Origin of the sequence: Pseudomonas sp. Marseille-Q1929, assembly GCF_017316265.1 — a bacterium.
GTDB lineage: Bacteria > Pseudomonadota > Gammaproteobacteria > Pseudomonadales > Pseudomonadaceae > Aquipseudomonas.
In genome coordinates, this window is sequence record NZ_JAFLWU010000002.1 from 456639 (window position 1) to 512356 (window position 55718).

General features: G+C 62.3%; 54 protein-coding genes and 1 riboswitch (1 of these 55 only partly in view). Of the genes, 21 read left to right on the forward strand and 33 right to left on the reverse strand.

What is annotated here, in order from left to right:
- Positions 1 to 102 precede the first annotated feature (102 nt).
- The 9 genes from J1G37_RS05540 to J1G37_RS05580 form a co-directional block, all read right to left on the reverse strand.
- Positions 103 to 426 (reverse strand): DUF3392 domain-containing protein, encoded by a 324-nt coding sequence (locus tag J1G37_RS05540; protein ID WP_010207241.1) that lies wholly within the window; start codon positions 424 to 426, stop codon positions 103 to 105.
- An 18-nt stretch (positions 427 to 444) separates the two neighbouring features.
- Positions 445 to 1647, reverse strand: a complete 1203-nt coding sequence (hemW, locus tag J1G37_RS05545) for a radical SAM family heme chaperone HemW (RefSeq protein ID WP_242551427.1) — start codon at positions 1645 to 1647, stop codon at positions 445 to 447.
- Complete coding sequence (gene rdgB / locus J1G37_RS05550) at positions 1644 to 2240, reverse strand: RdgB/HAM1 family non-canonical purine NTP pyrophosphatase (protein WP_207040464.1); 597 nt, start codon at positions 2238 to 2240, stop codon at positions 1644 to 1646. Before rdgB ends, hemW begins: the two co-directional genes overlap by 4 nt.
- Positions 2237 to 2671: a DUF4426 domain-containing protein gene (locus J1G37_RS05555; protein WP_207040465.1), complete on the reverse strand. Its 435-nt coding sequence runs from the start codon at positions 2669 to 2671 to the stop codon at positions 2237 to 2239. Before J1G37_RS05555 ends, rdgB begins: the two co-directional genes overlap by 4 nt.
- Positions 2672 to 2692: 21 nt before the next feature.
- Entirely contained in the window at positions 2693 to 3313 is a 621-nt protein-coding gene (gene metW / locus J1G37_RS05560) for a methionine biosynthesis protein MetW (protein ID WP_207040466.1), read from the reverse strand.
- Positions 3314 to 3320: 7 nt separating this feature from the next.
- Positions 3321 to 4460, reverse strand: coding sequence for a homoserine O-acetyltransferase (locus tag J1G37_RS05565; RefSeq protein WP_207040467.1), 1140 nt, complete (start codon positions 4458 to 4460; stop codon positions 3321 to 3323).
- Between the two features lie 187 nt (positions 4461 to 4647).
- A complete protein-coding gene (locus J1G37_RS05570; RefSeq protein WP_207040468.1) occupies positions 4648 to 5235 on the reverse strand; it encodes a YggT family protein in 588 nt (195 codons plus the stop codon).
- Between the two features lie 27 nt (positions 5236 to 5262).
- Positions 5263 to 6081 (reverse strand): pyrroline-5-carboxylate reductase, encoded by an 819-nt coding sequence (gene proC / locus J1G37_RS05575; RefSeq protein WP_207040469.1) that lies wholly within the window; start codon positions 6079 to 6081, stop codon positions 5263 to 5265.
- 33 nt (positions 6082 to 6114) lie between these two features.
- Positions 6115 to 6801: a YggS family pyridoxal phosphate-dependent enzyme gene (locus tag J1G37_RS05580; RefSeq protein WP_207040470.1), complete on the reverse strand. Its 687-nt coding sequence runs from the start codon at positions 6799 to 6801 to the stop codon at positions 6115 to 6117.
- A gap of 57 nt (positions 6802 to 6858) precedes the next feature.
- Between J1G37_RS05580 and J1G37_RS05585 the strand changes: the two genes are divergently transcribed.
- A complete protein-coding gene (locus tag J1G37_RS05585; protein WP_207040471.1) occupies positions 6859 to 7893 on the forward strand; it encodes a type IV pilus twitching motility protein PilT in 1035 nt (344 codons plus the stop codon).
- Positions 7894 to 8036: 143 nt separating this feature from the next.
- Here the strand turns inward: J1G37_RS05585 and J1G37_RS05590 are convergent, their stop codons facing one another.
- The gene (locus J1G37_RS05590) at positions 8037 to 8666 is read right to left on the reverse strand and encodes a C40 family peptidase (RefSeq protein ID WP_207040472.1); all 630 of its coding nucleotides are present in this window, start codon (positions 8664 to 8666) and stop codon (positions 8037 to 8039) included.
- Between the two features lie 249 nt (positions 8667 to 8915).
- Between J1G37_RS05590 and J1G37_RS05595 the strand changes: the two genes are divergently transcribed.
- Positions 8916 to 9344, forward strand: a complete 429-nt coding sequence (locus tag J1G37_RS05595; protein WP_207040473.1) for a TM2 domain-containing protein — start codon at positions 8916 to 8918, stop codon at positions 9342 to 9344.
- Positions 9345 to 9509: 165 nt separating this feature from the next.
- Here the strand turns inward: J1G37_RS05595 and J1G37_RS05600 are convergent, their stop codons facing one another.
- From J1G37_RS05600 to gshB, 7 genes are all read right to left on the reverse strand, one after another.
- Positions 9510 to 10781, reverse strand: coding sequence for a dihydroorotase (locus tag J1G37_RS05600; protein ID WP_207040474.1), 1272 nt, complete (start codon positions 10779 to 10781; stop codon positions 9510 to 9512).
- Positions 10778 to 11782: an aspartate carbamoyltransferase catalytic subunit gene (locus tag J1G37_RS05605; protein WP_124527306.1), complete on the reverse strand. Its 1005-nt coding sequence runs from the start codon at positions 11780 to 11782 to the stop codon at positions 10778 to 10780. Before J1G37_RS05605 ends, J1G37_RS05600 begins: the two co-directional genes overlap by 4 nt.
- Positions 11783 to 11805: 23 nt before the next feature.
- Positions 11806 to 12312 carry a bifunctional pyr operon transcriptional regulator/uracil phosphoribosyltransferase PyrR gene (gene pyrR, locus J1G37_RS05610; RefSeq protein ID WP_207040475.1) on the reverse strand — a complete coding sequence of 169 codons (507 nt, stop codon included), beginning with the start codon at positions 12310 to 12312 and terminating at the stop codon, positions 11806 to 11808.
- 73 nt (positions 12313 to 12385) lie between these two features.
- On the reverse strand, positions 12386 to 12823 hold the full coding sequence (gene ruvX, locus J1G37_RS05615) for a Holliday junction resolvase RuvX (protein ID WP_005792259.1): 438 nt from the start codon (positions 12821 to 12823) through the stop codon (positions 12386 to 12388).
- Positions 12823 to 13392, reverse strand: a complete 570-nt coding sequence (locus J1G37_RS05620; RefSeq protein WP_207040476.1) for a YqgE/AlgH family protein — start codon at positions 13390 to 13392, stop codon at positions 12823 to 12825. The genes ruvX and J1G37_RS05620 overlap by 1 nt, the downstream gene beginning before the upstream one ends.
- 172 nt (positions 13393 to 13564) lie before the next feature.
- Positions 13565 to 14470 (reverse strand): energy transducer TonB, encoded by a 906-nt coding sequence (locus J1G37_RS05625; RefSeq protein ID WP_207040477.1) that lies wholly within the window; start codon positions 14468 to 14470, stop codon positions 13565 to 13567.
- Positions 14471 to 14547: 77 nt separating this feature from the next.
- Positions 14548 to 15501 carry a glutathione synthase gene (gshB, locus tag J1G37_RS05630; protein WP_124527301.1) on the reverse strand — a complete coding sequence of 318 codons (954 nt, stop codon included), beginning with the start codon at positions 15499 to 15501 and terminating at the stop codon, positions 14548 to 14550.
- A gap of 239 nt (positions 15502 to 15740) precedes the next feature.
- Between gshB and pilG the strand changes: the two genes are divergently transcribed.
- From pilG to J1G37_RS05660, 6 genes are all read left to right on the forward strand, one after another.
- The gene (pilG, locus tag J1G37_RS05635) at positions 15741 to 16148 is read left to right on the forward strand and encodes a twitching motility response regulator PilG (protein ID WP_026137140.1); all 408 of its coding nucleotides are present in this window, start codon (positions 15741 to 15743) and stop codon (positions 16146 to 16148) included.
- A 46-nt stretch (positions 16149 to 16194) separates the two neighbouring features.
- Entirely contained in the window at positions 16195 to 16560 is a 366-nt protein-coding gene (gene pilH / locus J1G37_RS05640; RefSeq protein WP_124527300.1) for a twitching motility response regulator PilH, read from the forward strand.
- Between the two features lie 12 nt (positions 16561 to 16572).
- A complete protein-coding gene (locus J1G37_RS05645) occupies positions 16573 to 17097 on the forward strand; it encodes a chemotaxis protein CheW (protein ID WP_017739428.1) in 525 nt (174 codons plus the stop codon).
- Positions 17094 to 19145, forward strand: coding sequence for a methyl-accepting chemotaxis protein (locus tag J1G37_RS05650; protein ID WP_124527299.1), 2052 nt, complete (start codon positions 17094 to 17096; stop codon positions 19143 to 19145). Before J1G37_RS05645 ends, J1G37_RS05650 begins: the two co-directional genes overlap by 4 nt.
- A 168-nt stretch (positions 19146 to 19313) precedes the next feature.
- Positions 19314 to 25133, forward strand: a complete 5820-nt coding sequence (locus J1G37_RS05655) for an Hpt domain-containing protein (RefSeq protein WP_207040478.1) — start codon at positions 19314 to 19316, stop codon at positions 25131 to 25133.
- Positions 25126 to 25581 (forward strand): chemotaxis protein CheW, encoded by a 456-nt coding sequence (locus tag J1G37_RS05660; RefSeq protein WP_207040479.1) that lies wholly within the window; start codon positions 25126 to 25128, stop codon positions 25579 to 25581. Before J1G37_RS05655 ends, J1G37_RS05660 begins: the two co-directional genes overlap by 8 nt.
- Positions 25582 to 25726: 145 nt before the next feature.
- Here J1G37_RS05660 and J1G37_RS05665 read toward each other — a convergent pair whose 3' ends face one another.
- Entirely contained in the window at positions 25727 to 26014 is a 288-nt protein-coding gene (locus J1G37_RS05665; protein ID WP_207040480.1) for a HigA family addiction module antitoxin, read from the reverse strand.
- Between the two features lie 433 nt (positions 26015 to 26447).
- On the opposite strand from J1G37_RS05665, the gene J1G37_RS05670 reads away from it, so the two are divergent.
- Both J1G37_RS05670 and J1G37_RS05675 read left to right on the forward strand, forming a co-directional pair.
- Positions 26448 to 26693, forward strand: coding sequence for a DUF6124 family protein (locus J1G37_RS05670; RefSeq protein WP_207040481.1), 246 nt, complete (start codon positions 26448 to 26450; stop codon positions 26691 to 26693).
- Between the two features lie 129 nt (positions 26694 to 26822).
- The gene (locus tag J1G37_RS05675; RefSeq protein WP_017736386.1) at positions 26823 to 27440 is read left to right on the forward strand and encodes a hemolysin III family protein; all 618 of its coding nucleotides are present in this window, start codon (positions 26823 to 26825) and stop codon (positions 27438 to 27440) included.
- Positions 27441 to 27477: 37 nt separating this feature from the next.
- Here J1G37_RS05675 and J1G37_RS05680 read toward each other — a convergent pair whose 3' ends face one another.
- Positions 27478 to 28380 (reverse strand): LysR family transcriptional regulator, encoded by a 903-nt coding sequence (locus J1G37_RS05680; protein WP_207040482.1) that lies wholly within the window; start codon positions 28378 to 28380, stop codon positions 27478 to 27480.
- Between the two features lie 108 nt (positions 28381 to 28488).
- On the opposite strand from J1G37_RS05680, the gene J1G37_RS05685 reads away from it, so the two are divergent.
- Genes J1G37_RS05685 through J1G37_RS05695 form a run of 3 tightly spaced genes read left to right on the forward strand, consistent with a single transcriptional unit; the run spans position 28489 to position 31009 of the window.
- Positions 28489 to 29721 (forward strand): D-amino acid dehydrogenase, encoded by a 1233-nt coding sequence (locus J1G37_RS05685; RefSeq protein ID WP_207040483.1) that lies wholly within the window; start codon positions 28489 to 28491, stop codon positions 29719 to 29721.
- A 10-nt stretch (positions 29722 to 29731) separates the two neighbouring features.
- The gene (locus tag J1G37_RS05690; protein WP_207040484.1) at positions 29732 to 30082 is read left to right on the forward strand and encodes a RidA family protein; all 351 of its coding nucleotides are present in this window, start codon (positions 29732 to 29734) and stop codon (positions 30080 to 30082) included.
- A 24-nt stretch (positions 30083 to 30106) separates the two neighbouring features.
- Positions 30107 to 31009, forward strand: coding sequence for a transporter substrate-binding domain-containing protein (locus J1G37_RS05695; RefSeq protein ID WP_207040485.1), 903 nt, complete (start codon positions 30107 to 30109; stop codon positions 31007 to 31009).
- Positions 31010 to 31162: 153 nt separating this feature from the next.
- On the opposite strand, the gene J1G37_RS05700 is transcribed toward J1G37_RS05695, so the two are convergent.
- A complete protein-coding gene (locus tag J1G37_RS05700; protein WP_207040486.1) occupies positions 31163 to 31882 on the reverse strand; it encodes a 16S rRNA (uracil(1498)-N(3))-methyltransferase in 720 nt (239 codons plus the stop codon).
- A gap of 90 nt (positions 31883 to 31972) precedes the next feature.
- On the reverse strand, positions 31973 to 33379 hold the full coding sequence (locus J1G37_RS05705; RefSeq protein WP_207040487.1) for an adenosylmethionine--8-amino-7-oxononanoate transaminase: 1407 nt from the start codon (positions 33377 to 33379) through the stop codon (positions 31973 to 31975).
- A gap of 250 nt (positions 33380 to 33629) precedes the next feature.
- Here J1G37_RS05705 and J1G37_RS05710 point away from each other — a divergent pair, with 250 nt between their 5' ends.
- Both J1G37_RS05710 and J1G37_RS05715 read left to right on the forward strand, forming a co-directional pair.
- The gene (locus J1G37_RS05710; protein WP_207040488.1) at positions 33630 to 34181 is read left to right on the forward strand and encodes a cytochrome b; all 552 of its coding nucleotides are present in this window, start codon (positions 33630 to 33632) and stop codon (positions 34179 to 34181) included.
- A gap of 32 nt (positions 34182 to 34213) precedes the next feature.
- Positions 34214 to 34792 (forward strand): YceI family protein, encoded by a 579-nt coding sequence (locus J1G37_RS05715; protein WP_159958029.1) that lies wholly within the window; start codon positions 34214 to 34216, stop codon positions 34790 to 34792.
- Between the two features lie 269 nt (positions 34793 to 35061).
- On the opposite strand, the gene J1G37_RS05720 is transcribed toward J1G37_RS05715, so the two are convergent.
- The 5 genes from J1G37_RS05720 to ahcY all read right to left on the reverse strand — a co-directional run bounded on the left by J1G37_RS05720 (position 35062) and on the right by ahcY (position 41620).
- Positions 35062 to 36951, reverse strand: a complete 1890-nt coding sequence (locus J1G37_RS05720) for a DEAD/DEAH box helicase (RefSeq protein ID WP_207040489.1) — start codon at positions 36949 to 36951, stop codon at positions 35062 to 35064.
- Between the two features lie 222 nt (positions 36952 to 37173).
- Positions 37174 to 37965 carry a transporter substrate-binding domain-containing protein gene (locus J1G37_RS05725; protein ID WP_207040490.1) on the reverse strand — a complete coding sequence of 264 codons (792 nt, stop codon included), beginning with the start codon at positions 37963 to 37965 and terminating at the stop codon, positions 37174 to 37176.
- 63 nt (positions 37966 to 38028) lie between these two features.
- On the reverse strand, positions 38029 to 39111 hold the full coding sequence (locus J1G37_RS05730; RefSeq protein WP_207040491.1) for a hypothetical protein: 1083 nt from the start codon (positions 39109 to 39111) through the stop codon (positions 38029 to 38031).
- Between the two features lie 83 nt (positions 39112 to 39194).
- Positions 39195 to 40040: a methylenetetrahydrofolate reductase [NAD(P)H] gene (metF, locus tag J1G37_RS05735; RefSeq protein ID WP_207040492.1), complete on the reverse strand. Its 846-nt coding sequence runs from the start codon at positions 40038 to 40040 to the stop codon at positions 39195 to 39197.
- A 170-nt stretch (positions 40041 to 40210) separates the two neighbouring features.
- Complete coding sequence (gene ahcY, locus J1G37_RS05740) at positions 40211 to 41620, reverse strand: adenosylhomocysteinase (protein WP_207040493.1); 1410 nt, start codon at positions 41618 to 41620, stop codon at positions 40211 to 40213.
- 21 nt (positions 41621 to 41641) lie between these two features.
- A riboswitch (S-adenosyl-L-homocysteine riboswitch) is annotated at positions 41642 to 41748 on the reverse strand.
- A 198-nt stretch (positions 41749 to 41946) separates the two neighbouring features.
- Between ahcY and J1G37_RS05745 the strand changes: the two genes are divergently transcribed.
- The 3 genes from J1G37_RS05745 (at position 41947) to J1G37_RS05755 (ending at position 45307) form a co-directional block, all read left to right on the forward strand.
- Positions 41947 to 42351: a hotdog domain-containing protein gene (locus tag J1G37_RS05745; protein ID WP_207040494.1), complete on the forward strand. Its 405-nt coding sequence runs from the start codon at positions 41947 to 41949 to the stop codon at positions 42349 to 42351.
- 99 nt (positions 42352 to 42450) lie between these two features.
- Positions 42451 to 44364: a patatin-like phospholipase family protein gene (locus J1G37_RS05750; RefSeq protein ID WP_207040495.1), complete on the forward strand. Its 1914-nt coding sequence runs from the start codon at positions 42451 to 42453 to the stop codon at positions 44362 to 44364.
- Between the two features lie 55 nt (positions 44365 to 44419).
- Positions 44420 to 45307 (forward strand): formate/nitrite transporter family protein, encoded by an 888-nt coding sequence (locus J1G37_RS05755; RefSeq protein ID WP_207040496.1) that lies wholly within the window; start codon positions 44420 to 44422, stop codon positions 45305 to 45307.
- Here the strand turns inward: J1G37_RS05755 and J1G37_RS05760 are convergent.
- The gene (locus J1G37_RS05760; protein WP_207040497.1) at positions 45301 to 46560 is read right to left on the reverse strand and encodes a sodium:proton antiporter; all 1260 of its coding nucleotides are present in this window, start codon (positions 46558 to 46560) and stop codon (positions 45301 to 45303) included. The two genes, J1G37_RS05755 and J1G37_RS05760, sit on opposite strands and share 7 nt — an antisense overlap.
- A gap of 193 nt (positions 46561 to 46753) precedes the next feature.
- Between J1G37_RS05760 and J1G37_RS05765 the strand changes: the two genes are divergently transcribed.
- A complete protein-coding gene (locus J1G37_RS05765; RefSeq protein ID WP_017735698.1) occupies positions 46754 to 47140 on the forward strand; it encodes an MAPEG family protein in 387 nt (128 codons plus the stop codon).
- Between the two features lie 125 nt (positions 47141 to 47265).
- On the opposite strand, the gene J1G37_RS05770 is transcribed toward J1G37_RS05765, so the two are convergent.
- Entirely contained in the window at positions 47266 to 48462 is a 1197-nt protein-coding gene (locus J1G37_RS05770; protein ID WP_207040498.1) for a murein transglycosylase A, read from the reverse strand.
- A 129-nt stretch (positions 48463 to 48591) separates the two neighbouring features.
- On the opposite strand from J1G37_RS05770, the gene J1G37_RS05775 reads away from it, so the two are divergent.
- A complete protein-coding gene (locus J1G37_RS05775) occupies positions 48592 to 49041 on the forward strand; it encodes a cytochrome c (RefSeq protein ID WP_207040499.1) in 450 nt (149 codons plus the stop codon).
- 6 nt (positions 49042 to 49047) lie between these two features.
- Here the strand turns inward: J1G37_RS05775 and J1G37_RS05780 are convergent, their stop codons facing one another.
- The 5 genes from J1G37_RS05780 to J1G37_RS05800 all read right to left on the reverse strand — a co-directional run bounded on the left by J1G37_RS05780 (position 49048) and on the right by J1G37_RS05800 (position 54019).
- Positions 49048 to 49443: a DUF1090 domain-containing protein gene (locus tag J1G37_RS05780; protein WP_207040500.1), complete on the reverse strand. Its 396-nt coding sequence runs from the start codon at positions 49441 to 49443 to the stop codon at positions 49048 to 49050.
- A 43-nt stretch (positions 49444 to 49486) separates the two neighbouring features.
- Positions 49487 to 51151, reverse strand: coding sequence for an NAD-dependent DNA ligase LigB (ligB, locus tag J1G37_RS05785; protein ID WP_242551428.1), 1665 nt, complete (start codon positions 51149 to 51151; stop codon positions 49487 to 49489).
- 95 nt (positions 51152 to 51246) lie between these two features.
- Positions 51247 to 51594, reverse strand: coding sequence for a hypothetical protein (locus J1G37_RS05790; protein WP_207040501.1), 348 nt, complete (start codon positions 51592 to 51594; stop codon positions 51247 to 51249).
- Positions 51595 to 51813: 219 nt separating this feature from the next.
- A complete protein-coding gene (gene metK / locus J1G37_RS05795) occupies positions 51814 to 53004 on the reverse strand; it encodes a methionine adenosyltransferase (RefSeq protein WP_017735693.1) in 1191 nt (396 codons plus the stop codon).
- Between the two features lie 19 nt (positions 53005 to 53023).
- Entirely contained in the window at positions 53024 to 54019 is a 996-nt protein-coding gene (locus tag J1G37_RS05800; RefSeq protein ID WP_207040502.1) for a metalloregulator ArsR/SmtB family transcription factor, read from the reverse strand.
- A 260-nt stretch (positions 54020 to 54279) separates the two neighbouring features.
- Here J1G37_RS05800 and tkt point away from each other — a divergent pair, with 260 nt between their 5' ends.
- A protein-coding gene (gene tkt, locus J1G37_RS05805; RefSeq protein WP_207040503.1) for a transketolase crosses the window boundary here: on the forward strand, positions 54280 to 55718 show its 5' portion. 559 nt of this gene lie beyond the right edge of the window; only the first 1439 of its 1998 coding nucleotides appear in the window; its start codon is at positions 54280 to 54282; its stop codon lies beyond the right edge, outside the window.

Consider the following 55718-nt stretch of genomic DNA (forward strand, 5'->3'; position numbering starts at 1 on the left):
CTGGCTTGCCTGCGATAGCATCACCCGGGTGTCACTGATACACCGAGGTGTCTGCATCGCAGGCAAGCCAGCTCCCACATTTGTTTTGCAGTGTGCTTGAGGTTAGCGGCGGTCTGCTACTACGCCGATCAACACCAGCACCACCACTAGCACCGGCGCCAAACTGTAGTTATTGAACTGGCTCAACCCCCGCACAATCCAAGGCGTGGCGTAGATCAATGCCGCACCGCTGCCAATCATGCACAGCAACGCCATCAACGGTACGCGCAACGCACCGGCCACGCTGCCCAGGCGTGCTTCGACCCAGCCCTTGATGTCGGCACCAAACAGCACCAGCAAGCAGCCCACCAGGGCCAGGGAGATTTCCGACAGGTTGCTACGGCTCCAGCGGGATACGGTGGCGAGCAGGTCGAGTACCAAATCCATTCGATTTCCTTAAGAGCGTCAGCTCAAAAACTTCTGCAACAGGTCATTGAGAAAGAGTTGCCCGCGGTCGGTCGCCGCCAGGCGTGACGGTTCGACCTGCATTAAGCCACTTTGTTCGGCATCCGCGCGGCCTTCGTCCAGGCTGGTCAGCTCAAGGCCGGTGCGCTCGGCATACAGCTTGGCTTCGACGCCTTCGGTAAGGCGCAAGGCGTTCATCAGGAACTCGAACGGCAGCTCTTCGTTGGTCAGTTCTTTCGCGCCGGCCTGGAAGTTTTTTGCCGGGTTGAGGTAGTCCTTCGGCGCGCGGGTCTTCCAGGTGCGCACGATGCGCCCGTCTGGATGGCTGAGCTTGCCGTGGGCACCGGCGCCGATGCCGATAAAGTCGCCAAAGCTCCAGTAATTCAGGTTGTGCCGCGCCGGGCGACCCGGCTGGGCGTAGGCCGACACTTCGTATTGCGCGTAACCGTGCTCGGCCAGCAGCGCCTGGCCGGCTTCCTGGATGTCCCACAACGTGTCGTCTTCCGGCAGCGCAGGCGGCTGGTTCCAGAACACGGTGTTGGGTTCCAGGGTCAGCTGATACCAGGACAAATGCGTGGGCTTGAGCGCGATGGCCTGGCGCAGGTCGCTCAAGGCGTCGTCCAGGGACTGATCGGGCAAGCCGTGCATCAGGTCCAGGTTGAAGTTATCGAACCCGGCCTGGCGCGCCATGCCCGCTGCGCGTACGGCTTCGTCGCCATTGTGGATGCGGCCCAGGGCCTCGAGCTTTTCCTGCTGGAAGCTCTGGATGCCGATGGACAGGCGGTTGATCCCCAGCTTGCGGTACGCCACGAACTTCTCTTGTTCGAAGGTGCCGGGGTTGGCTTCCAGGGTGATCTCGATGTCGCCAGCAAACGGGATGCGCGCTTCCACGCCTTTGAGCAAGCGGCCCAGGGCCGCCGCACTGAACAGGCTTGGCGTGCCGCCACCGAAGAAGATCGAACTCAGCTCGCGACCGTAAACGGCATGCAGGTCTTGATCGAGGTCGGCCAGCAAGGCGTCCACGTACTCTTCCTCCGGCAGCACTTTGCTGGCGGTGTGGGAGTTGAAGTCGCAGTAAGGGCATTTGCGCACGCACCACGGAATGTGGATGTACAGCGCCAGGGGCGGCAGCAGGGGCAGGGCCGCCCGTGGAGTTTGCGCGCCGCCGTGGATCAGCGGCTGCGCAGAGGTGTTTTGGGTCATTTCAGGCTCAGGCGTAGGCGCAGCAAATCCATTGCGCGGGCGCGGTGGCTGATCTGGTTCTTGTCGGCCGGGCTCAGTTCGGCGCTGGAGACATTGCGCTCCGGCACCCAGAACAGCGGGTCGTAGCCAAAGCCATGCTCACCGCTGGCCGCATGCAGGATGCGCCCGTGCCACAGGCCTTCGCAGAGGATCGGCAACGGGTCGTCGGCGTGGCGCACCAGGGCCAGCACGCAGACGAACTGCGCGCCGCGCTCGGCGTCCGGCACGTCCTTGAGGGCGTCCAGCAGCTTGGCGTTGTTGGCCGCGTCGCCCTTGCCATCGGCATAACGCGCCGAATAGATGCCCGGGGCGCCGCCGAGGAAGTCCACCGCCAAACCCGAGTCGTCCGCCAGTGCCGGCAGGCCGGAGATGCGTGCAGCATTTCGCGCCTTGAGGATGGCGTTCTCGACGAACGACAGGCCGGTTTCTTCCGGCTCTACCTGGCTGAACTCGCCAATCGAGCGCAATTGCACCGATTCGCCGAGCATGGCCTGCAGTTCCTTGAGTTTGCCGGCGTTATGGCTGGCCAGTACGAGTTGGGTGAGTTTCATCATTCGGCCGGGAACTGTTCTTGGTTGAATTGGAAACTATGGGCTTTGCCGCCGGTTTCAACGTTGATGGTAAACGTCTTGTATTCACGCTGGGTGACGGAGTAGGGCGCGAGGTAACTGACCCCGCTTTTCTCGGTAATCTGCTTGAAGGTCAGGACCTCGCTCTTGCCGCCCAGGTCCTTGATGGTGCCGGTCACTTGCGCCGCTACTGGCGCAACGCCCTTGATCACGGTCACGTTGATCAGGCCCTTCTCCTTGCTGCGCACCACGCCGATGTTCTGGGCGGTCTCAGGTGGCAGGAAGCTGGAAGTGAAGGTGTTGTAGTGGACGGTGATATCGCCGAAGTCTTTCTTGCGATTAGCGTCGATAGAGTCCGCTGCGATGGCGCTGGCGCCCAGGCACGCGGTCAATAGAAAAATAGCCAAGCGACTCATGATCATCCCTCTTGAAAATGATTAGACGGCAATCTTGTGGTCGGTCAGGCTGGGGCTGCTGACCCGGTAGATACCAATTTCGCCCAACAGGTTGGGCCATAGTTTACTCGCCCAGCCGTGGCGGTGCTGTTGATCGACGGCAAGGCGGTTGATCACCTTGGCTTCACGCTCGCCACACAGGGCTTCGAAGTCTTCGAAGGTGCAGAAGTGGATGTTGGGCGTGTTGTACCACGTGTACGGCAGGAAATCCGAGACCGGCATGCGGCCCTTGGTGGCCAGGTACCAGCGGCAGCGCCAGTGCCCGAAATTGGGGAAAGTGATGATGCACTGGCGGCCGACGCGCAGCATTTCGTCGAGGATGCGGTCCGGGTAGTGCACCGCTTGCAGGGCCTGGGTCATCACCACGATATCGAAGCTGTTGCTGGCAAAGTTGCCCAGGCCCTTGTCCAGGTCCTGCTCGATCACGTTGATGCCCTTGGCCACGCACTGGGCGATGTTGTCCGGGTCGTTTTCCAGGCCGTAGCCGGTGACTTGCTTGTTGTCCCGCAGCCAGCTCAGCAGTTCGCCATCGCCGCAACCCAGGTCGAGCACGCGGCTGCCGGCGGGGATCCAGTCTTGGATGATGTCCAGGTCGGCTCTCATGGCTTTCTCACAATACGATTCGGTTCATGTAGTTGCTGAACGCTTGCAGGTAGCGCGGGATCGGGATCAGGAAGGCGTCGTGGCCTTGCGGAGCGTCGATCTCCAGGTAGCAGACGTCTTTGCGCGCGGCCATCAGCGCATCCACCAGTTCGCGCGAGCGCGCCGGCGAGAAGCGCCAGTCGGTGGTGAACGACATCACGCAGAACTTGGCCGTGGCGTGTTCGAAGGTTTTTGCCAGGTCGTCGTCATGGTTGGCCGCCGGGTCGAAGTAGTCCAGGGCCTTGGTCATCAGCAGGTAGGTGTTGGCGTCGAAACGCCCGGAGAACTCCTCGCCCTGATAACGCAGGTAGCTTTCCACCTGGAACTCGACGCTGTGGAAGTCGTAGTTGAGCTTCTCGCTCTTGAGGCCACGGCCGAATTTCTCGCCCATGGAGTCATCGGACAAGTAGGTGATGTGCCCGACCATCCGCGCCAGCATCAGGCCGCGCTTGGGGATCACCCCGGCTTCCTGGAACGAACCGCCGTGGAACTCGGGGTCGGTGAGGATGGCCTGGCGCGCCACTTCGTTGAAGGCGATGTTCTGCGCCGACAACTTCGGTGCCGAGGCGATGGCCAGGCAATGGCGCACGCGGTCCGGGTAGGTGATGGTCCATTGCAGCGCCTGCATGCCGCCCAGGCTGCCACCGATCACGGCGGCCCATTGCTTGATAGCGAGCAGGTCGGCAAGGCGGGCCTGGCTGTGCACCCAGTCTTCCACGGTAAGCACCGGGAAGTCGGCGCCGAACGGCTTGCCGGTTTCCGGGTTGAGGCTGCTGGGGCCGGTGGAACCGTTGCAGCCGCCGAGGTTGTTCAGGCTGACCACAAAGAACTTGTCTGTGTCGATGGGCTTGCCGGGGCCGATGCAACTGTCCCACCAGCCGGGCTTGCGGTCGTCGGCAGAATGGAAGCCGGCGGCGTGATGATGGCCGGACAGGGCGTGGCAGATCAGCACGGCGTTGCTGGCCGTGGCGTTCAGTTGGCCGTAGGTCTCGTAGATCAGGTCATAGGCAGGCAGCGAACGGCCGCAGGCCAAGGCCAGCGGTTCGCTGAAGTGCGCCACTTGGGGCACGACCAGTCCAACAGAATCGGGGGGGAAGGCAGCTGGCATCGACCCTGCTCTCGTTTAAATGAGGCGTAAGTCTAAAGAGCGGGGACCCTAGCGGCAAGCAAACCCTTCCCGGCCGATCGTTCCCACGCTCTGCGTGGGAACGCCACTTGTGACGCTCTGCGTCACGCGATGGGACGCTGAGCGTCCAGCCTGCATTCCCACGCGGAGCGAGGGAACGATCTGCATGTCAGATCAGCCCGAACAGCATTTTGGGCATGGCTGCAAAGTCAGCCAGGTACGGGACCACCCAGCCCTGGATCAGCTGGATCGCGATAAACGCGAAGATCGGCGAGATATCCAGGCCACCCAGGTTCGGGATCAAGCGACGGAACGGCGCCAGTACCGGCTCGGTGATCTGGAACACCAGCTCGGCGCCGGGGCTGCGGCTGCCCGGTGCGACCCAGGACAGGATCACGCTGATGATCATCGACCAGAAGATGATCTTCAAAAACAGCGAGAAGATCCCGATCAGCGCCCATGGCAACAGCAGCACGGTGTAGGGCAGGAAGCCTTTGAGCAACAGCACCACGGCAAACAGCAGGATCTGCAGCAGCAGTGCCAGCACCAGCGACGACATGTCCAGGCCGAACATGCTTGGCACGATCCGGCGCAGTGGCTTGAGCAGCGGCTGGGTGGCCTTGACCACGAATTGGCACAGCGGGTTGTAGAAGTTCGCCCGCACCAGTTGCAGGATAAAACGCATCAGCACGATCAGCAGGTACAGGCTGCCCAGGGTCTGGATGATGAAAATAAGCGCGTCATTAAGGCCAAGCATGTGTGATTCCTTGATTGGGACGACTATTTATTTGCCCAGCTGCTCGGCCATTTCTGCCGAACGATGTGCTGCGGCACCCAGTGCTGTTTCCACCAGGGCTTCAAAGCCCCCGGCCTGGAAGGATTCGATGGCGGCTTGCGTGGTGCCGCCCGGCGAGGTCACGCGGCGGCGCAGTTCGGCGGCGTCGACGTCGCTGGTCACGGCCATTTTTGCCGCGCCCAGTGCGGTTTGTTCCGACAGCTGTTTGGCGATTTCCTGCGGCAGGCCCAGCTTCACGCCGGCGGCGGTCATGGCTTCGATCAGCAGGAAGAAATACGCCGGGCCGCTGCCGGACACCGCAGTGACCGCATCCAGTTGCTGCTCGGTTTCCAGCCACAGGGCGATGCCCACGGCGGACAGCAGCTCCTGAGCTTGATCCCGTTGTGCGGCGCTGACTTCAGCGGTTGCGTACAGGCCGCTCACGCCCTGGCGCAGCAGCGACGGGGTGTTGGGCATGCAGCGCACGATCGGCTGGGCGCCGAGCCAGTTGTTCATGCTGGCGCAGGTAATGCCCGCGGCGATGGACACCACCAACTGCTGCGGTTGCAGGCTCGGGCGCAGGCTTTCGCACACGGCCTTCATGGCCTGCGGCTTGACCGCCAGCACGATCACATCGACGCCCTGGATGGCCTCGGCGTTGTCGGCAAAGGTCTCGATACCGTGCTCGGCGCTGACGCGGGCACGGGTCTCGGCGCCCGGGTCGCTGGCGCGGATCTGCGCGGCATCCAGGCCCTTGGCCCGCAGGCCACCGATCAGGCTGGCCGCCATGTTACCGGCGCCGATAAAGGCAATACGCGTGTTGCTCATGACAGGTCCTTATTCAGTGAAAAGTCAGCCATTTCACGGCTGGCCGTAGTCGCGGGCGCCAAACAGTGCGGTACCGATCCGCACCCAGGTGGCGCCTTGGGCGATGGCTGACTCAAGGTCGTGGCTCATGCCCATGGAAAGTGTGTCGAGCGGCAGATTCAAGCCGGCTTGCAGCTCACGCACCGTGGCGAAGGCTGCATCTTGCGCGGCACGATCGTCAGTCGGCTCGGGAATCGCCATCAAGCCCCGCAACTGCAAGCGCGGCAGGGCGCTGATCGCCTGGGCCAGGGCCGGCAGGTCGGCGGGCGTACAGCCGGACTTGCTGGCTTCGCCACTGACGTTGACCTGGATGCAGATGTTCAGCGGTGGCAGGTCAGCCGGGCGTTGTTCGGACAGGCGTTGTGCGATTTTCAGGCGTTCCACGGAATGCACCCAAGCGAAGTTCTCGGCGATAGCGCGCGTCTTGTTCGATTGAATGGGGCCGATGAAGTGCCAACTCAAGGGCAGGTCGGTTAATTCAGCCTGTTTGCCCAGGGCCTCTTGCAGGTAGTTCTCGCCAAAGTCGCGCATCCCGGCGGCGTAGGCTTCACGCACGGCCTGGGCGGGTTTGGTCTTGCTCACGGCCAGCAGGTGGACGCTGTTTGCGTCACGCTGGGCGGCGTCGGCGGCGGCGCGGATACGCTGGCTAACCAGCTCAATGTTGTCTGCTATCGTGGACATTCAAGATGCGCCCGTGGACATGGAGTCCGCGGCATTCTACTGGAAATGGAAAGCCCTATGGATATCACTGAACTGCTGACGGCAGGCGTGCGCCGTGGCGCGTCCGACCTGCATTTGTCGGCCGGCCTGGCGCCGATGCTGCGTGTGGATGGCGAGGTCTGGCCGCTGGATTGGCCGGTGCTGTCGGCGCCCCAAGTGGCCGATTTACTCAGCCCTTTGCTCAATCAACACCAGCAAAAGGATTTCGAAACATCTCTTGAAACAGACTTTGCCTTCGAACTGCCGGGCGTGGCGCGGTTCCGGGCGAATGTGTTCCAGCAGGATCGCGGCATGGGCGCGGTGTTTCGCACCATTCCCCATGAGGTCCAGAGCCTGCAAAGCCTTGGCCTGGGGGAAGTCTTCCAGCGTATCGCCCAACTGCCCCGTGGCCTGGTGCTGGTCACCGGGCCAACCGGTTCGGGCAAGTCCACCACCCTGGCCGCGATGATCGACTACCTCAATCAGCATCGGCGCCAGCACATCCTCACCCTGGAAGACCCCATCGAATTTATCCACAGACCAAAAACCGCGCTGATCAACCAGCGCCAGGTGCACCGGGACACCCACAGCTTTTCGGCGGCGTTGCGCTCGGCGCTGCGGGAAGACCCGGATGTGATTCTGTTGGGTGAACTGCGCGACCTGGAAACCATCCGCCTGGCCCTGACGGCCGCAGAGACCGGACACCTGGTGTTTGGCACCTTGCACACCGCATCGGCGGCAAAGACCGTGGATCGGCTGGTGGATGTGTTCCCGGCGGGGGAAAAGGCCATGGTCCGCTCGATGCTGGCGGAGTCGTTGCAGGCGGTGGTGTCCCAGGTGTTGGTGAAAAAACTTGGCGGCGGGCGTGTGGCGGCCCACGAGATCATGCTGGGCACACCGGCGGTTCGCAATTTGATTCGGGAGGACAAGGTGGCGCAGCTGGTCTCGGCGATCCAGACCGGTGGGGCGTTGGGGATGAAGACGCTGGATATGAGTTTGAAGGCGCTGGTGGGCGAGGGGCTGGTCAGCCGGGAGGATGCGCGGGAGAAGGCGAGGGTGCCAGCAGACATCTAGCAAACAGTGGGATCAATGTGGGAGCTGGCTTGCCTGCGATGCGGGCACCTCGGTGTATCAGTTAGACCGAGGTGCCCGCATCGCAGGCAAGCCAGCTCCCACATTGGATTGCATTCCAGATGGGGAGCCAAGGGTCTATAAGATCAGCGCTGAACAACCCGCAGGTTATTGTTCTGCTCTTTCGGCAACACGCGCTTTGCAATCACGTAGTTCTTGTCCCAGAACGGCTTCTTCAGCGTGTCGATGCTCACCGACTTGCCACGACGCGGTGCGTGGATGAAGCGGTCGTTGCCCAGGTAGATGGCAACGTGGTTGACCTGGCGGCTCTTCAGTTTGAAGAACAACAGGTCGCCCGGCTTCAAGTCCTTGCGATCCACCTTCTGCCCGTGGCCGGCGGCCATGGCATTGGAAGTGCGCGGCAGGTCCACGGCGGCAACGTCGTTAAACGCGTATTTCACCAAACCACTGCAATCGAACCCTTTACTTGGGCTGCTGCCGCCCCAACGATAAGGGGTACCGAGCACGTTGACGGCGCGGCTGAGGACATTGCTGCTTTGCTTGGTGTTGACGCCGACCAGGCCGTTGGCGTGGGCCTTGCTCAGTTGAGTCGGGCGGTTGACGGTCAGTTTGACCGCTTTGCTGGTGCCGGGTGTGCTGTGAACTTTAGGGGTGAAACCATTAACGTTCGGAAGTCGTTGCTCACGATTGGTGGCGTGGGCGGCCAGTGGCATTAATAGGCAAATGGTTAGCCATGTCTTGAAAAATGGTCGCATTAGGCGTGGCTCTTTTTGGTTTGCGCGCAACTTTATAACAGCTTTTTGTGTCGTTATAAGGCCGTTTGTCGATTGAACCTTGGGGTCAAAGTCAGCAAAAACGCGACGAATCGCCGCAATTGTCCTACACAAGTCAGGTGGCATAAGGCTTTGCGGGAGGGAAGATACCATCGGCCACACGTCGGGCGCCCGTAAAAAAGTCACAAAGAAAATGAAAATATTTATCTATCGAGGCAAAAGAGGTACGCCATGAACACCTATCGGCACGATGTTTCGCAGCACGACACGCACAGCAAGGTAATCGGTTACCTGCTCTGGATTTTCGGATTTACCGGCGCGCACCGCTTCTATTACGGCAAACCCGTGACCGGCACGATCTGGTTTTTCACCTTCGGCCTGCTGGGCATTGGCTGGCTGATCGACCTGTTCCTGATCCCGGCCATGGACCGTGAAGCCGACCTGCGGTTTACCGCCGGGCCCATCGAATACAACGTGGCCTGGATTCTGTTGACGTTCCTGGGGGTGTTCGGTGTGCACCGCATGTACCAGGGCAAATGGATCACCGGTTTGATCTACCTGCTGACCGGTGGTTTGTTCCTGGTGGGGGTGCTGTATGACTTCTGGACGTTGAATACGCAGATTTCGATCCGCAATGCCGAGCGCAATGGCGGCCGCTGAGTTTCTAGAGGCTTATGCAAAACCAACTGTGGGAGCTGGCTTTTGTGGGAGCTGGCTTGCCTGCGATGCAGGCACCTCGGTGTATCAGTCACACCGCGGTGATGCTATCGCAGGCAAGCCAGCTCCCACATTGACCGTGCCCACATTTAAGTGTGGAACTACTTATCAGGCCTGGTAGGTGATCCGGCCGTCGACCAGGGTGTAACGCACCGCCGCCGGCAGGCTATGACCCATGAACGGGCAGTTTTCACCCTTCGACAGCCAATGCTCGCCCGCCACGGTGGAGCTGGCCGGGTCAAACAGCACCACGTCCGCTGCCGCACCCACTGCCAGCTTGCCTGCCGGCAGGCGCAAGGCCTCGGCCGGGCCGCTGCTCAGGCGTGCCAGTAGCGTCGGCAAGTCCAGCAGACCTTCTTCCACCAACGTCATCGCCAACGGCAACAGCAGCTCAACACTGCTGATCCCCGGCTCTGTCGCGCCAAACGGCGCCAACTTGGCGTCCCGTTCGTGGGGTTGGTGATGGCTGGAAATCGCCGAAACCACGCCCGACTTCACTGCTGCCCGCAAACCGTCACGGTCGGCCCGGGTGCGCAGCGGTGGCTGCACGTGGTACAGGCTGGAGAAGTCGATCAGCGCCTCGTCCGTCAGAATCAGCTGATACAGCGCTACATCCGCCGTCACCGGCAAGCCACGGGCCTGGGCCTGGGCGATCAGGGCCACACCGCGGGCGCTGGTCAGTTGGCTGAAGTGCGCGCGCACGCCGCTTTGTTCCACCAGCAGCAGGTCGCGGGCCAGGGCCACGGTCTCGGCAGTTTCCGGAATGCCCGGCAGGCCGAGGAAACTGGCCACGGCGCCTTCATGGGCCAGGCCGCCTTCGGCCAGGTCGCGGTCCTGGGAGTGGAAGATCACCGTCAGGTCGAAGGTGGCCGCGTATTCCAGGGCGCGGCACAGGGTGCGGGTGCTGCGAAAGCTTTCCAGGCCGTTGCCGAAGGCCACGCAACCGGCGTCGCGCAGGGCGATCAGTTCGGCGAGTTGTTCGCCTTCCAGGCCTTTGCTCAGGGCGCCGATGGGAAACACTTTGCAATTGCCGGCTTCACGGGCGCGGTCGAGGATCAGCTCGGTCACCGCCGAGGTGTCGAGGATCGGCTTGGTGTGCGGCGGGCAGCACAGGCTGGTCACGCCACCGGCTGCTGCGGCGCGGGTTTCGCTGATGATGCTGCCTTTGCGGCTGTAGCCCGGTTCGCGCAGGGCGACGTTCAGGTCCACCAGGCCAGGCGCGGCCACCAGGCCTTTGGCGTCGATGGTTTCCACCGGGCTGAAACCGGCAGGCGCAGCGCCGATGGCAATGATCTTGCCGGCTTCCAGGTGCAGATCGGTAACTTGATCCAGGCCACTGGCCGGATCGATGACGCGGGCGCCGAGGATGCTGAGCTTCACTGGGCGTTCTCCTGCTCGAATTGACGTTGCGCGGTTTGCCCGCTCATGGCCATGGACAGCACGGCCATACGGATGGCGATGCCGTAGGTGACCTGGTTCAGGATTACCGATTGCGGACCGTCGGCCACCGCCGACTCAATCTCCACGCCACGGTTGATCGGGCCCGGGTGCATCACGATGGCATCCGGCTTGGCACCGGCCAAACGGGCGGTGGTCAGGCCGAACAGGCGGTAGAACTCGCCTTCGCTTGGCAGCAGGCCACCGGACATGCGCTCGCGTTGCAGGCGCAACATGATCACCACGTCCACATCCTTGAGGCCTTCGGCCATGTCGGTGTAGACCTTCACGCCGTATTGCTCGATGCCGACCGGCAGCAGGGTTTTTGGCGCGATCACGCGGATGTCCGGGCAACCCAGGGTTTTCAGGGCGAGCATGTTCGAACGCGCCACCCGCGAGTGCAGGATGTCGCCGACGATGGCCACCGAAAGGTTTTCAAAGCTGCCCTTGTGCCGACGGATGGTGAGCATGTCGAGCATGCCCTGGGTCGGGTGGGCGTGACGGCCGTCGCCGCCGTTGATGATCGCGACCTGCGGGCACACGTGCTCGGCGATGAAGTGCGCGGCGCCGGAGTCACCGTGGCGTACGACGAACATGTCGGCGGCCATGGCTTCGAGGTTGCGCAGGGTGTCGAGCAGGGTTTCGCCCTTGCTGGCCGACGAGGTGGACACGTTCAGCGTGATCACGTCGGCCGACAGCCGTTGGGCCGCCAGTTCAAAGGTGGTGCGGGTGCGGGTGGAGTTCTCGAAGAACACATTGCAGATGGTCTTGCCGCGCAGCAGCGGGACCTTCTTCACCGCGCGGCCACCGACTTCGAGGAACGAGTCGGCGGTGTCGAGGATTTCGGTGAGCAGTTCGCGGGGCAAACCGTCGAGGGACAAAAAGTGTTGCAACTGACCCTGAGCATTGAGCTGCAGCGGGCGCTTGGCATCTAGAGGCGTCATCGCGGGGACTCTTTACAAGGGGTTTAAAGGGCGAGGTCTTGCAGTTCGAGTTCGAGCGGCGAGGGACCGGACAATTTTACCCGCTGGTGGGGGGCAAGCGACAGCGTGGCGCCGACCACATCCGGGCTGATCGGCAATTCGCCAGCGTCCAGGTCCAGCAGGCACACCAGCGTCACGCTGGCCGGGCGGCCGTAGTCGAACAGTTCGTTCATGGCGGCGCGGATCGTGCGCCCGCTCATCAGCACGTCGTCGATCAGCACCAGGTGCTGGCCTTCGATTTCGAACGGCAGGGCCGACGGACGTACTTGCGGGTGCAGGCCGTTCTGGCTGAAGTCGTCGCGGTAGAAGGACACGTCCAGGGTGCCGAGGGGCGAATCGCTGCCCAGCTCTTCCAGCAAGGCCTGGGCGACCCAGACGCCACCGGTGCGAATGCCGATGAAGCGCGGCTCGCTGATGGCGCGGTGTTGCAGATGGGCCGTGAGGCTTTTGGCCATCTGGCTGATCAGTTCGGCAGGGTTCGGCAAGCTCATGGTGGCTCCTTCAAGGCCTTGGCGCAGGCAAGGTCCGGGCTCAAACGTAAAAAGACGCGGCAAGCCGCGTCAGTCAGGATTCAAATAAAGCGGTGTTTTCATCCAGCCAACCCTGCAACAGCAAAGCGGCGGCGATGGCGTCGACGGGGTTGTCGCGGTAGCTGCCCTTCTGGCCGCCACGGTCGCGGCGTTCACCCTTGGCTTCAAAGGTGGTGAGGCGTTCGTCGTGGGTATAGAAGGGCAGGTTGTAGCGGCCATTGAGGCGGCGGGCGAATTTTTCGGCGCGCAGGCACATATCGCTGGGGGTGCCGTCCATGTTCAGGGGCAGGCCGACCACCACGGCGTCGGGCTTCCACTCTTTAATGAGGGCTTCGACCTGGTTCCAGTCCGGTATGCCGTTCTGGGCTTTCAAGGTGCACAGCTCGCGGGCCTGGCCGGTGATGACCTGGCCTACCGCTACGCCGATCTGTTTGGTGCCGTAGTCAAACCCGAGGATCAAACGCAAAGCCATCAGGCGTGCCCCGCCTGGCTGGTCAACAGGTTGAGGTTGACGCGCAGCTTGGCGGCCGCGGCCTCCAGGCGCAGTTCGACGGGGGTGTTGAACAGGATGTCGGCGTCGAACGGGCAGCTCAGCCAGGCGTTGCTGGCCAGTTCCGCTTCCAGTTGCCCGGCTTCCCAGCCAGCATAACCGAGGGTGATCACGCTTTGCTCGGGGCCCACGCCGTCGGCGATGGCGAACAGCACGTCCTGGGACGTGGACAGCGACACACCCTCAAGGTCGACCGTGGCCTGGAACTTCGGCCCGGTGGGGTGCAGCACAAAACCGCGATCGGTCTGTACCGGCCCGCCGATGTAGATCGGCACGCCCTGGCAACGGGCCGGAGGGTCGATCTCGGGGCGCAGTTGCTCAAGGATATCCGCCAGGCTCAGGTCTTGCGGGCGGTTCACCACCAACCCCATGGCACCATTGGCCGTGTGCTCGACGATGTAGGTCAAGGTCTGCGCAAAGTTCGGGTCGGCCATGTGGGGCATGGCGATCAGGAATTGGTGCTTGAGGTAGGTCGGGCTGACGTTTTTCATGTCCGCTAGTGTGGCGTTGGAGGGGCGAACTGACAAGCCGCGCGTTGGAAGATCATTCCCACGCTCTGCGTGGGAATGCATCCTGTGACGCTCCGCGTCACGCCTTTGTAGCGGGACGCGGAGCGTCCGGGGTGGCGTTACCACGCAGAGCGTGGGAACGATCTGTCGGCAGTCAGTTACTGGAGAGACGGTCGCCTTTGGCAAATTTCCAGGTGCGGATGATTTCCAGGCGGTCGATGTCGTTCAAGTCCCCGGTAAACGGGGCAAACGGTGCGGCCAGGCGCACGATGCGTTGGGCGGCCTGGTCCAGCAGCGGTTGGCCGGAGGATTCCAGCACCTGCACTTCATATAACGAACCATCGCGGTTGATCGACACCAACAAGCGCAAATTGCCATAGATCTGCTGGCGCCGTGCTTCGTCCGGGTAGTTGAGGTTGCCGATGCGCTCGACCTTCTTGCGCCACTCATCCTTATACCAGGCGCCCTTGTCGCGCATGGTCGAGGCCGCGTTCAGGCGGTAGATACGCGGGCGCTTGGCATATAACTGTTGTTCGTTGGCCAGTTCGGCTTCGAGGCTGGAGATCTGGTCGGACAGTTGCGAGCTGTCGAAGGTCGGCGCCGGTTTCACGGGCTCGGGCCGTGGCTCGGTCTTGGCTTTTTCGGGCTGGGTCGGGGCCTTTTGCGGCTTGGGCGCCACGGTGGTCACAGTGGCCTTGGGCGCCGCCTGCTTGACCTCGGGCTTGGGCGTCGGTGGCGGGGTGACCTTATTCACCTTGTTGTCCTGAAACGGCGCCACTTCGGTGGTCTTGGGCACTGCTTTCTTGTCCAGGGTGCCGCTGCCCTGCTGGTTGTCCTGGGCGAGAAAGTCGGCCTTTTCGGGCGCCTTTTCGCTCTTGAACGTGGAGAGGGTGATTTCCAGGGTGCGGGTGATCTGCTTGGGCTCGACCATGGTGAAGCCGATGCCGAGGATCAGGGCCAGGTGAATCAACGCCGCGAGGAACAGGGTAAATCCGAGCCGATCAGCCGGGCGCACGCCGCTGTGGGAGAGTTCGGGGGGCAGATCGGACGGGAGTGTCATGACAAAGGAACCAACATCGCGCGTTTCACAGGTGGCGCATGATAACGCAATGTTGGTTTGTGTCCGGCTGTTCTATGTCACTTGGCTTGTAGCTTGCGCTCGATGGCGGCCATCAGCATTTCGCCGATATTGGTGCCGAAGGCGTTGTCGATCTCGCGAATGCAGGTCGGGCTGGTGACGTTGATTTCGGTCAGGTGCTCGCCGATGACGTCCAGGCCTACAAACAGCAGTCCCTTTTCCCGCAGAGTTGGACCCACTTGCGAAGCAATCCACCGGTCCTTGTCCGACAACGGCCGCGCTTCACCACGGCCGCCGGCCGCCAGGTTGCCGCGGGTTTCGCCGGCTGCCGGGATGCGCGCCAGGCAGTAATCCACCGGCTCGCCGTCGATCATCAGGATGCGCTTGTCGCCGTCCTTGATCGCCGGCAGGTAGGCCTGGCCCATGATCTGCTGGGTGCCCAGGGCGGTCAGGGTTTCGAGGATCACCGACAGGTTCGGGTCGCCGGCGCGGTGACGGAAGATCGAGGTGCCGCCCATGCCGTCCAGCGGCTTGAGGATCACATCACCGTGCTTGGCGGCGAATTCACGCAGTACGTCGGCGCGGCGGCTGACCACGGTCGGCGGTGTGCATTGTGGGAACAGGGTGGCGAACAGCTTTTCATTGCAGTCGCGCAGGCTTTGCGGCTTGTTGACGATCAGCACGCCGGCGCGTTCGGCCTGCTCCAGCAGGTAGGTGGAGTAGACGAACTCCATGTCGAACGGCGGGTCCTTGCGCATCAGGATCACGTCGAGGTCGCTCAGCGGGCTGTCGACTTCGTCCTGCAGTTCAAACCACTTCTCAGGGTTGGCGAACACCTGCAACGGGCGCATGCGCGCGCGGGCCTCGCCGTCGCCCTGGTACAGGTCGCGCTGTTCCATATAGAACAGGGTCCAGCCACGGGCCTGAGCGGCCAGGAGCATGGCCAGCGAGCTGTCCTTTTTATAGGAAATGCTGGCGATAGGGTCCATGACAATGCCGACGCGAACGCTCATGGGGGATTTCCTCTAGCAAATTAGGGCGCATAAAAGTGGCGTCAGAGTGGCGCTGCGGCTGTTGTGGGTCAAGGAAAAACCACCTGGCCGGTTGCTCGATAGATTGCGCCCGGAGACTGTGCTAAAAAGACTGCCACGGCGCAGCAGCCCTTGAATTCCAAGGCTTCTAGCGCTCATCCTGTGCAACATCAGGCAGTACACACCGAAAACCGATTCGCTGTGGCGATGGTAGAGCAGATATGGAACAGCATTCCAACGCCTTGAGAGTGATGGTGATCGACGATTCAAAGACGATCCGCCGCACCGCCGAAACCCTGTTGAAGAACGCAGGGTGCGAGGTCATCACGGCCATCGACGGTTTCGATGCCCTGGCGCGGATTGTTGATCATCACCCGCACATTATCTTTGTCGACATCATGATGCCGCGCCTGGATGGCTATCAGACCTGCGCCCTGGTGAAGAACAACCCGGCGTTCAAGTCGATCCCGGTGATCATGCTGTCCTCCAAGGACGGCCTGTTCGACAAGGCCAAGGGGCGTATCGTCGGTGTCGATCAGTTTTTGACCAAGCCGTTCAGCAAGGAAGAACTGCTGGGTGCGATCAAGGCCTACGTGCCTGCCTTCGCCGCAGTAGAACAAGCACACTGACACCGCCCCACAAGGGCCGGCGTCCACCAATGTAGTGGGGAAAACCATGGCACGTGTTCTGATCGTCGACGATTCGCCGACCGAAATGTACAAATTGACCAGCATGCTGGAAAAGCATGGCCACCAGGTCCTCAAGGCCGAGAACGGCGCCGATGGCGTGGCCCTGGCCCGTGACCAGAAGCCCGACGCGGTGTTGATGGATATCGTGATGCCAGGGCTGAACGGCTTCCAGGCCACACGCCAGTTGACCAAGGATGCCGAAACCAGCCACATCCCGGTGATCATCATCACCACCAAGGACCAGGAAACCGACAAGGTCTGGGGCACCCGCCAGGGCGCTCGGGACTACCTGACCAAGCCGGTCGAAGAAGAGACCCTGATCAAGACCCTGAACTCGGTGCTGGCCGGCTGAAGGCAGGCGATCATGACCGAGTCGCAAACCGCCTTCGAGCTGTTGTTGGACATCGACCGCCGCTGCCGCTTGCTGGCCGCCGACCTGCCGTCCCAGGAAACCCGCCAGCAGGGTTGGAGCGGGATCGGGTTTCGCGTGGGAGCGCATTGGTTTGTCGCGCCGATGGGCGAAGTGGCCGAAGTCCTGCATGAGCCGCGTTGCACTTTAATGCCCGGGGTCAAGGCCTGGGTCAAGGGAGTGGCTAACCTGCGTGGGCGTTTGCTGCCGGTGATGGACCTGGGTGGGTTCCTCGGCCAGGCGTTGTCCAAGGCACGCAAGCAACGGCGCGTGCTGGTGGTGGAATACAACGACCTGTTTGTCGGCCTGTTGGTGGACGAGGTGGTGGGTATGCAGCATTTCGCACAAGACGCGCTGTTGGCGAACGCCAGCGCCGGCGCGCCATTTATCCAGGGCCAGTTCGACGGCGATCAGCTGTGGCAGGTCTTCAGCCCCTTCGCTCTGGCCCAGGCCCCAGGCTTCATGGATGTCGCCGCATGACCACTGCTACCACGCCAAAACCCCAGGCCGGCTCGCGCAGCCGCTCACAGATCATCGTGCTGTTTATCGCGCTGATCGTGTTCATCATGCTGCTGTTCGCCAACTTTGCCTACCTCAACACCCAGTCCACCTACGACAAGCAGTACATCGGCCATGCCGGTGAATTGCGCGTGTTGTCCCAACGCATCGCCAAGAACGCCACCGAAGCCGCAGCCGGTAAAGCGGCCGCGTTCAAACTGCTCGGCGAGGCGCGCAACGACTTCGCCCAGCGCTGGGGCTACCTGAAAAAAGGCGACCCGGAAACCGGCCTGCCCGCCGCACCCAGTGCGGTACGCGCCGAGATGCGCGCGGTGCAGACCGACTGGGAAGCGCTGCTGAAAAACACCGACGCCATCCTCGCCAGCGAACAAACGGTATTGTCCCTGCACCAGGTGGCCGCGACCCTTGCCGAAACCGTGCCGCAATTGCAGATGGAGTCGGAAAAGGTCGTCGATATTCTCCTGCAACGCGGCGCCCCGGCCAGCCAGGTGGCGTTGGCCCAGCGCCAATCGTTGCTGGCCGAGCGCATCCTCGGTGCGGTCAATACCGTGTTGGCCGGCGACGAAACCGCCGTGCAGGCCGCCGACGCCTTTGGCCGCGACGCCAACCGCTTCGGCCAGGTGCTCAACGGCATGCTCCAGGGCAACGCCGGGCTGCGCATCACCCAGGTCGAAGACCGCGACGCCCGCGCGCGGCTGGCGGAGATTTCGGAGCTGTTCGAGTTTGTCTCCGGCTCCGTGGATGAAATCCTCGAAACCTCGCCGCAACTGTTCCAGGTGCGCGCCTCGGCGAGCAATATCTTCAACCTCTCGCAAACCCTGCTTGATGAAGCCTCGCACCTGGCCACCGGCTTTGAAAACCTCGCCAGCGGGCGCACCTTCGACACCATCGGCGGCTACGTCCTGGGCTTGCTGGCGCTGGCCTCGATCATCCTGATCGGCCTGGTGATGGTGCGTGAAACCAACCGCCAGTTGCACGAGACCGCCGAGAAGAACGAACGTAACCAGAACGCGATCATGCGCCTGCTGGATGAAATCGAAGACCTCGCCGACGGCGACCTCACCGTGACCGCCTCGGTGACCGAAGACTTCACCGGCACCATCGCCGATTCGATCAACTATTCCGTGGACCAGCTGCGCGACCTGGTCGCCACCATCAACCTCACCGCCGGCCAGGTCGCCGGCGCGGTGCAGGACACCCAGGCCACCGCCATGCACCTGGCCCAGGCCTCGGAGCATCAGGCCCAGCAGATTGCCGAAGCCTCTACCGCGATCAACCAGATGGCCCAGTCCATCGACCAGGTCTCGGCCAACGCCGCCGAATCCTCGGCGGTGGCGGAGCGCTCGGTGGAGATCGCCAACAAGGGCAACGAGGTGGTGCACAACACCATCCACGGCATGGACAACATTCGCGAGCAGATCCAGGACACCGCCAAGCGCATCAAGCGCCTGGGTGAGTCGTCCCAGGAGATTGGCGACATCGTCAGCCTGATCGACGACATCGCCGACCAGACCAACATCCTTGCCCTTAACGCCGCGATCCAGGCCAGCATGGCCGGGGACGCCGGTCGCGGTTTTGCCGTGGTTGCCGATGAAGTGCAGCGCCTGGCCGAGCGTTCATCCGCGGCCACGCGACAGATCGAAACCCTGGTGCGCGCGATCCAGGCCGACACCAACGAAGCGGTCATCTCCATGGAACAGACCACCACCGAAGTGGTGCGCGGCGCACGGCTGGCGCAAGACGCCGGCGTGGCCCTGGAAGAGATCGAAGGCGTATCGAAAACCCTGGCGGCGCTGATCCAGAGCATTTCCAATGCGGCGCAGCAGCAGACCTCGTCGGCGGGGCAGATTTCCCTGACCATGAATGTGATCCAGCAGATCACCAGCCAGACCTCGTCGGGCTCGACGGCCACTGCCGAAAGCATCGGCAACCTGGCGAAGATGGCCAGCCAGTTGCGCAGGTCGGTGTCGGGGTTCACCCTCCCGCCCGCCAAGCAGGCCGACCATTGAAATGCGGAACCCCTGTGGGAGCTGGCTTGCCTGCGATAGCGGTCTTCCAGTCGACACCTGCTTAGCTGACCCGCCGCCATCGCAGGCAAGCCAGCTCCCACAGTTGATCTCCATTGATGTCGAGATCAGTGCACCACCAGCAACCCACGAATTCTAAGCGGAGCAGTTATGGTTGATCGGCACGACTACGTGGCCCTCGAATGGGTCAAGGGCGACATTGCCGAAACCCTGAAACAGGCCCGTTCGGCGCTGGACGCGTTTGTCGAAACTGGCGACAGCGCCGTCATCGCCCAGTGCCTGGCCGGCATCCATCAGGTGCATGGCGCCCTGCAAATGGTCGAGTTCTACGGCGCGGCGTTGCTGGCCGAAGAGATCGAACACCTGGCCCTGGCGTTCCAGGCCGGGCAGGTCAGCCAGCGCGATGAAAGTATCCGCCTCCTGCAACAGGCCCTCAGCCAACTGCCGCTGTACCTCGACCGCGTACACAGCGCCCGCCGCGACTTGCCGCTGGTGGTGCTGCCGCTGCTCAACGACCTGCGCAGTGCGCGCGGTGAAAGCCTGTTGTCGGAAACCAGTCTGTTCAGCCCGCAACTGCTGTCGATTGCGCCGTTACCCGACGAAGCCCTGGCCCAACGCGCGACGCCTGACCTGCAAGCGCAACTGCGCCAGTGGCACCAACTGTTGCAACAAGCCCTCGCCGGGTTGCTGCGCGAAGACCATGGCCCGAGCAACCTGGAAGACATGGCGCGGGTCTTCGCGCGCCTCGAAGCCCTGTGCCAGGGCGCGCCGTTGTTGCCGCTGTGGCAAGTCACCTCGGCGCTGGTCGAAGGCATGCTCACTGGCGTGATCGCCAACAGCCCGGCGCTGCGCAGCCTGCTCAAGGCCAGCGACAAACAACTCAAGCGTCTGCTGGCCCAAGGTATCGGCGGCATCAACCAGCCGGCGCCGGATGATTTACTCAAGAGCCTGTTGTTCTACGTGGCCAAAGTCACCCGGCCTACGCCGCGCATGCAAAGCCTCAAGGAGCGCTACGGCCTGGATGAAGCCTTGCCCGACAGCGCGGTGGTGGATGCCGAGCGCGCACGTTTGGCCGGGCCGGATCGCAATGCCATGGGTTCGGTGCTCGGTGCCTTGTGCGAAGAACTGGTGCGGGTCAAGGAACGCCTCGACCTGTTCGTGCGCAGTGACCGCCAGCACACCAGTGACCTCGATGCGCTGCTCGCGCCGCTGCGCCAGATCGCCGACACCCTCGCCGTACTGGGTTTCGGCCAGCCGCGCAAAGTCATCATCGACCAGCTCGCCGTGGTGCTGAGCCTGGCCCAAGGCCAACGCGAACCCAACGACGCCGTGTTGATGGACGTTGCGGGCGCGTTGCTTTACGTCGAAGCGACGCTGGCGGGGATGGTCGGCACCGTCGAGCCGGAAAGCCGCGAAGAAAGCCGCTTGCCCACCACCGACCTGACGCAGATCCACCAGTTGGTGATCCGCGAATCGTGCCAGTGCCTGCGCCAGGCCAAAGAGCTGGTAATCGACTGCCTGGAAGCCGATTGGGACAACCAACGCCTGGAATCCCTGCCGGAACTGCTCAGCCAGGTGCGCGGCGCGTTGGCGATGATCCCGCTGCCACGGGCGGCGAGCCTGATGCGCGGTTGCACCGATTACGTCGATGAAGAACTGATGCTCAATGACACGGCGCCGTCCGCGGACGACCTGGCGCATTTCGCCGACGTGATCAGCAGCCTGGAGTACTACCTCGAACGCATGCTGCAGGACGCGGACGCCGACGGCGAACGGGTCCTGGAAACCGCCACCCAGGCCTTGGCGGCGCTGGGTTACCTGCCCGCGGAAAAACCCTGGCGCCAAGCGCTGGTGGCGCCGGACGGTGCACTGTCGACGGAAACTGCGCCGAGCCAGTCGCAGTTTGACGCCTTGGCCAACCCGACGTCGCGCCTCAACCCGCCCGCGCTGCAACGCCCGGGCAGCCTGCTGCCGCCACCGGCCGACGAAGAGCCCATCGACGACGAACTGCGCGAAGTGTTCCTCGAAGAGACGGATGAAGTCCTTGACGTGCTGCACCGCCACCTGGCGAGCGCGGCCGATAAAACCGCCCTGGGCGAGATGCGCCGCGCCTTCCACACCTTGAAAGGCAGCGGCCGTATGGTCCGCGCGCTGGTCCTGGCCGAGCTGGCCTGGGCCGTGGAAAACCTGCTCAACCGCGTGCTGGAGCGCAGCGTGAACCTTGGCCCAGAGGTGCAACAGGTACTGGATGAAGCGGTGGCCCTGCTGCCGGAATTGATCGCCGACTTCGCCACCGACGACCAGCACCAGCGCGATGAAGTCGACGCCCTGGCCGCCCGCGCCCACGCGTTGGCCAGTGGCACCGCCGTGCCGGCCGCCGAACCCCATGACCCGATGCTGCTGGAGATCTTCCGCAACGAAGCCCAGAGCCATCTGGACAGCCTCAACCACTTCCTGCAACAAGCCACCGAACACATGCCGCTGCAAGTCAGCGATGAACTGCAACGCGCCCTGCACACCCTCAAGGGCAGTGCGTACATGGCCGGTGTGCTGCCCATCGCCGAACTGGCGCGGCCGCTGGATCACCTGACCCGCGAATACAAGGCGCACCGCCTGCCGCTGGACCTGGATGAAGTGGAGCTGTTGCTGGAAGCCGAAGGCCTGTTCCAGCGCGGCCTGCGCCACTTGGACCGCGACCCGCTGGCGCCGATCAAAGGCGCGCCGGACCTGATCGAGCGCATCCAGGCCTTGCTCGATCAGCAACTGGCCGCCTTGCTCGACGCGCCCAACACCGGCCTGCGGATCAAGCGCGACCCGCAGTTGATCGCCAACTTCCTGGCCCAGGGCATGGACATCCTGCTCGACGCCGAAACCTTGCTGCGCCGCTGGCAACAGCACCCCGGCGAGCGCCAGGAACTCACCGCGCTGCTGGACGAACTGACCACGCTGGGGGAAGGCGCGCACATTGCCGACCTGCACGCCATCGACGAACTGTGCGAAGCCTTGCTCGACCTGTATGGCGCCGTGGAAGAGAGCAGCCTGGCGGTCAGCGAGCGCTTCTTCCATGAGGCCGAACTGGCCCATGAAGCGCTGATCAACATGCTCGACCAACTCGCCGCCGGCCAAGAGATCAGCCCGGTGCCGGCGCGCCTGCAAGCCCTGCGCGAACTGCTGGACGAAGCCCTCGACCCGTCCGCCACTGGCCTGGTCAAAAGCGACGGCAGCCGCGCGCTGAGCATCGCCGAACTGGGCGCTGCCACGGCGAAGCTGGACCAGGATACGGCGGTGGACGATGAGATCGTCGAGATCTTCCTCGAAGAAGCCGTGGACATCCTCGACAGCGCCGGGCAGTCCCTCAAGCGCTGGCTGCTGGAGCCCGACGGCGTCGCGCCGCTGTCGTCGCTGCAACGGGACATGCACACCCTCAAGGGCGGCGCACGCATGGCCGAAATCGCCCCGGTGGCCGAGCTGGCCCATGAGCTGGAAGGGCTTTACGAAGGCTTGGTGGACCGCCGCTACAGTTACTCCGCCGAGCTGTCCCAGGTGCTGATGGCCTGCCATGAACGCCTGGCCCTGCAACTGGACGAACTGCAACAGCAACAGCCGCTGAGTGACAGCGCGGAGCTGGTGGCCAAGGTGCGGGCATTGCGCCAGAGCACGCCACCGGCTGCTGTGGTGCAGGCCGTGGAAAGCCCCGGCGCCGACCCTGAACTGCTGGATATTTTCCTCGAAGAAGCCGCCGATATCCTCGACAGCTCCGGCAGCGCCTTGCTGCGCTGGCAGGCCGAGCCGGGCAACCGCCAGGAAGTCGAAACCCTGCTGCGTGACCTGCACACCCTCAAGGGTGGCGCGCGCATGGTCGAGATCGGGCCGATTGGTGATCTGGCCCACGAGCTGGAATTTCTCTACGAAGGCTTGTCGGCCGGCTTGCTCGCGCCGTCGGCGGAATTGTTCGCCCTGCTGCAAGGCTGCCACGACCGTTTGGCGCAGATGGTCGACGCGGTGGCGGACGGCTTGCCGGTGGGCTCGGTGGACAAACTCATCGAGCGCATCAAAAGCCTGGTGCACCCGAGCACCGAGCCGGTGGTGCCGGTGGCGTTGCCGGCGGGCAAGGCGGAAGCGGTGGTGGACCCTGCGGCCGACATGGTGAAAATCTCCGCCGAGCTGCTGGATGACCTGGTCAACCTGGCGGGCGAAACCTCGATCTTCCGTGGCCGTATCGAGCAGCAGGTCAACGATGCACGCATTGCCCTGAGCGAGGTGGAAACCACCATCGAGCGCATGCGCGACCAACTGCGCCGACTCGACACCGAAACCCAGGGCCGCATCCTCAGCCGCCAGCAGGCCGAGGCCGAGCGCCTGGGTTATGAAGAGTTCGACCCGCTGGAAATGGACCGCCATTCACAGTTGCAGCAGCTGTCCCGGGCGCTGTCCGAATCCGCTTCCGACTTGCTCGACCTCAAGGACACCCTCGACCGGCGCAACAGCGATGCCCACGACCTGTTGCAGCAACAGGCGCGCATCAACACCGAGTTGCAGGAAGGCCTGATGCGCACGCGCATGGTGCCGTTCGAACGCATGTTGCCGCGCCTCAAGCGCATCGTGCGGCAGGTGGCGGGCGAGTTGGGCAAGGACGTGGAATTCATCGTCGGCAACGCCGAAGGCGAGATGGACCGCAACGTGCTGGAACGCATGGCGGCGCCGCTGGAACACATGCTGCGCAATGCCGTGGACCATGGCCTGGAATCCCGCGATGCGCGCTTGCTGGCGGGTAAGCCGGAGAAGGGCCGTATCACCCTGGACCTGACCCACGAAGGCGGCGACATCGTCTTCGACATGCGTGACGACGGCGCCGGTGTGCCGCTGGAAGCTGTGCGGCGCAAGGCGATCAAGCGCGGTTTGCTCGCGCCGGACCAAGAGATCAGCGACCGCGATGTGTTGCAGTTCATCCTGCAACCGGGGTTTTCCACGGCGGAAAAGATCACGCAGATTTCCGGGCGCGGCGTGGGCATGGACGTGGTGCATGAAGAAGTGCGCCAACTCGGTGGCTCGATGTTTATCGAGTCGACGCCGGGCGTGGGCGTGCACTTTCGCATTCGCCTGCCGTTTACCGTGTCGGTCAACCGCGCGCTGATGGTGCAGTGCGCGGACGATCAATACGCGATCCCGCTCAACACCATCGAAGGCCTGGTGCGGGTCATGCCCCATGAACTGGCCGGGCACTATCAGCAAGACCCGCCGCGTTATGAGTACGCCGGCCAGCGCTACGAATTGTTCTACCTGGGCGACCTGCTGCACACCGTCGGCCGCCCGAAACTGCTCGGCCAGTACCAGCCGGTGCCGGTGCTGCTGGTGCAGTGCAATGAACGGCGGGTGGCGGTGCATGTGGACGCCATGGCCGGCACGCGGGAGATCGTGGTCAAGGGCCTGGGCCCGCAGTTTGCCGGGGTGCAGGGCTTGTCCGGCGCGACCATCCTCGGCGATGGCCGCGTGGTGCTGATCATCGACTTGCTCGCACACATCCGCGCGCGCCAACCGGCCTTGCCGGCGCAGGCGGTGGATGCGCCGCTGCTGCTCAACGACCCGCTGAAAAAACGCCCGCTGCTGGTGCTGGTGGTGGACGACTCGGTGACGGTGCGCAAAGTCACCAGCCGCCTGCTGGAACGCAACGGCATGAACGTGCTCACCGCCAAGGACGGCATCGACGCCATCGCCGTGCTCGAAGAACACACCCCGGACCTGATGCTGCTCGACATCGAAATGCCGCGCATGGACGGCTTCGAAGTGGCCATCCAGGTGCGCAACGACCCGCGCCTGATGCGCCTGCCGATCATCATGATCACCTCGCGCACCGGCCAGAAACACCGCGACCGCGCCATGGCCATCGGCGTCAACGACTACCTCGGCAAGCCGTACCAAGAGTCGGTGCTGCTGGAAAGCATCGCCTACTGGAGCAAGTCCCATGCTTGACCACCGCACCAGCCAACTTACCGGCCTGCTGCTGCCATTGGCCGACCGTCATTTGGTGCTGCCCAATGTGGCCATCGCCGAGCTGATCGACTACCAGCGCGGCGAACCGGCCAGCGATGCGCCACCGTGGTACCTGCGCCAAGTGACCTGGCGCGACCAGCAATTGCCGCTGATCAGCTTTGAAGCGGTGTGTGGTGACGCGGTTATGACGGGGGAGCGTTCGCGGATCGTGGTGTTGAACACCTTGGGTGGGCGGCCGACGTTGAAGTTTATTGCGCTGGTGATCCAGGGCATTCCCCGGTCCTACAAGCTGGATAGCCAGTTGAGTTATGTAGATGTGCCGTTGTGTGCGCTGGAACTGGCGGCGGTGCAGGTGGGGGAGCATGTGGCGAAGGTGCCGGATTTGTTGGGGTTGGAGGCGCTGTTGGTGGAGTCCGGCCTGGCCTGATCGCAAGCCCTGTGAAGATCGAATGTGGGAGCTGGCTTGCCTGCGATAGCGGTGTATCAGATGTTGATGCACTGACTGACATGCCGCTATCGCAGGCAAGCCAGCTCCCACAGTGGATCTTCACAAGGCTTGAGTGCTGTGCCCGCTACTCAATCCGCGCAAACCGCTCAATCACCGGCTGTTCCCGATGCTCGGCCTGCCACAAATCATAAGCACTCTGCATCGACAGCCACAGCTGCCCAGTGCTCACGCCTGCCCGTTCAAGCCGCACCGCCAAATCCGGGCTGACCGGCGCACGCCCGTGCAAAATCCTTGAAAACGTCTCACGAGCAAACCCCAGACGCCGGGCCATTTCGGTGATGGTGATGCCTAGGGCAGGGATCACGTCTTCAAGCAGGATTTCGCCTGGGTGAGGGGGAGTGTGTATGGGCATTCTGGATCCTTCTTATGGCGCTGGGCATTCGGCTAAAGAGGCTAAAAGTGTCAGCTCCGAGCAACAACCCTAAAACGCTGTATGAAACTTCTTGTCTGCCGACGTTGAGCGATGCCTCGGATTTTTCCTGCAAGATTTTGGGCCGGGCATGAACTTGTCGCGTGCAGCCGGCGCGCCTAGTCTTCGTCCCGTCATCGCAAAAAACGGTGACACGGACGTGCAAGTCCGACGAAACTGTTTAGGCGTACAAACGCCCAGCCATCCAACGGGCGTTTTTTGTGCTCGCTGCTTTATGGCGGCTGCGCGCAGGAGGTCTTCGGACCTGCTGGGTGTCCTAAACAGGCCCGGTCTTGCACACCTGCGCACGGTCGCCACCCTCATTCGCGTGCAAGCGAGCGGTGGCGCTCCTTACTGACTGTTTAGGAGTTTCATCATGGTCAAACCTACACCCAACCCTCCTGCTCATCTCTTCACCGTCAACCCTCACCAAGACACCGAAGCGCTGCTGGTCAATGCCAGCGAAACCCTGTCGTCCCTCAATGCCATGACCTGCAACCTTGCCTTCGACCTGGACACCTCCCAGCGCGCAATCATGCTCGGGATCCAGCAAATGGCAGAGCTTGGGCAGTTGTTGGTGGATCGAGCACTGGAGCAGATTTCCCCCTCATCGGCGGCCTAACCCTTGAGCGTTCCCAAAAAGGGACCTGTCGGTCCCTTTTTGGGACTCTTTGGCTAGCCCCTTGCACTCTCCTTCACAACGCTGGACCCTTGCCCCTCATCGCTAACGGGAATTGGAGGTCAATGGCGCATGTATCACGGTGAACGATTCAACGCCTGGAGCCACTTGCTCGGCGCGGTCGCGGCCTTTGCGGGGGCGGTGTGGATGTTGGTGGTGGCGAGCCTGGATGGCAGCCCCTGGAAGATTGTCAGCGTGGCGATCTATGGCGTGACCTTGCTGGTGCTGTACAGCGCGTCCACCGTGTACCACAGCGTGCGTGGGCGGCGGAAAGAGATCATGCAGAAGGTCGATCACTTTTCGATCTACCTGTTGATCGCCGGCAGTTACACGCCGTTTTGCCTGGTGACTTTGAGAGGCCCGTGGGGCTGGACGCTGTTCGGGATTGTGTGGGGGCTGGCGGTGATTGGCATCTTGCAGGAGATCAAGCCGCGTTCCGAGGCGCGCATCCTTTCGATCGTGATCTATGCGGTGATGGGCTGGATTGTGCTGGTGGCGGTCAAGCCGTTGATCGCAGCGCTGGGAGTGGCGGGGTTTACCTGGCTGGCGGCGGGTGGGGTGCTGTATACCGTCGGCATCATCTTTTTTGCGCTTGAGGATCGGCTGCGGCATTCCCATGGGATCTGGCACTTGTTTGTGATTGGCGGGAGTTTGCTGCATTTCGTGGCGATCATGCGGTACGTGCTCTAACAGCCGACAAAATTCAAATGTGGGAGCTTTGGTGTGCTTACAGGCGTTGCAGCAGTTCTTGAGCACGCAGGCCAAAGATCTCCAACAACTTCGCCAACATATGCGGCGGCGGCTCATCCGCGCGGGTCAGCGCGTACAGGGTGATCGGCAGCGGCGGTGTCAGCGTGCGGATGCTGGTGGTGGCCGTCGAGGCGCCGAGGGCGGTGAAGGGGTCGATCACCGTGAGGCCGGCGCCGGATTCCACCATGGCGCGGGCCAGGGAATAGGTTTGCACCGAGATCGTGACCCGTGGCGGTGGATCGACGTTTTCCAGGTAGCTGTCGAGTTTGGCTGCCAGCGGATCGGCGCTGGACAGGCCGATCAATGCCGTACCTGCCAGGTCCGCCAAGGGCAGCGGCGCGCTCAGTTCGGCGTCGGTCCAATAGCCTTTGGACGCCAGCGCCACCAGCACGCCATTGGCCAGCACTTGCGTGGTCAACCCCGGATGCCCGGAGAAGTTGAGGGTCAGCGCCAGATCGATCTCACGCATCAGCAGCTTCTGCACCAGCTCGCGGCTGTGGTCGCTGGACAGTTCGCAGGCCATGTCCGGGTAGTCGCGTTTCCATTCCAGGATCGCCGGCGGCAGCAGTGACAGCGCCAGCGCGGGGATGGCGCCGATGCGCACGCTCTGGCCCGGTGCGCGGCGCAGGCTTTTGGCCAGGCGCCGCACGCCTTGCAGGCTTTCGGTGACTTTCTCGACTTCGCGTTCCAGCGCCAGGGCTTCCGGGGTGGGCTGCAATTTGCCGCGTACCCGCAGGAACAGTGGGAAACCCAGCTGCAACTCGGCGTGCTGCAACACCTTGGTCACCGCCGGTTGCGACACGTGCAGCAACTGCGCGGCCGCGCTGACGGAGCCGGTCTGGCGGATGGCCTGGAAGATTTCGATATGACGCAGGCGCATGGCAAGTCCATAACCTTTGTTTATAGGTGGCCCATCTTTATTCATTGTCGGTGGCCTGTCACCTGCCCCTAGTCTTGAGCCCTCTTAATTCAACGATGGGTGGCGGGGATGGGCAGGCAGGTTTGCATCATCGGTGGCGGGGTTATCGGCTTGGCAAGCGCCTATGCGCTGGTGCGCGCCGGCCATGAAGTGACGGTGATCGACGCCCGCGACAGCCTGGGCAGCGAAACCAGCTTCGCCAACGGTGGGCAATTGTCCTACCGCTATGTCGCGCCGCTGGCCGATGCCGGTGTGCCGCTGCAAGCCATCGGTTGGTTGCTGCGCGGTGACTCGCCATTGAAGCTGCGCCCGCGCCTGGACCCGCAGCAATGGCGCTGGATGGCCGCGTTTCTCGGCGCCTGCCGCGGCTCGATTAACCAGCGCAATGCCGCGCACCTGCTGCGCCTGGCGTCGCTGAGCCAGACCACCTTGCAGCAATGGCGCGAGGATGATCGCCTGGACGGTTTCGACTGGCGGCGCAATGGCAAGCTGGTGACCTTTCGTAGCGCCAACTCCTTTGAACACGCGCGCAGCAAGGTCGCCGATATCCTGCAACAGCAAGTGCTGTCGGCCGCCGATTGCGCGAGCCTGGAGCCGGCGTTGGCGGGGGGCGGTTTTGTCGGCGGGATCTACACGCCGAACGAAGAGGTGGCCGACTGTCACGCCTTCTGCCAGCGCTTGGCGGCGCGGCTGGAAGCGTCCGGGCGTTGCCGGTTTTTGCTGGGGCGCAAGGTCACTGGGCTGCGTCATGCGGACGGTGTGGTGCAGGCCATCGAGCTGGGTGATGAGGTGATGCCGGTCGAGCAATTGGTGCTGGCCGCCGGGTATCGCAGCGCCGACTTGGGCGTGTCGTTGCCGCTGTATCCGTTGAAGGGCTACAGCCTCAGCGTGCCGATTGGCGCGCAGCACCGGGCGCCGAATGTGAGCATCACCGACTATGACCGCAAGATCGTCTACGCACGCATCGGCGAGCAATTGCGGGTGGCAGCCATGGTGGATATCGTCGGTTTTGATGCCAGCCTTGAACCCAAGCGCCTGGCGCTGATGAAACGCCAGGCACTTGAGACGTTTCCTCTGGCCGGCGACTACACCCAGGCCGTGGAATGGGCCGGCATGCGCCCGGCCACCCCGACCGGCGTGCCGCTGATTGGCGCCAGCCAGTACCGCAACCTGTGGCTGAACCTGGGCCATGGTGCGCTGGGTTTCACCCTGGCCTGCGGTAGCGGCCAACTGCTCGCCGAATTGATCGGCCAACACGTCCCTTCCATCGATATGCAGGGCCTGGCGCCCCGCGCCGCTTAAGGATACAGCCATGACCATCAACCGAATCAGCAGCAACGACCGCCTGTCCGGCGCTGTCACTTTCAAGGACCTGGTGTTCCTCTCGGGCCAGGTACCGGGTGACGGCCTGGACGTGGCCACGCAAACCCGCGAAGTGTTGGCCAAGATCGACGCGCTGTTGGCTCAGGCCGGCAGCGACAAGGATCATCTGTTGAATGCGACGATTTACTTGAAAGACATCGGCAGTGGTTTTGCGCCGATGAACGAAGTGTGGAGTGCCTGGCTGTCGCCGGGCATGGCGCCGACGCGCACCACCCTGCAAGCCGAACTGGCGCGCCCGAGTGTGCTGGTGGAAATCAGCGTGATCGCTGTACGTCACTAACTCAAAGACCAACGGAGAATAACAATGAAAAAGATCCTGTTGACCGGCTGCACCCTGGCGCTGTTGGTGGGCGCACAGGCCCACGCGAACCAGGCACCGTTGGACGGCGCGCTGGCCAAGATCGCCAGCGCCAAGTCCATTACCTTGGGTTATCGCGATGCGTCGGTGCCGTTTTCCTACGTGGGGGACCACAGTGGCAAACCCATGGGGTATTCGGTGGAGCTGGCAAACAAGATTGTCGAGCGTATCCAGCAGAAAACCGGGGTGGCCGAGCTTAAGGTGAAGTACAACCTGGTCACCTCGCAAACCCGCATCCCGCTGGTGCAAAACGGCACGGTGGACCTGGAGTGTGGCTCCACGGGCGTAACTGCCGAGCGGCAGAAGCAGGTGGCGTTTTCCTACGGGTTTATCTATGTGAAGGGCCAGTTGCTGACCGGCAAGGACAGTGGCATCAAGGGCTTTGCCGACCTGGCGGGCAAGAACGTGGTTACCACGGCCGGCACCACCAACGAGCGGTTTCTCAAGAGTTACAACGCCGAGCACAAAGCCAATATGTTCGTGATCAGCGCCAAGGACCACGGCGAGGCGTTCAAGATGCTGGAGACAGGCCGCGCGGCCGCGTTCTACATGGATGACGCGTTGCTCTATGGCGAGCGCGCCAAGGCCCGCGACCCGCACAACTGGGTGGTGGTGGGCGAGGAGCAATCGCGGGAAATCTACAGCTGCATGGTGCGCAAGGATGACCCGCAGTTTCTCGCGGTGGTCAACGAGACCTTGGGTGATCTGTACCGCAGCGGCGAGATCAATGGGATTTACCAGCGCTGGTTTGAACAGCCGATTCCGCCGAAGGGCTTGAACCTGGAGTTCCCGATGACCAGTGAATTGAAGGCGATCATTGCCAAGCCGGTCAGCGATCCGGTGGAGTGATGGGGTGACTTGGTGATGTGGTAACCCAATCCAAATGTGGGAGCTGGCTTGCCTGCGATAGCGGTGGGGCAGGCAGCGAAGATGTTGGCTGGAAGACCGCCATCGCAGGCAAGCCAGCTCCCACAATTTGATTGGGTTTGCAAAGGGAGAGGGTTAGAAATCTCCCCATAGCTGTTGAGCGACAGCCAATGCCACCACTGGCGCAGTTTCAGTACGCAACACCCGCGGCCCAAGGCGCGCAGCATGGTAGCCAGCCGCTTGGGCGACCTCCACTTCATTGTCCGTCAACCCACCCTCAGGCCCGATCAAAAACGCCAGGCTCGATGGCTTGGCATGGCTGACCATCGGCTCGGCCACCGGGTGCAACACCAACTTCAAATCCGCCTCGGTCTGTTTCAACCAATCCGCCAGCAGCAGCGGCGGGTGAATCACCGGTACCGTCGAACGCCCGCATTGCTCGCAGGCGCTGATCGCCACCTGGCGCCAGTGCAGCAGGCGTTTGTCGGCGCGTTCGTCCTTGAGGCGTACTTCACAGCGCTCGCTGAAAATCGGCGTGATCGCGTTGACGCCCAGCTCGGTGGCTTTTTGAATCGCCCAATCCATCCGCTCGCCACGGGACAGGCCCTGGCCGAGATGGATGTGCAGCGGTGATTCGGTCTGGCCGTCGAAGCGTTCGGTGAGTTGCACGGTGACGCGCTTTTTGCCGACTTCCAGCAGGCTGCCGAGGAACTCCTGGCCGGAACCGTCGAACAGTTGCACGGCATCGCCTTCGACCATGCGCAGTACGCGGCTGATGTAATGCGCCTGGGCTTCGGGCAACTCAACGTCACCGAGGCTCAGCGGGGTGTCGGTGAAAAAACGGGACAGTCTCATTTCTGTTCTCTGAAGTGTGCAGGGCGGACGCGGAGCGTCCAAGGCTGCATTCCCACGCGGAGCGTGGGAACGATCAACAAGGATGGGGAATCAGCCGGGGTCGCGGAAATCTGGGTGGAAGTCCTTCGGCACCGCAACACTGACACTGCTGTTAGTGGCGATATCGATGCCTTCACTGGCCACTTCGGCCAGGAAGTCGATCTGCTCCGGCGTAATCACATACGGCGGCAGGAAGTACACCACGCTGCCCAACGGCCGCAACAGCGCGCCGCGTTCCAGGGCGTGCTCGAACACCTTCAAGCCGCGGCGTTCCTGCCACGGGTAGGCGGTCTTGGTGGCTTTGTCCTGGACCATTTCGATGGCCAGCACCATGCCGGTCTGGCGCACTTCCGCGACGTGCGGGTGGTCCACCAGGTGCGCAGTGGCGCTGGCCATGCGCTGGGCCAGGGCCTTGTTGTTTTCGATGACGTTGTCTTCTTCGAAGATATCCAGCGTCGCCAACGCCGCCGCGCACGCCAGCGGGTTGCCGGTGTAGCTGTGGGAATGCAGGAAGGCGCGCAGGGTCGGGTAGTCGTCGTAGAAGGCGTCGTACACGTCATCGGTGGTGACCACGGCCGCCAGCGGCAGGTAGCCGCCGGTGAGGGCCTTGGACAGGCACAGGAAGTCTGGGCGGATGCCGGCCTGTTCACAGGCGAACATGCTGCCGGTGCGGCCGAAGCCCACGGCGATTTCGTCGTGGATCAGGTGCACGCCGTAGCGGTCGCAGGCTTCGCGCAGCAGCTTGAGGTACACCGGGTGGTACATGCGCATGCCGCCGGCGCCCTGGATCAGCGGTTCGATGATCACGGCGGCGACGGTGGCGTGGTGCTCGGCCAGGGTCTGCTCCATCACCTGGGCTATCGTGCGCGAGTGGTCTTCCCAGCTCACGCCTTCAGGGCGCAGGTAGCAATCCGGGCTTGGCACCTTGATGGTGTCGAGCAGCAGCGCCTTGTAGGTCTCGGTAAACAGCGGCACGTCGCCCACCGACATCGCGGCGATGGTTTCGCCGTGGTAGCTGTTGGTCAGGGTGACGAAGCGCTTTTTGTTCGGCTGGCCACGGTTGAGCCAGTAGTGAAAGCTCATTTTCAGCGCGACTTCGATGCACGAGGAACCGTTGTCGGCGTAGAAGCAGCGGGTCAGGCCCTCGGGTGTCATCTTGACCAGGCGCTCGGACAGCTCGATCACCGGCTGGTGGCTGAAACCGGCCAGGATCACATGCTCAAGCTGATCGACCTGGTCCTTGATGCGCTGGTTGATGCGCGGGTTGGCATGGCCGAATACGTTGACCCACCAGGAACTGACGGCGTCGAGGTAGCGCTTGCCTTCGAAGTCTTCCAGCCACACGCCTTCGCCCCGTTTGATCGGGATCAGCGGCAGTTGCTGGTGGTCTTTCATCTGGGTGCAGGGATGCCACAGCACCGCGAGGTCGCGTTGCATCCACTGGTTGTTCAAGCCCATCGTTCGTCTCCTCGAAGCCACAATCGCGCAAGCCTATGCAATGGGCGGCTGTGTCACAACCCATTACGGATGAATTGGCAGTAAACACAGGACGGTCTGTCACGTTTCTTCGGGATAGTCCTTAATCCGAGGTTAATTTAGGCTTCATACCCTCAAGATCGCATTTCTCGATATTTCAAAGCGAAATTTTCCGCTTTAATTCGATAGGTAACGCGCTAGTCTTGGGCGCAGCTCTTACGGGATTAAGTACATGCAGTTACGCAATTCACCGGCCCGCTACGGCTGGGTCAGCATGGTTTTGCACTGGGGTGTGGCCCTGGTGGTGTTTGGCTTGTTCGCGCTGGGTTTGTGGATGGTCGGCCTCGACTACTACAGCGCCTGGCGCAAAGACGCACCGGACCTGCACAAGAGCATTGGTATCACGCTGTTCGCCATCATGCTGGTGCGCATCGTCTGGCGCCTGGTCAGCCCGCCGCCGCCACCGCTGGCCAGCTACAGCCGCATGACCCGCCTCGGTGCCGCGTTTGGCCACGCGTTCCTTTATTTCGGGCTGTTTGCCGTGATGATTGCCGGTTACCTGATTTCCACCGCAGACGGTGTCGGTATCCCGGTGTTTGGCCTGTTTGAGATTCCTGCCGTGGTTGCCGGGCTACCGGACCAGGCAGACACCGCCGGCGTGGTGCATTTGTACCTCGCCTGGGTATTGGTGGTCTTCGCCGGCTTGCACGGCGTGGCTGCACTGAAACACCACTTCATTGATCGTGATGTGACCCTGACACGAATGCTGGGGCGCAAAGCCTGATGTTCAACCTCGACTCACAAGGAATAGAAAGCATGTTGAAAAAGACTCTCGCCGCTCTGGCACTTGGTTCTGCGCTGTTGTCCGCAGGTTCGGCGATGGCTGCTGACTACAAGATCGACAAGGAAGGCCAACACGCCTTCATCGATTGGAAAATCAGCCACCTGGGCTACAGCTTCATCCACGGTACCTTCAAGGACTGGGATGGCACGTTCAGCTGGGATGCCGCCAAGCCGGAAGCCAGCAAGATCGCTGTTGATGTGAAAACCGCCAGCCTGTGGTCCAACCACGCCGAGCGTGACAAGCACATCGCCAGCAAAGACTTCCTGGACGTTGCCAAGTTTGCCGATGCCAAGTTCGTGTCTACCGCAGTTAAATCCACCGGCGACAAGACGGCCGACGTGACTGGCGACCTGACTTTCCACGGCGTGACCAAGCCTGTGACCTTCAAGGCTACCTTCAACGGTGAAGGCAAGGATCCATGGGGCGGCGAACGTGCTGGCTTCAACGCCAAGACCACCGTCAACCTGAACGACTTCGGCATCAAAGGCCCAGGTCCTTCTTCGCAGACTGTTGATCTGGACATCTCGTTGGAAGGCGTGAAGCAGAAGTAAATTCTGTTGTTACACGAAAAAACCGGATCCTGAGATCCGGTTTTTTTATGCCTGCCAGTTCAATACATCAATTGGTTTGAAACGGGATCCCCTGTGGGAGCGGGCTTGCTCGCGAATGCGGTGGATCAGCTTGCATATGTACTAACTGAAACACCGCATTCGCGAGCAAGCCCGCTCCCACACAAGCCCTTTCACATTGGATCTATGTCTGGCCCATAAAAAATGCCCCGCGTCGTGAGAGGCGGGGCATTTTTATGCAGCGTTGAAACTCAGCGGTTGCGAGTCAGCAGCGCTGGTTTTTCACCACGAGGGCGGCCTGGCAGTTGATCCAACTGCTCAGGTGTCGGGAAGCGATCAGCCTTCGACTCCTTGTGGATGATCTTTGGCGCCGGGCCACCGCGCGGGTTCTGCACCGCAGGCTCGGACGAACGCGGCTGGTCGTCACGGGCCGGGCGGCGGTTGTTGCTGCGCGAATCTTCGCGACGGGCCTGGCCATCACGTGGCGCACCGCTGCGTGGGCCGCTGCGCTTGGCCGGTGGCGTACCGGTGGTGCCGCCGCTGCTGTTGCGCGGCGCGTTCTGGCGGCCGCCCTGCGGCTGGCCGCTACGTGGAGCACCTGCGCCTGCGCCCTGTGCCGGGGCACCTGGACGACGGCCACGGCCCTGGGCCGGTTTGGCCTGGGGCACGTAGTCCACGCGGTTACCGAAGTTGTCCACGTCGTCGTCGAGGAACTCGTCCGGGGCACGGTCGGCAGCGGCGCGTGGCGTCTGTTGGCTCGGCTGGCGCTGTTCGCGGGCCGGGGTGCCTTCGCGGGGCTTCTGCTCGCGGGCTGGGCGTTCGCCACGGCCGTTGGTCGGCGCTTTGTCTTTGCCGCCCTTGTCCTTGCCCTTGTCGCGACGGCCACCGCCACCACCGCCGCCGTTCGGGCCATCGCCCTTCGGACCGCGTGGGTTGCGTGGGTTACGCACGTCTGGACGCTCGCGCACTTCTGGCTTTTCGGCCTCTACGGCGCTGGCATCGAAGCCCATCAGGTCGCCGTCGGCGATTTTCTGCTTGGTCATGCGCTCGATGCTTTTCAGCAGTTTTTCTTCGTCCGGCGCAACCAGGGAGATGGCCTCGCCCGAACGACCGGCACGGCCGGTACGGCCGATACGGTGCACGTAGTCTTCATCGACGTTTGGCAGCTCGAAGTTGACCACGTGTGGCAGTTGGTCGATATCCAGGCCGCGGGCGGCGATATCGGTGGCGACCAGGATGCGCACGCTGCCGGCCTTGAAGTCGGCCAGGGCTTTGGTGCGCGCGTTCTGGCTCTTGTTGCCGTGGATGGCGACGGCGGTGAGGCCGTGCTTGTCCAGGTACTCGGCCAGGCGGTTGGCGCCGTGCTTGGTGCGGGTGAACACCAGCACCTGTTCCCACGCGCCGGCGGTGATCAGGTGGGCCAGCAGCGCACGCTTGTGGCTGGCAGGCAGGCGGAACACGCGCTGCTCGATACGCTCGACCGTGGTGTTCGGCGGCGTGACTTCGATGCGTTCCGGGTTGTGCAGCAGCTTGCCGGCCAGGGCGGTGATGTCGTTGGAGAACGTTGCCGAGAACAGCAGGTTCTGGCGTTTGGCCGGCAGGCGGGCGAGGACCTTTTTCACGTCATGGACAAAGCCCATGTCGAGCATGCGGTCGGCTTCGTCCAGCACGAGGATTTCCACGTGGGACAGATCGACGCTGCCTTGGCCGCACAGGTCGAGCAAACGACCCGGGCAGGCAACCAGTACGTCCACACCACGGGACATGGCCTGAACCTGTGGGTTCATGCCAACGCCGCCGAAGATGCAGGCACTGACGAACTTCAAGTCGCGGGCATACAGCTTGAAGCTGTCGTGCACTTGGGCGGCGAGTTCGCGGGTGGGGGTCAGGACCAGTACGCGCGGTTGGCGCGGGCCGTGACGCTGGGATTTGTCCGGGTGACCGTTGGGAAACAACCGCTCCAGAATCGGGAGGGCGAAGCCGCCGGTTTTACCAGTACCTGTCTGAGCCGCAACCATCAGGTCGCGACCTTGCAACACGGCGGGAATGGCCCGCTGTTGCACCGGAGTAGGCTCGGTATAGCCCGCTGCCTCGATGGCGCGGACTAAAGCCTCGGAGAGACCGAGGGAAGCAAAGGACATGAGTAATCCTGTTTTAGTTAGGGCTTGGCCCAAAGGGATAATCTTGCCGGGCGTGAATGACGCTTAGGGGAGCGTTATCCCGTCCGGTCCTGCTGCGTCTGGCGGGCACTCCACCGGCTCGCGCGGGGCTGAAAGCTGCGCAGTAGCGGGGTTGGGTGCCTTTTTCAAGACCTCAGCGGCCGGGCGTAAGCCTGGCGGAAAGGCCGGAGTATAACAGAGCAATCACGGCGCGCTGCTTTCCTGCTGCTCAACGGCGTGTTCAGAGGCTGTAATGGCTTGGAATCCCCCATATTTGGCGCTCAAGGCGATGTACGCGGGCTCTTGCTTGAAGCGCTTGAGTTCGGCGGCAAAGCGTTGCACCAGCAGGTCCATGCCGGCGCCACGGCGCACCGCGAGAAATTGCTGCTGGCGGCTGACCACCACCGGCGCCTGGCTGACCTTGCCCTCCAGGCCCAGTGCCTTGATCACATGCTGGCCGACGCGCCGGTCGGTAATCACCAGATCGACGCGCCCCAACAGCAATTTGCCGAAGTTGGCTTCATGGCTGGGGGCCGGCTCGCGGTTGAACAACCCGGACTCGCTGAAGGCACCGCCATACAGATAGCCCGGCGAAGTGCCGACGGTCAGGCCGCGCAGGTCGTCGAGGCTGTTGGCGGGGTGAGGGTGTTCGTTGGCGTAGAACAGCACGAACTCGACTTCCGACAGCGGTTCACTGGGGTAGAGCAACTGCGTGTCGCGCTCGTGGCTGTGGAAAATATCCAGCGCGCCGTCGGCGTGGCCTTGGTCGAGCATCGCCAGGCAGCGCTTCCAGGGCAGGAACTGCCAGTCGACATCAACCCCCAGGCGTTGGAAGACGATCACCGTGGTTTCGTAGTCCAGCCCGCGCATGCTGCCCTGGTCGTCGTAGACATAGGGCGCCCAGGGCTCGGTGACAATGCGCAGTTTCTCGCCATAAGCCGCCAGGCTCAGGCAAGTGAAAAGGGCAGCGGTCGCAAGCTTCAGGATGACGGGCATGCCTTGAGGTTACGACGCCCAAGCCCTAAAGAAAAGCTCTGGCACGAGCATCTGCGGACCGCGCTATGTTGTCGGCGAGGTCATCAGGTGTTCGTAGATCGCCGCGCGGCGCTCGCCCAGAATCAGGCGCACCAAGGGGTTGGCGAACCAGTGCTCCAGTTGGTGCGCGTCCACCGGGCACTTCTGCCGCTCGGCCTGGTTTTGCTTGGCCTTGTCCCACCAAACCGGGCCGCACGCCTGGTCGAACTCGTTTTCGTGTTCGTAGCAGCCGTAGAGGATTTCGCGGATGAACTGCTGCTTGCGCTTGGGCAGGGCCAGGGTAATCAGCTTGTACATCAGGCGTTGCAGGCGCGGTGGGCGTGGCAGGTGCGCAGAGACCTTGCGCGTGTCGGCCAGGGCGTGCGCGCTGGTCGGGGCGGCGCCATGCTTGGCGATCCACGCCTTGACCTTGGCGCGGAACAGCTGCTTGCGGCTCCAGTAATGGTGGATCAGGTCGGGGCACTGGCGTACGTTGACCGTGCGGTAGGCGACCACCGACAGGCAGAACTCTTCCAGGGTGTAGGCACCGTTGGCCAGGGGGAACAGCTCGTCCATCAGGGCGATGGAGCGGTCCAGCAGGTGCGCGTCCTGCTGCGCCAGGCCCATCACGCCGGAGTTGAGCAGCGGCATGTCGTCATCGGCCAGGCCCTTGTCTGCCAGGATTTTGGCCAGGGCGCTGTACAGCACGCTTTCGCGGTTATCGCCGTACTTGGCGTGGAATGCGTTGCACAGCACGGTGCCGGGCGCGACGCGTTCGAACAGGGCCATGGGCGAGTCGTGGAAAAACGTGTCGGTGTCGATCAGCAGCGCGCGTTCCGCGGTCTCAAGGACTTGGCGCAACAGCACGTGCTTGGTGCGGAAATGGTAGCCGTGGGGCTCGCTCCAGCGTTGGCGGGTGGCGTCGTCCAGGGTGTGGACGTGCACCGGCAGGTCGCGATACGGCGCGGGGTTGTCGCTGAACACCTGGATGTCCAGTGGCATGTCCTGGGGGCCGCCCAGGTGGGACAGGGCACTGGCGATGCTGAATACCGCTTCCTGATGATAGGTCTCGGCGCCGAATACCAGGTAAACCAGCTGCGGGCGGGGAGTCGGGGATGCTGTATTCATGTACTGCGGGCTTCCATTCCGGGAGTATTAAACGACAAAAGCCCTCGCGGTAACGAGGGCCCTGGTGCAATTGCGAACAGACCTTAGCGGGGCAGCTTGAGGTTGTTCCAGATTGCCAGGCTAGGATCGGCCTGGTTGAGGGTATAGAAGTGCAGGCCGGGTGCGCCACCTTGCAACAAACGCTCACACATTTCGCTGATGACCTGCTCGCCGAACGCCTGGATGCTCTTGACGTCGTCGCCGTAGGCTTCCAGTTGCTTGCGCACCCAGCGTGGGATCTCGGCGCCGCAGGCGTCGGAGAAGCGCGCGAGCTTGCTGTAGTTGGTGATCGGCATGATGCCCGGCACGATCGGGATGTTCACACCCATGGCCCGTACACGCTCGACGAAGTAGAAGTAGCTGTCGGCGTTGAAGAAGTACTGGGTGATCGCGCTGTCGGCGCCGGCGTTGGCCTTGCGCACGAAGTTCTGTAAATCGTCTTCGAAATTGCGCGCCTGGGGGTGCATCTCCGGGTAAGCCGCCACTTCGATATGGAAGTGATCGCCGCTTTCTTCGCGGATGAAGCTCACCAGGTCATTGGCGTAGCGCAGCTCGCCGCTGGCGATGCCCATGCCGGACGGCAGGTCACCGCGCAGGGCGACGATGCGCTTGATGCCGGCAGCCTTGTATTGGGTCAGCAGGCCGCGCAGGTCGGCCTTGCTGTCGCCCACGCACGACAAGTGCGGAGCGGCGGGAACTTTGACTTCGCTTTCCAGCTGCAACACGGTATTGATCGTGCGGTCACGGGTCGAGCCGCCGGCGCCGTAGGTGCAGGAAAAGAAGTCGGGGTTGTAGCTGGCCAACTGCTTGGCAGTCGCCATCAGTTTTTCATGCCCAGCATCGGTCTTGGTCGGGAAGAACTCGAAGCTGTAGCGACGGTCTTGGGACATGGTCGTATCCTTGGAAACTCAAAAAACCGGAAGGTGTTCACCGTCAATGTGGGAGCGGGCTTGCCCGCGATTGCAGTGGGTCAGTCGATACATTCTTCAACTGACCCACCGCCATCGCGGGCAAGCCCGCTCCCACACAAGCCCGCTCCGACAAGGAGAGAGCGGGTTACTTAGTAGCGGTAAGCGTGCGGCTTGAACGGACCTTCAACGGTCACGCCGATGTAGTCGGCCTGGGTCTTGGTCAGTTGAGTCACCACGCCGCCGAAGCCGCGGACCATTTCCAGGGCCACTTCTTCGTCGAGTTTCTTCGGCAATACTTCCACGGTCAGGCGCTCGGCTTTCTGGGCTGGCGACAGGTCGGCGTATTTCTGGCCGAACAAGAAGATCTGCGCCAGTACCTGGTTGGCGAACGAGCCGTCCATGATGCGGCTTGGGTGGCCAGTGGCGTTACCCAGGTTAACCAGGCGGCCTTCAGCCAGCAGGATCAGGTAGTCGTCGTTCTGTGGGTCGAAATCGCCTGCACCGGTACGGTGAACCTTGTGTACCTGTGGCTTCACTTCTTCCCATGCCCAGTTCTTGCGCATGAAAGCGGTGTCGATCTCGTTGTCGAAGTGGCCGATGTTGCAGACAACCGCGCGCTTCTTCAGGGCCTTGAGCATGTTCGCGTCGCAAACATTGACGTTACCGGTGGTGGTCACGATCAGGTCGATCTTGCCCAGCAGCGCCTTGTCGATGCTCGCTTCGGTGCCGTCGTTCTGGCCGTCGATGAACGGCGAAACCACTTCGAAACCGTCCATGCAGGCTTGCATGGCGCAGATCGGGTCAACTTCGGAGACTTTAACGATCATGCCTTCCTGACGCAGGGACTGGGACGAACCCTTGCCCACGTCACCGTAGCCGATCACCAGGGCTTGCTTGCCCGACAGCAGGTGGTCGGTGCCGCGCTTGATGGCGTCGTTCAGGCTGTGACGGCAGCCGTACTTGTTGTCGTTCTTGCTCTTGGTCACCGAGTCGTTGACGTTGATGGCCGGGATTTTCAGCTCGCCCTTGGCCAGCATGTCCAGCAGGCGGTGGACGCCGGTGGTGGTTTCTTCGGTCACGCCGTGGACGCGGTCCAGAATCTGCGGGTATTTCTTGTGCAGCAGCTCGGTCAGGTCGCCGCCGTCGTCGAGGATCATGTTGGCATCCCAAGGCGCGCCATCTTTCAGGATGGTTTGCTCCAGGCACCACTCGTACTCTTCTTCGGTCTCGCCTTTCCAGGCGTAAACCGCGATACCGGCAGCAGCGATGGCGGCAGCGGCCTGGTCTTGGGTCGAGAAGATGTTGCAGGACGACCAACGCACTTCGGCACCCAGGGCAACCAGGGTTTCGATCAGCACGGCAGTCTGGATGGTCATGTGGATGCAGCCGAGGATCTTCGCGCCCTTGAGCGGTTGCTCGCCGGCGTATTTGCGGCGCAGACCCATCAGGGCTGGCATTTCGGATTCGGCGATAAAGGTTTCGCGACGGCCCCAGGCAGCGAGGGACATGTCGGCGACTTTGTAGTCGGTGAAATCTGCAGGCGTGTTGACAGCGCTCATAGAGAGCCTCCATTCGTAGTGTGCGAATGGGCGCCGTTGTGCGTTTAGTATCTGGCCAGGTGATAACGGCCGGACAACGCCCCATCCGAGCCTGACAGGTTGAACCTGCTGCAGCGCCCCTCGGACAGGTGGCGGGAAAACGGTAACAATTTGATATGACCGTTTTGAAACGGCGCCGATTATAGCCGTGTGCGCCAGACTTCCCAAGCCTTTCTGTCGGACACATGAAGATCCCTCATGGGCTTGATAGGCAACGCCTCATAGAGCTCTGGCGCAGCCTCTGCCATGATGTCGCCCATCATTCGGCAAGACGCTTTGGAGTGACCATGAACTTCCACACCCGCAAATGGGTAAAACCCGAAGACCTCAACCCCAACGGCACCCTGTTCGGTGGCAGCCTGCTGCGCTGGATCGACGAAGAAGCGGCGATCTATGCGATCGTCCAACTGGGCAACCAGCGCGTGGTGACCAAGTACATCTCCGAAATCAACTTTGTCAGCGCCTCGCGCCAGGGCGACATCATCGAACTGGGCATCACCGCCACCGAGTTCGGCCGCACCTCCATCACCCTGACCTGTGAAGTGCGCAACAAGATCACGCGCAAAAGCATTCTCACCGTGGAGAAAATGGTCTTCGTCAACCTCGGCGAAGACGGCCTGCCGGCGCCGCACGGGCGTACTGAGATCAAGTACGTGAAGGACCAGTTCCAGGACGACAGCGTCTCCGAGTAACCCCATCGCGGTTTGATTTGCGTTGCCAAATCATTCCGCGTGGATCTTTCCCAGGCTCTCTCATCACTCAGGACTACATCCTGTAGCGAGAGCCTGTGTATGAAAGTGTCCAATTCGTCTGTCCAGACCCAAGCCCCGGCGCCACACACCATCGACCAGAGCGTGAAGGCGCCTTTGCTCGAGAACGTGGGCCCACGTAAGTTAAGCCTCCATCGCCATAACGATGGGCGAGTGGATGTAGATGTGTCACCGCCACCGCCCAGCCACCTGGTGCTCAGCGGTGGCGGTGCCAAGGGCATTGCCTTTCCGGGCATGGTGCAAGCGCTGGAAGAGGGCAAGAAGCTGCAAGGTGTGAAGGTGATTTCCGGCTCGTCTGCCGGGGCGATTTCCTCCACATTGCTTGCCAGTGGCATGAACGCTAAAACGTTCGGCGAGCTGTCGAATAGCCTCGACCTGCCCAGCCTGCTCAACAGCAAAGACCCGGTGACCGCCTGGCTGCAAAACATCAGCTCCGAACTCGGCAAGCTCGCCGGGCGTTTGCCGGGGGCGGCCGGCAATATCACCCAACTGTTGCTGACCATGCTGCCGCGCTTGCAAACCGAGGCTTCTCCCTTGGAAGAGATGATGCGCAACGAGTCGCGCAAGTCGATCCTCGCCCACATTGCCGACATGCCCAGGGAAACCCGGCCCGGCGAAGTCATGAAGATTGCCGACAGGCTGAGCGCCGGTGGCGGGCCAACCTTTCGCGACCTTGAAGTGTTGAGCCGCCATATTCCGGCAATCAAGCAACTCAACATCACCGGCACCGGTATGTTTGACGGTCGCCCGCAATTGGTGGTGTTCAATGCCAGCCTGGCCCCGGACATGGATATCGCCCGCGCCGCCCGTATTTCGGGCTCGCTGCCGGGGTTGTTCAAGAGTCCGCAAGAGCAAGGTCATGGGTTTCAGCAAGTGGCCGAAGTCACGGCTTTCCAGGACGGTGGATTGCTCGCCAATACGCCCGCGCCCGGCGTGGTCGGCTCATTGCCGCCGCAAGGCCCGTTGAACCAGCCTGAGTCGTTGGTCGTCAAGTTTGAGTCCGACGAGACGACACCGAAAAAAAGCGGCGGATTTATCAGCAGCATCGTCGATAAAGTTACCGGCACGCCACACGCCTCTGCCGGGGCTTATCAAGCCGAGCGACTCAAGGCGTACGCCGACCAGACGGTGACGTTGCCGCTGAACACGGAAAAAGGCGACTTTCGCGGCATGTTCAACGGCACCGTCAACTTCACCATGACTCCCGAGCAGAAACAGCACCTGCAGGCGAAGGCCAACCAAGCGGTGACGGCGCACCTGGAGACACGGGAAAAGTCGCGTGAGAAGCACTCGTTCGCGTCCATGGAGGACGCTGTCCTGGCGATGGATGACTCCTTGCTGGCCAGCGTGCAGGAGCCGTTGAAAAAAGACCCGGCAGCTGCGGATGCATTGATGTTTCGAAAGAGCGCGCAGCAGGCGTTGCAAGCCTTGGACAGCGCCGTCAGCGAGGCCAATCGGGCCAGCGACGTCTTGACGATCACGCCGAAGATCGCGGCGGCCCTGCGTAACCTGGACGCACTCGCCCGTCGGCCTGAGCATGTCGAGTGGTTGGGGCAGCGCCTGAATGCGGTGGGCCAGCACAATTTTCAGCAGTTGATGCAGGTGGCGGCGAAGGCGACCTCAGGCACGCCGATGTCCAAGGTGATGAGCAGTGCCGTCGCCGAAATGAAAAGGCGCGATATCGCGGTGAAAGCCGAGAACTTTACGCGTGAGGTCATCTACCCGTCGCTTTACCGCCCGGGCCAGCCAGCGTCCAACGTGGAACTGTTGCACCGTGTGGCCGCCAAGCTGGCCAAGGCGACCACGCCGGGCGAGTTCAACGCCGCGCTGGAAGACATCGTCCAGAACTATAAGGCGCGCAATAAGCCCTGGAGTAAACCGTTCAAATCCACCACCGTGGAAATGGCCAAGGCCTGGCGCATACCGCTTAAATGAACAGTCACCGTCGCCGCGTGTCGTAGCTTAAGGCACCCCTTGGACGTACGTGATCATGGCCACTCAAACAGACGGCAAGACACCCACTCTGTCGCAAGAAGAACAGGCCGATGTGGACAAGAACCAGCCGCCCCGCGCGGCGGTTCTGCATGAAATCATCCGGACCCAGGGCGACCAGGAGCTGGAGCGCAATGTGGCGGCGCTATGGTGGTCGGCGCTGGCTGCCGGCCTGACCATGGGCCTGTCGCTGATGGGCATGGGCCTGCTCAACTCACGCCTGCCGGACGGCGAAGGGTTCAAGGTGATCGCCAGCTTTGGCTACTGCGCCGGCTTCCTCGCGGTGATTCTTGCGCGCCAGCAACTGTTCACCGAAAACACCCTGACCGCCGTGCTGCCGGTGATGAGCAAGCCTACCCTGGCCAATGCCGGGCGCCTGTTACGCCTGTGGACGGTGGTGCTGGTGGGCAATCTGTGCGGCACCTTGTTGGTGGCCTACGTGATGTTGCACTTGCCGATCTTCGACACCAAGACCGACCTGGCTTTCCTCGAAATCGGGCGCAAGGTCATGGAAAACGACCCCGGGCAGATGTTCGCCAAGGGCATCGTCTCCGGCTGGATGATCGCCACCATGGTGTGGATGATCCCGTCGATGGAGAGTGCCAAGCTGTGGATCATCATCCTGATCACCTACCTGATGGCACTGGGTGACTTCACCCATATCGTCGTCGGCTCTGCCGAAGTGTCCTACCTGGTGTTTGCCGGCGAGCTGGCGTGGAAGGACTTCTGGCTGGTGTTCGCCGGGCCTACGTTGGCGGGCAACATCATCGGCGGCAGCTTTATCTTTGCGCTGATCAGTCATGCGCAGATTCGCAGTGAAAGCAGCCTGCCAGACAAGAAGACTGCGGACCCGAGGCATCCGCAGCCGACTCGCAAGGATCAGTGATGCTCGGCGTTAGCCTGGGGGTCATCGCGGGTGACGCGCTTGACCAACTTGCCAATGCTCAAGCCCTGCAACAGGATCGACGACAGCACCACAATGTAGGTGATGCTCAGCAGCAGGTCACGCTCGGGGCCCAGCGGCAGGGCCAGCGCCAGGGCGACTGAAACCCCGCCACGCAAACCGCCCCAGGTGAGGATGCGGATAGTGCCCCGCGGCACTGTGCGCCAGCGGCGTAGCAGGAGGATCGCCGGAGCTACCGTCAGCAGGCGCGAGAGCAAGATGGCCACCGCGAGCAGGCTGGCGGCGAACACATGCAGCCAGTTGAACGGCAACAGCAGCAGCTCCATGCCGATCAAGGCGAACAGCAGGGCGTTGAGCATGTCATCAAGCAACTCCCAGAAACCGTCGAGGTAGCGGCGGGTCATGTCGTTCATCGCCAGCTTGCGGCCCAGGTTGCCGATGATCAGGCCCGCGACCACCATCGCAATCGGTGCCGAGACGTGCAGTTCGGTGGCCATCGCCGAGCCGCCGATCACCAGGGCGAGGGTCAGCATCACTTCGATCTGGTGCTGTTCGATGCTTTTGATCATCAGGTACACCAGGTAGCCGATCAGTCCGCCGAACACCACGCCGCCCAGGGCTTCATGGGCAAACAGCATGGCCGTGGCGCCTACCGTGGGGGTTTCACCCAACTGCGCGATGCCCAGCAACACGGTAAACACCACCACCGCGGTGCCGTCGTTGAACAGCGATTCGCCGACGATGGTGGTTTTCAACGGTTTCGACGCGTTGGCAGTACGCAGGACGCCGAGTACCGCAATCGGGTCGGTAGGCGAGATCAGCGCGCCAAACAGCAGGCAGTACAAGAAGCTCACATGCCAGCCAAACAGGGCAAAGATGTAATACGCCAGGCTGCCGATCACCACGGTGGCGATCAACACGCCAAAGGTCGCCAGCAGGCCGATGGGCCAGCGGTAGCTGCGCAAGTCGCTCAGGTTGACGTGCAACGCGCCGGCGAACAGCAGGAACGAGAGCATCCAGTTCATCAGCAGGTCGCCGAAGTCGATCTGGCCGATCAATTGCTGGATACGTTCTTCCAGGCCTGGGTAACCGATAAAGCTCAGGCCTTGCAGGATCAGGGAAAACAGCAGGGCCGTGACCATCACACCAATGGTGGGCGGCAGGCCGATAAAACGGAAGTTCACATAGGTGAGCAGGGTGGTGAGGCATATGAAGGCGGCGACAAGTTCAAGCATCCGGGGTCCTTGGAAGTGGGGTATGGGTTTATCAGTGGGTGGATGGACCGCAGCAGCGGCGTGATGTTGCAAGGCAAACGCTAATTGGCTGATAGAACCTTTGCGGGTGTAGCGGTTCATAGCGGGGAGTGCGGCTTGCGATATTTAGTGCTAAAACTCTAATTTCTGCTTGAAAACAAAAAAGGAATCAGTGATGACGGTGGCCTTCTGGTGTGTGTTGATCGCAATTTTCCTGCCTTACCTGTGCACGGGTGTGGCCAAGTTCAGCGGCGGCAAGTTCGGGCCTCGGCAGAACCATGACCCGCGCGCGTTCCTGGAAACCCTCGATGGGTTTGCCAAGCGCGCCCATAACGCGCAGCTCAACAGCTTTGAAGTCACCCCGGCGTTTGCGGCGGCGGTGATCATCGCGCACCTGGCCGGTACGGCGGAATTGGTGACGATCAATGTGCTGGCGGTGTTGTTTATCACCAGTCGCCTGTTGTACATCATTTGTTATGTGGCGGACTGGGCGATCCTGCGTTCGCTGGTGTGGTTTGCGGGGATGGCGTTGATTGCGAGTTTCTTCTTCGTCTCGATCTGACGGTTGATAGCGATTCCCTGTGGGAGCGGGCTTGCTCGCGAATGCGGTGTGTCAGTCAACCTATCCAATACTGACACACCGCCTTCGCGAGCAAGCCCGCTCCCACATTTTGCCCTCAGCGCCTATCAGCTCCCTGTCGTTACTTCCGGTACGTGTGGCAATGCCGCGCCCTTGGGCCACAACATCCAGATCTGCCCCTGCTGCTTCATATTCCCCGCCAACTCACCCGCGGCTGCGCCAGTGCCCCAGAACAAGTCCGCACGCACTTCGCCAGTAATGGCACCGCCCGTGTCCTGCGCAGCCACGGGCCTGGCGATGGGCGAGCCATCCGGCTTGGTGGTCGATAGCCACAACAGGCTGCCCAGCGGAATCACCTTGCGATCCACCGCCACGCTGTAGCCGGCGGTCAGCGGCACGTTAAGCGAGCCGCGTGGGCCTTCGTTGCTGTCGGGGCGGGTGCTGAAGAACACGTAGCTGGGGTTGCTTGCCAACAGTTCCGGGATGCGCTGCGGATGGGCTTTGGCCCAGGCGCTGATGGCGCCCATGGTCACGTCTTCTTTTTTCAGCTCGCCTTGTTCTACCAGCCAGCGGCCGATAGGGCGGTAGGGGTAGCCGTTCTGGTCGCCATAGCCCACACGCAGTTGGCGCCCGCCGGCCAATTGGATGCGGCCCGAGCCCTGGATTTGCAGGAATTGCAGGTCCATCGGATCGGTCAGCCAGGCAATCGGCTTGGCGGTCGAGCCTTGGCCGTTGATCGCGCTGGCATCGTCGTAAGGCTTGAGCACGCGACCTTCCAGGCGACCGCGCAGGCGCTTGCCCTTGAGTTCGGGGTAGATGCTTTCCAGGTTGACGATGATCAGGTCATCGGGCACGCCGTACACTGGCACATTGGCCTTGGCCGTCTGGGTCAGGCTGCCGGGGTAGACCGGTTCGTAATAGCCGGTGATCAGGCCGTTCGGCGTGTTGTCTGCCGAACGCAGGCCGAACACGTCCAGGCGCTCCTTGAGGAAACCCCGCACGGCCACGGCATTCGCCGGCACGCTGGTCGCCGCCGCGCAGGTCGCGCCCCAGATCGGGTCGGCCTTGAGGCGTTGGCAGGCGCTGCGCCAGGATTCAAACCCCGCCAGCAAGTCACTGTCGGACACGGCCGGTAACGCCTCCCACGGTGCGCTGACATAAGTGGCAACCGCATGGGGTTGAGCGGGCTCAGGCTTGAGCGGCTCTTTGCCTGTTTCTTTACCCGCGTCACAGCCGGCCAGCAGCGCGATCATCGGCAGAGCCCACGCCAGGCGGTGGCACCAACGTTTTGAGGTGACATTCATACACACAATTCCTGAAGCGATTGCCCGCGCGGTAACGCCTGCGAGCAACCCTTATTATTAATAGGGCTATTGGTCTTTACGGGCGGGGCGAGGATACTGGCCGCCGTTTCCCGTGACCCTGAAGCCACCATGACTTTTAAAAGACTGACCGTTGTATTGCTGGCCTGCCTGACACTGTCCGCCTGTGGCGGTGTCGATCCGAATTCGCCCCTGGGCCAGCGCAAGGCGATCTTCAAGCAGATGCTCAAGACCGGCGAAGACCTGGGTGGCATGTTGCGTGGGCGCATCCCCTTCGACGGCGCGAAATTCGCCGAGGGTGCGGTCAAGCTGGACGCGTTGTCCCATGAGCCATGGAAGCATTTCCCGAGCGTGCGTGAGGAAGACCATAGCAGCGCCAAAGATGATGTCTGGCAGAAGCAGGCGCAATTCCAGCAATTGGCCCGCGACCTTGAAGCGGCCACCGGTGAATTGGTGACCGCAAGCCAAGTGCAGCCTTACAAAGCCAGCAACCTGGGGCCGGCGGTGCAGAAAGTCGAAGATGCCTGCAGCGCCTGCCATAAACAGTTCCGGGACCACTGACCGGTATTACTTGTCGAGGTCTTCCACCGCGTCCTGCAGTTCCTTGCGCGACTGGGCGAGCTTGTCCTTACGCTTGTTGATCTTCTCTGCATCGCCTTTTTTCATGGCCTTGTCGAGGTCGGCCTGACGACGGCTGACTTCGTGCTTGGCGTCGAGCACTTTGTTTTCCCGCTCTTTCTTCAAGGACGCGTCGGTGCAATTGGCGGTGACTTCGCTCAGGGCTTTTTCCAGGCCGGCTTGCTGGGCGCTGTTGCCGTGGGCCTTGGCCTGTTCGATCTGGGCGCTGATGGCTTGGCGCTTGGCGGCGCAGCCGGTGAGTTGTGGCGCTTCCTGGGCCGCCAACAGCGGCGTGGCCATGAAGGTTGCGACGGTCAGCAGGGCAAAAGGGGCGAGAAATTTCATAGGGGGGCTCCAAGGTCGCAATCTGATGACGGGGGCAGAGGGCTCAAAAGCCATCTATCCCCGCCACGCGTAGTGTTTCAGCCAGGGCCTGTACCTGCGGGTCGCGAAAAAAAGCGCTCAATTGCGCCGCGCGACCCGGGCCGATGCCGTCGATGGCCAGCCAGGCCTGGGTGTCTCTGGCGGCCAGCGTGTGCCAGCCGCCTTCCAGGTTGTTACGTGCCGCAGGCGGTACGCCGAGGGCTTTCAGCCATTGTGCAAAGGGCCGTTGCCGTGCGCTATGGAGGCTGTCGAGCACCCGTGCACGGCCGCGATCACCGAAGCCATCAATGTTAGCAAGCTCTGCCGCATCCAGGGTCAACCAATCAAGAAAGCCAGCGATTAGACCGGCCTGGATCAATACGTTCCAGGTCTCGGCCCCCAAATGAGGCAACGACAGGCCCTGGTTGCCGCTGAGCCAGGTGAGGCGGGCCAGCAGTTGCTCCTCGCAGCCGGGGTCCAGTTGCCAGCAACTCAGGGCGTGAAAGTCCGCTGGGTCAGGCACTGCCAGGTCGACCCGTGTGGTGTTGCGCAGAATGACCTGGTCCAACCGTGGGATCACCTGGCCTGCCAGGCTGATGGATACCTGATCGCCGGGGCGTATATCCAGGGCTTGCCAACGTTTCAAGGAGCCGACGCTGACGCGGGTGATCTGCCGGTCATCCAGCCGCACCGGCTCCAACTCAAGGATGGGCGTGATGCGCCCGGTGCGCCCGACGTTGAAGTGGACCTTGCGCACCAGTGCCAGGGCTTGGCTGATCGGGTACTTCCACGCGACCGCCCAATACGGCGTGCTGGTTCTCCAGCGCACGGCGGGCGCGCGCATGGCCTGGTGAAGCACCACGCCATCGCTTGCGAAGGGCAGTGGATGGTCATACCAATAGGCGCGCCAGTGCGCGGCGTCGTTGATGTGCTGGACGGGCTGGCTATAGCGCTGGGCGTCGGGGAAACCCCAGCGCGCCAGTGCGGCCAGGCGTTCGGTGAATGAGGTCGGCCCCTCGGGCCAGGCCCATACAAACAGGCCGATACGGGCGGCTTCGGTGTCGCTCAGGTGCTGGCGGTTCATCAGGCCCGCCACCTTGCTGCGCGCATTGAGCCCGCCGCGAGCCGATTGCACATGATCGTGCAGGCGCCAATAGAGTTCGCCCTGCAGCACCAGGTCGATGGGCTCCGGCAGTTGCTGGACAATGCCCGGGATCTTGCGGGCCGAGGTTGACCAGTCCTGGCCCTGTGCGCCGTCGCCGCGGCTGATCACCTGGCTCAGCCGGCCCTGGCGATACACCAGGGTCACGGCGACGCCATCGACCTTGGGCTGGACCCATACGTCCTGGCGCGTGCCCAGCCAAATGCCGACGGCCTGTTCATCCAGCAGCTTTTCCAGGCCGGTGTGGGCGACCGGATGGGGCAGGGTGCCCCGTGAACTGGCCAGCGGGTTGTCGGTTATTGCGGCGGTTCGGGGTAAACACTGACGCCAGCGGGCCAGACGCTGGCGGGCCTGGTCGTAGAGTTCGTCGTTGACCGGGGATTGGCCGAGCCGGTGGTAACTGTCATCCCACCGGCGTATCTGTTCGGCCAGGATGTTGACCTGTGTGCGGGCGTCATCCGGGCAGTTTTCGGCCCAGGCTGAACAGGCCAGCGCGCTGAGTAGCAGAACCATCAATCGTCGCATCATGAGCATCCTTGCTCGGAAGGGACGCCCAGCCTAAATGATCCACACACCCACAAAAAAGCCCCGACAGTGCGGGGCTTTTTACCGGGTGTTTCTGCTTACTTGAACAGACCGCCCAGGGCTTTCACGGCGTCGTTCTTATCGGCCTTGGCTTCGGTGGTTTGCTGCTTGGCATCCACTTTGGCCTGGCCTTCGGCGAGTTTGTCACAACCTTTGTTGACCTGATCTTGTGCAGCTTTATAGGCCTTGACCGACAGCGTGTCGTTCTTGGCTTCAGCGGCATCGATCTTGGCTTGCAGGTCTTTGGCGTGTTGCTGGCAGTCGCCGGTTTTGCCACTCAGTTGGGAGCTCAGGGCACCGCCCAGTGCGCTCAGGTCAGCGGCGTGAGCCGGCAGGGCGAACAGGCTGAGCAGAAGGGCAGCAGGGGCGAGCGTGGAGATGCGCATGAAAAACCTCAATGTTCGATTGCTTGCGCGCTGATGAATCCCGGGCTGGCGCAAGGCAATATCCAAATAAGGTGAAGGGCCCGAGAGGGCGCGGATTCTAGAGGGCCATTATTTGGCCTGCAAGGTTTGGATCCAAAAAATGTGACAATCGCCGCGAATCACCCGGCAATAAAAAACCCTGCCGGGCGAACCCGGCAGGGTTTTGGGTGCCGCGAGTGCTTACAGGCCGGCAGCGACGCGCAGGTCGTCGGCGCGGTCGGTTTTTTCCCAGGTGAACGTGGTGAAGGTGTCGTCGCCGACAGTCTTCTGTGCAGGCGTGCGGCCGAAGTGGCCGTAGGCTGCGGTTTCCTGGTACATCGGGTGAAGCAGGTCGAGCATGGTGGTGATGGCGTACGGGCGCAGGTCGAAGATCTCACGCACCAGCTTGACGATCTTGTCATCGCTGATCTTGCCGGTACCGAAGGTATTCAGCGAGATCGACGTAGGCTGGGCCACGCCGATAGCGTAGGAAACCTGAATCTCGCAACGCTCGGCCAGGCCGGCCGCGACGATGTTCTTGGCCACGTAACGACCGGCGTAGGCTGCCGAACGGTCAACCTTGGATGGGTCCTTGCCGGAGAACGCGCCGCCGCCGTGACGGGCCATGCCGCCGTAGCTGTCGACGATGATCTTGCGACCGGTCAGGCCGCAGTCGCCCACTGGGCCACCAATGATGAACTGGCCAGTCGGGTTGATGTGGAACTGGGTGTCCTTGCTCAGCAGTTCGGCCGGCAGCACGTGCTTGACGATCAACTCCATCACGCCTTCGCGCAGGTCGGCGTAGGACACGTCCGGGTTGTGCTGGGTCGACAGCACGACGGCGTCGATCCCGACAACTTTGCCGCCTTCGTAGCGGCAGGTCACCTGGGACTTGGCGTCCGGGCGCAACCAAGGCAGCAGGCCGGATTTACGGGCTTCGGCCTGGCGTTGTACCAACTGGTGCGAGAAGGTGATCGGTGCTGGCATCAGCACGTCGGTTTCGTTGCTGGCGTAGCCGAACATCAGGCCCTGGTCGCCGGCGCCCTGATCTTCAGGCTTGGCGCGGTCCACACCCTGGTTGATGTCGGGGGACTGCTTGCCGATGATGTTCATCACGCCGCAAGTGGCGCCGTCGAAACCGACGTCGGAGCTGTTGTAGCCGATGTCGGTGATCACATCACGGACGATCTGCTCCAGGTCAACCCAGGCGGTAGTGGTCACTTCGCCAGCGATGATCGCTACACCGGTTTTCACCAGAGTCTCGCACGCCACACGGGCGAACTTGTCTTCAGCAATGATGGCGTCCAGCACCGCGTCAGAAATCTGGTCGGCGATTTTGTCCGGATGCCCTTCAGACACGGACTCGGAGGTGAAAAGGGAGTATTCGCTCATCTCGATGTTTTCCTGATATTTACCGATGGTGAGTGTCGCCAGCCGGTCGCTGAAAATGGCGGACCTGGATCTGGAAACCATTACGTAAACCTACATAGAGGCTTTCCCCGGGAACGAGTCCCGCAGCGGTGGCCCAACGGGCCAGATCGTCCTGTTCAAAACCCAACCAGAGATCACCGCAGGCCTCCCTGGCCCAATTCTGGTTGTGGCTGCATAAATCCGTAACCAGCAGGCTACCGCCGGGGTGCAGCAGCCCGGCCATTTGCTTGAGGGCGTCGGCGGGGGCGGCGAAATGGTGCAAGACCATGTTCAGCACCACGCAGTCGGCCTTGATCGATGCGCTATTGAGCGCATCAGCCAGTTGCAGCGTGACATTGCCCAACGCTTCGCGCTCGCACAGCTGGCGCGCCAGTTCGAGCATCGCCGGGCTGTTGTCCAGCGCGGTGACTTGCTGGAAGCGTCGCGCCAGCTCCGGCAAAAAGCCGCCATCGCCAGGGCCGACTTCCAGCGCCGTGGCCTCATCACTGAAGCTCAGCTTGTCCAGCAGCGCCAGTACGCTTTCGCGGTATTGGGCCAAACCGGCGATCAGATCCTGTTGGGCGCGAAACTTCTCGGCGACCCGTGAGAAAAAGTCCTGGCTGGCCGCCGCGCGTTGCCCATGAACCTGGCCGATGCGGGCTTGCACATCGACCGGCAGGCCCAGGCTGTCCACTTCGTCGAGCAAGGCGGCGTGCAGCTTGCCGCCCAGCAGTTCGGTGTGGGGCAGGGCGCGGCGGTAGAAAATCGCATTGCCCTCGCGGCGGGTCGCCACCAGATCGGCCTGGGCCAGTACCTTCAAGTGGTGGCTCATGCCCGACTGGCCGATGGCGAAGATCTGCGCCAGTTCCAGTACGCCAAACGAGTCGTTGGCCAGTGCGCGCAGCACGTTCAGACGCAACGGATCGCCAGCGGCCTTGCACAAGGCTGCCAGTTCATCGCCGTCGTCGGGACGCAGGGAGGGCACGGGTAGATTCATAATGGCCAGCAGTCTAGAGACGGGGGGTAATCCTCGCAAGGCCAATATCAAAAAGTTTTGATATTGATCGATAAGTGGCGGTTATAAGCGACCGCGATAACCTTTAGACGAACGGGTGACCGGTTTCTGCAAGGGAATGGCGCCCCAAGCACAGGAAAAACCGCTCAAGTGACTATCTGTCATTGCCCGCAGGCGGTGGCTGAGGGAAAATGCCGGTCCTTTTTTCCGTTTCTTTTATACAAGCCCCCAGGAGATCAGCGATGCCCAGCCGTCGTGAGCGTGCCAACGCCATTCGTGCCCTCAGCATGGATGCCGTGCAAAAAGCCAACAGCGGCCATCCCGGTGCCCCGATGGGCATGGCGGATATCGCCGAGGTACTTTGGCGTGACTACCTGAAGCACAACCCGACCAACCCATCGTTCGCCGACCGTGACCGCTTCGTGCTGTCCAACGGCCATGGCTCGATGCTGATCTATTCGCTGCTGCACCTGACCGGCTACGACGTCACCATCGACGATCTGAAAAGCTTCCGCCAGCTGCACAGCCGCACCCCGGGTCACCCGGAATTCGGCTACACCCCAGGCGTCGAGACCACCACCGGTCCCCTGGGCCAAGGCCTGGCCAACGCCGTTGGCTTCGCGCTGGCGGAAAAAGTCCTGGGCGCGCAGTTCAACCGCCCTGGCCACGACATCGTCGATCACCACACCTATGTGTTCCTGGGTGATGGCTGCATGATGGAAGGCATTTCCCACGAAGTCGCTTCCCTGGCCGGTACCCTGGGCCTGGGCAAGCTGATTGCCTTCTACGATGACAACGGCATCTCCATCGACGGCGAAGTCGAAGGCTGGTTCACCGATGACACCCCGAAGCGTTTCGAAGCCTACAACTGGCAAGTGATCCGCAACGTCGACGGTCACGACCCGGAAGAGATCAAGACCGCCATCGACACCGCCCGCAAGAGCGCGCAGCCGACCCTGATCTGCTGCAAGACCACCATCGGCTTCGGTTCGCCGAACAAGCAAGGCAAAGAAGACTGCCACGGCGCCCCACTGGGTGACGCGGAAATCGCCCTGACCCGTGCTGCGCTGAAGTGGAACCACGGCCCGTTCGAAATCCCGGCTGATATCTACGCCGAGTGGGATGCGAAAGAAAAAGGCCTGGCCACCGAAGCCGAGTGGGACCAGCGCTTTGCTGCCTACTCCGCTGAATTCCCGGAACTTGCCAACGAGCTGGTCCGCCGCCTCGCCGGTGACCTGCCTGCCGACTTCTCGGAAAAAGCCTCGGCCTACATCGCCGAAGTCGCGGCCAAGGGCGAGACCATCGCCAGCCGTAAAGCCAGCCAGAACACCCTGAACGCTTTTGGCCCATTGCTGCCTGAGATCCTTGGCGGTTCGGCTGACCTGGCCGGTTCCAACCTGACCCTGTGGAAAGGCTGCAAAGGCGTATCGGCTGAAGACGCCAGCGGCAACTACATGTACTACGGCGTACGTGAGTTCGGCATGAGCGCCATCATGAACGGCGTGTCCCTGCACGGCGGCCTGGTGCCTTACGGCGCTACATTCCTGATGTTCATGGAATATGCGCGCAACGCGGTACGTATGGCTGCGCTGATGAAGAAGCGCGTGATCCATGTCTACACCCACGACTCCATCGGCCTGGGTGAAGACGGCCCGACGCACCAGCCGGTCGAGCAACTGAC

Bases quoted from the DNA above. Each gene is read 5' to 3' on its own strand.
- J1G37_RS05555 (WP_207040465.1), bottom strand. From the start codon at position 2,671: ATGAGTCGCTTGGCTATTTTTCTATTGACCGCGTGCCTGGGCGCCAGC.
- gshB (WP_124527301.1), bottom strand. From the start codon at position 15,501: ATGAGCGTTCGCGTCGGCATTGTCATGGACCCTATCGCCAGCATTTCC.
- J1G37_RS05650 (WP_124527299.1), top strand. From the start codon at position 17,094: ATGACCACTGCTACCACGCCAAAACCCCAGGCCGGCTCGCGCAGCCGC.
- J1G37_RS05775 (WP_207040499.1), top strand. From the start codon at position 48,592: ATGACTTTTAAAAGACTGACCGTTGTATTGCTGGCCTGCCTGACACTG.
- pilH (WP_124527300.1), top strand. From the start codon at position 16,195: ATGGCACGTGTTCTGATCGTCGACGATTCGCCGACCGAAATGTACAAA.
- J1G37_RS05715 (WP_159958029.1), top strand. From the start codon at position 34,214: ATGTTGAAAAAGACTCTCGCCGCTCTGGCACTTGGTTCTGCGCTGTTG.
- J1G37_RS05620 (WP_207040476.1), bottom strand. From the start codon at position 13,392: ATGAAAAACGTCAGCCCGACCTACCTCAAGCACCAATTCCTGATCGCC.
- J1G37_RS05770 (WP_207040498.1), bottom strand. From the start codon at position 48,462: ATGAATGTCACCTCAAAACGTTGGTGCCACCGCCTGGCGTGGGCTCTG.
- J1G37_RS05725 (WP_207040490.1), bottom strand. From the start codon at position 37,965: ATGCCCGTCATCCTGAAGCTTGCGACCGCTGCCCTTTTCACTTGCCTG.
- ligB (WP_242551428.1), bottom strand. From the start codon at position 51,151: ATGATGCGACGATTGATGGTTCTGCTACTCAGCGCGCTGGCCTGTTCA.
- pyrR (WP_207040475.1), bottom strand. From the start codon at position 12,312: ATGAGCTTGCCGAACCCTGCCGAACTGATCAGCCAGATGGCCAAAAGC.
- metF (WP_207040492.1), bottom strand. From the start codon at position 40,040: ATGTCCCAAGACCGTCGCTACAGCTTCGAGTTCTTCCCGACCAAGACC.
- J1G37_RS05605 (WP_124527306.1), bottom strand. From the start codon at position 11,782: ATGACGCCTCTAGATGCCAAGCGCCCGCTGCAGCTCAATGCTCAGGGT.
- J1G37_RS05680 (WP_207040482.1), bottom strand. From the start codon at position 28,380: ATGCGCCTGCGTCATATCGAAATCTTCCAGGCCATCCGCCAGACCGGC.
- ahcY (WP_207040493.1), bottom strand. From the start codon at position 41,620: ATGAGCGCTGTCAACACGCCTGCAGATTTCACCGACTACAAAGTCGCC.
- J1G37_RS05585 (WP_207040471.1), top strand. From the start codon at position 6,859: ATGGATATCACTGAACTGCTGACGGCAGGCGTGCGCCGTGGCGCGTCC.
- J1G37_RS05565 (WP_207040467.1), bottom strand. From the start codon at position 4,460: ATGCCAGCTGCCTTCCCCCCCGATTCTGTTGGACTGGTCGTGCCCCAA.
- rdgB (WP_207040464.1), bottom strand. From the start codon at position 2,240: ATGATGAAACTCACCCAACTCGTACTGGCCAGCCATAACGCCGGCAAA.
- J1G37_RS05790 (WP_207040501.1), bottom strand. From the start codon at position 51,594: ATGCGCATCTCCACGCTCGCCCCTGCTGCCCTTCTGCTCAGCCTGTTC.
- J1G37_RS05595 (WP_207040473.1), top strand. From the start codon at position 8,916: ATGAACACCTATCGGCACGATGTTTCGCAGCACGACACGCACAGCAAG.
- hemW (WP_242551427.1), bottom strand. From the start codon at position 1,647: ATGACCCAAAACACCTCTGCGCAGCCGCTGATCCACGGCGGCGCGCAA.
- J1G37_RS05730 (WP_207040491.1), bottom strand. From the start codon at position 39,111: ATGAATACAGCATCCCCGACTCCCCGCCCGCAGCTGGTTTACCTGGTA.
- J1G37_RS05745 (WP_207040494.1), top strand. From the start codon at position 41,947: ATGAACTTCCACACCCGCAAATGGGTAAAACCCGAAGACCTCAACCCC.
- J1G37_RS05590 (WP_207040472.1), bottom strand. From the start codon at position 8,666: ATGCGACCATTTTTCAAGACATGGCTAACCATTTGCCTATTAATGCCA.
- proC (WP_207040469.1), bottom strand. From the start codon at position 6,081: ATGAGCAACACGCGTATTGCCTTTATCGGCGCCGGTAACATGGCGGCC.
- J1G37_RS05670 (WP_207040481.1), top strand. From the start codon at position 26,448: ATGGTCAAACCTACACCCAACCCTCCTGCTCATCTCTTCACCGTCAAC.
- metK (WP_017735693.1), bottom strand. From the start codon at position 53,004: ATGAGCGAATACTCCCTTTTCACCTCCGAGTCCGTGTCTGAAGGGCAT.
- J1G37_RS05645 (WP_017739428.1), top strand. From the start codon at position 16,573: ATGACCGAGTCGCAAACCGCCTTCGAGCTGTTGTTGGACATCGACCGC.
- J1G37_RS05700 (WP_207040486.1), bottom strand. From the start codon at position 31,882: ATGAGACTGTCCCGTTTTTTCACCGACACCCCGCTGAGCCTCGGTGAC.
- J1G37_RS05780 (WP_207040500.1), bottom strand. From the start codon at position 49,443: ATGAAATTTCTCGCCCCTTTTGCCCTGCTGACCGTCGCAACCTTCATG.
- J1G37_RS05755 (WP_207040496.1), top strand. From the start codon at position 44,420: ATGGCCACTCAAACAGACGGCAAGACACCCACTCTGTCGCAAGAAGAA.
- J1G37_RS05655 (WP_207040478.1), top strand. From the start codon at position 19,314: ATGGTTGATCGGCACGACTACGTGGCCCTCGAATGGGTCAAGGGCGAC.
- J1G37_RS05765 (WP_017735698.1), top strand. From the start codon at position 46,754: ATGACGGTGGCCTTCTGGTGTGTGTTGATCGCAATTTTCCTGCCTTAC.
- J1G37_RS05570 (WP_207040468.1), bottom strand. From the start codon at position 5,235: ATGCTTGGCCTTAATGACGCGCTTATTTTCATCATCCAGACCCTGGGC.
- J1G37_RS05665 (WP_207040480.1), bottom strand. From the start codon at position 26,014: ATGCCCATACACACTCCCCCTCACCCAGGCGAAATCCTGCTTGAAGAC.
- J1G37_RS05695 (WP_207040485.1), top strand. From the start codon at position 30,107: ATGAAAAAGATCCTGTTGACCGGCTGCACCCTGGCGCTGTTGGTGGGC.
- J1G37_RS05540 (WP_010207241.1), bottom strand. From the start codon at position 426: ATGGATTTGGTACTCGACCTGCTCGCCACCGTATCCCGCTGGAGCCGT.
- J1G37_RS05720 (WP_207040489.1), bottom strand. From the start codon at position 36,951: ATGTCCTTTGCTTCCCTCGGTCTCTCCGAGGCTTTAGTCCGCGCCATC.
- J1G37_RS05750 (WP_207040495.1), top strand. From the start codon at position 42,451: ATGAAAGTGTCCAATTCGTCTGTCCAGACCCAAGCCCCGGCGCCACAC.
- J1G37_RS05580 (WP_207040470.1), bottom strand. From the start codon at position 6,801: ATGTCCACGATAGCAGACAACATTGAGCTGGTTAGCCAGCGTATCCGC.
- J1G37_RS05705 (WP_207040487.1), bottom strand. From the start codon at position 33,379: ATGGGCTTGAACAACCAGTGGATGCAACGCGACCTCGCGGTGCTGTGG.
- pilG (WP_026137140.1), top strand. From the start codon at position 15,741: ATGGAACAGCATTCCAACGCCTTGAGAGTGATGGTGATCGACGATTCA.
- J1G37_RS05685 (WP_207040483.1), top strand. From the start codon at position 28,489: ATGGGCAGGCAGGTTTGCATCATCGGTGGCGGGGTTATCGGCTTGGCA.
- J1G37_RS05675 (WP_017736386.1), top strand. From the start codon at position 26,823: ATGTATCACGGTGAACGATTCAACGCCTGGAGCCACTTGCTCGGCGCG.
- J1G37_RS05690 (WP_207040484.1), top strand. From the start codon at position 29,732: ATGACCATCAACCGAATCAGCAGCAACGACCGCCTGTCCGGCGCTGTC.
- J1G37_RS05800 (WP_207040502.1), bottom strand. From the start codon at position 54,019: ATGAATCTACCCGTGCCCTCCCTGCGTCCCGACGACGGCGATGAACTG.
- J1G37_RS05660 (WP_207040479.1), top strand. From the start codon at position 25,126: ATGCTTGACCACCGCACCAGCCAACTTACCGGCCTGCTGCTGCCATTG.
- J1G37_RS05710 (WP_207040488.1), top strand. From the start codon at position 33,630: ATGCAGTTACGCAATTCACCGGCCCGCTACGGCTGGGTCAGCATGGTT.
- metW (WP_207040466.1), bottom strand. From the start codon at position 3,313: ATGAGAGCCGACCTGGACATCATCCAAGACTGGATCCCCGCCGGCAGC.
- ruvX (WP_005792259.1), bottom strand. From the start codon at position 12,823: ATGGCTTTGCGTTTGATCCTCGGGTTTGACTACGGCACCAAACAGATC.
- J1G37_RS05760 (WP_207040497.1), bottom strand. From the start codon at position 46,560: ATGCTTGAACTTGTCGCCGCCTTCATATGCCTCACCACCCTGCTCACC.
- J1G37_RS05625 (WP_207040477.1), bottom strand. From the start codon at position 14,470: ATGACACTCCCGTCCGATCTGCCCCCCGAACTCTCCCACAGCGGCGTG.